Below are 57671 nucleotides of genomic sequence, written 5' to 3'. Positions count from 1 at the left end.
TTACTGTGCTGTACTCATATTTCTTCGTGATGGCTGGCTGACCGTTGCCAGGGAACGTTTTGTGTACGGCAGCATAGGGAATCAAAAAGTCATCGGTTGCATGGTGCCCTTCCGATACATACGACACAGTTTCAACGGAAGCGGCGGGCGTACGGAACGTAGTTATGACGGGAAATGCGTCTTGCAACAGGTCATAATCTATCGCAAATTTTGCGTATTCATCGGGCGTTGAAGGCTCTTTCGTATTGTCGTAAGGAACCGTCACGGCAATCAGATAGTCATTACTGTAGCGCATCGCTATTTTCGCAGTAATGCCATTGTCTTCTGGGTACTCAAAAGACGTACACTGGGTACCATTATAATTCAGCGTGAGGTGAGTCGTGCCCGTTTGACGATGAGTGACCTCTGTCAGATATTGTTCGCCATCAATAAGTTTTCCATAGGAGAATTCAAACGCTTCTCCATTTGGAAATTCTAACGCAATAATTTTTGCTACGTTACTGCTGCTCGGTCTAAATAAGTGTTCGATCGTGCCGTTTTTATTGATGACCGTGAAGTTTTTGTCGTCCACTTTGTGCACGCGGAAATCTTGTAACTTCTGGTCCTTAAAATAGAGATCATTACCACTTGGTGGGAGAGTTTTCGATTTATAGCTTTTACCATCTGCTTTCGTGAGGGTTAGCCCGACGGTATCCAGCGTCGATAAGGCTAAACGCCAGCCAAGACCAAACCCTTTGCTTGAAAAAGACAGAGGTGAGAATGAAAGGCTTAATGCTTGTTCAAAGCCACTGATATTATGCGGTCGAAGCGTCACTAAATTAATCGTAGCGCTGTATTGCCCCGTTCTTGAATCGACGCCTGTAGAGATATATGAGCTAAAATTGAATGCGTTTGAATAGATATTATCGTTACTCATGGATAGTTTCCTTATAAGCAAATAACGAAATTTAAAAGAAAAGCGCGACCAGAAATAAGCTGGTCACGCTAATAAAAGGCAAGCTTTCAATTTCCATTTGGGATGCGTTAAAGCATCCAATATCAAAATGAAATTGGTGGTATTTTTTAATTATTTAAAGCGTTTCAACTTACAAGCTTGCGATAGTCAGTGAGCGACCAGAATCGGAAGGCGAAACTTTAAATTTGTGTTCCGAACCGTAGTTATCGACGATATCAATGGTCGCTGTCCCAGAATAGGTGTCACTTGTCCATGAGCAACCATCAACCTGCAGTGCGGATGCAGAAAGCTCAGTGTCGGCGACCGTTACGGTATAGGCATGGCTTTGAACACACCCACCTTCCATATTGTCACGCGCATTCACATCATGTGTCCCGCCGGAAAAAGTACGACCGCGAGTCAGGAAGCTATTGTCGCCATTTTGCGTGCCCAGTGCGTAAAACGAATCCTGCGAACCTGTGCGCTCAACTATTTTCAAGTTGTTTGGCAGGGTCCAAAAATACACATTAATTTCTTGAGTAATATCAGGCTTGTACTCGTCATAGACTTGATGCTGCTCAGTTTGAATCGTTTCATCAAGGCTAGATGAACTGATCGAGAACGGAGGAATAGCAGTAAGGTTGATTGAACTGTCGTAAACATTCTCACCAACAGACATATTGGTTGTTAATGTTTGATCGGTTTCGTTCTCCAAGATCATTTTAGCCATCAGCTTTTCTGTGCCGGTTAGAGAACCACTCACATAGCGCTCAAATACTTCTGGCACATTGTTGTTGTCATCTTTGACGTCCGCAGATAACGACAATGCCTTGGCATCAGGAAACGCATCAAACATAACACCGGACTCTTCAAGAAAACGACGGCTTACAGAAGCGCTTCTGGTGTCTGACATCGTACCTAGGTTGTATTTGGTATCTCTTACGTCAGTTGTTGTCCACTCAGTGGGCATACCTAAACTGTCGTAGTTTGTATCAGCACTGAATTTCGCCACTTTAATGGAGCTGATTTCAGACTCAGTTAAAGGCTTCTTAACGTAATCGCCATTTTCAAACGCTTGCTTCAGAACAGAAATTTGTACTTTGCATTGATGACGTCCATTGGCATAAAAGCTCTCACCAACCGCTTCAATTTTAAAAGTAGTAACGTAGTATTCCATATATCCTCCAATCCTTAATTTATGCAGTGAGTGACAAAATATCTAAGTCAAAGCCGTAGTACGGACCATTAAGCTCTTTGATAGGAGTGATACGGTAAGCTTCTGAAAGCTCATCGTTATATTCCACCAAGGTGTTCACGATGAACTTGCTGTAATCTCCTTCCGCACGGAAAAGAAATTGCTTAGTAGAAGGGTTATCTGACGCGTATTTACAAATGGCGGTTCTGAGCGTTTTTATGAATAGTGCACTGTCTTCTTTTAAATCAAACAGTTTGGTGTCTGATACCGTCATTTCAAGCGAGTTGTTGTCTGTAAGACGGTACAAGTTGATTTCTCGGTAATCACGGCGAGGCAAAAATCGTTCATTGATTCCCAATTTAAATGCCTTTGGCTCCGCCGCTGGATCCAAAATATGTTTTGGTAACTTAAATTCAAGAAGCATTCTGCGACCATTTATCAATAGAGGTAAATGCTCACGACCAGAAGTAAAATAACAAGGGCGACCCACCCACGATTTTCCTTCAGATCCATTAAATAGCGCGGACACTCTGCCTTTTTCTAATACTTTCATAGTGTTCTCTTATTTACTGAGTGAATAAAATAAATACTTAGTCATCACCAATATAAGTAAGGTGATTAATAATTATTTATGTCTAGGAAACCATTTAAATCTAGGGAGCTATGTATATATAAGTAACCACGTATATCTAGGTGACTATTTATATCTAGATGAATATTTATAGATAATTAACTATTTATATTTACATAAACCCTACTCGTGCTGATCCTATGCTTAAATTAAGCATTTGGTAAAATACGAATAAATTTATTACTTGTTAAATGAGATAACGTATTCGGAAAGTTCTTGTATAGTGCTAATCGATAAATCAGAAAATCTTTCCTCAGGAATATTTACGCCATACTCGCTCATGACGTAAACTTGAGTTTCGATATAGTCTAAGCTATCAAATTCCAAAGATTGAAATGAAGATTCAAATCGTATTTTATCTTCTTCAATATCTTTCATCATTAATATGCGATTTTTAATACCTTTAAATATCTCAATAGAATTAATCATTTCTTTTCTCTACTTAATTTTACTGCATATTGGATACTAATGAGGTTCTGGCCGTGAAGAGGCACGCATCACCATACAAGCATCGATAATTTAAGATTCTTATATATGAATCATTTCCATTTTTTATAACCGTTGAAGGCTGAATCAAAATAGTGACGTCATTTTTATGAGAAAGATTCGCGTATGACTCGATATTGAAATCCACGAGCTGACCAGTGTGAAGCGTTTCAGAACTATCTAGGTAATCTTCAATTTTTTCAAACTGATAGGATTCAAAATTAAGAAAAGATTTTGAATTAACCACAACACTGAATGCTATCGCGTTGAAAAAAGTGGTCAGTGACAATGTGTATGGGAAACGATTATTGAACTCTATGTATTTCTTAAAAATTTCTCGGTGTCTTATGGATATCAACTCCGTATCGTCATTATTCTCCCATTCTGGGTACGTCCCTTTTAGTAAATACTGACCGGAAACCGTATTTTCCCCACTGTCATCCAATAACTTTATGTTATCGCCATTGTTGACCAGTGTATGCGCTACGGAAGTGTATACGTGGCGTCTAAATACAACGGTGATGGCAAGTGATCGAGCGTCGCAGTTTGCACAAGATGACAGAACATCATCACTGAGCATAATGAAGCTCAACATACCTTGTACTGGTCGCTTGGATGGGCTCGGTCCTTCATAATGAATGGCGTTAAAATCCCCGGTGAACGTCGACCAATTTAAAATATCTTCTGTGGTTAATCGCAGCGAATTTTTCATACTGTTTTCGCCAAAACAAGAGACGCGTTGTGACCACCAAAGCCAGCACTGGTGTTTAAGCAAACTTTGGCATTGGCATCGTATTTGTGTTGATTCGGTAAGTAATTGAGGTCACATTTGTCGTCGACTTCGTTCAAATTCAACGTGGCAGGTAAACAGTTTTCTAACATTGCTTTCACGCACACAATGGTTTCAAAACTGCCTGCCGCCCCAATTAAATGCCCGGTATAAGATTTGGTGCTGGAGATTGGAATAAGCTGGGCACTCTTTCCAAATGCCACTTTAATTGCTTGTGTTTCCTGCAAGTCATTTAACGCCGTTGAAGTGCCATGAGCATTGATATAATCGATATCATTGGGTACAAGGTTTGCCTGTTCTACGGCCTTCATCATAGACAAGGCTCTGGGTTCAATGCAGTCTGAGGGCTTGGTTAAGCTAAACGCATCGGAGAAATGCGCATACCCTTTCACCTCCGCAAGAATCATGGCGCCGCGTTTAACGGCAGATTCATACTCTTCCAAACAAACCACGGCAGCGCCTTCAGCAAGAACAAATCCAGAACGGTTAACATCAAAAGGGCAACACGCTTTATCTGGGTCCGTTTGCTCCTTTGATAGAGCATTAAGCACGTCAATGCTCCATACGCTGAATTCCTCTTTTAGGGATTCAGAGCCACCTGCCACCATGCATTTGGCACGGCCCGACCGTATTGCTTCATAGGCTTCACCAATGGCTATTGTCCCTGCAGCGCAAGCAGCCATAAGAGTATTCTGGTGCCCTTTTAATCCATACATTATGGAGCACGCTGCCGTCATTGAACTCGGCATGGTAATCAGGTTACTCATGGGGTGCGAAAGGTTCGATTGGTGATATTGCTGCCCAAACTCTATAGCGTGATCAAGCCCACCCCAGCCACTTCCTAAAATGACACCGCATTCGTAAGGATCGTAATATTCAGTCGGTGAGGTTTGTTGCCCGAAAGATTGCTCAAATGCTTGTCGAATCGCCTCAAGTGCGTTTTTCCCACAGCTCGACATTGCCCTTGTCAGGTTTTTTGGCAAGTGCTGGTAACGCTTTGGGTTATCGGGTAAAAAAGAAAAAAATCGAGATTTAATAAGAGGGTTGTCAAATTCATATTTAACAAAGTTATGATGCTTACTGACTATACTTTCCCAACTTGAGTGAACATTCTCTCCTATTGGAGTAACGGCACCCATACCAGTAATAACAACTCTATTTTTATTATCCATCGCAGCTTTAACAATCCAACTATTATATAAAAACGCAACCACTTTTAACTTTATTAAAATAATTAATAATAAAAGTTAAATACATATATTTTCAGTGAATTCTTCAACTCATCAATTAATTCAAGATATCTAATAAATATAAACCTAATGTTTACACCCCTAATGTGAAATAACATTAATTTTATATTAATAATCAATGAATATGGAAACAATGTATAGGAACAAACCTAGTGATAAAATAAAAATTAAACAGCTTGGAGATGAAATTTAGTGATTGAACCTATTTCTATGCAAAAACCAACATCGTCAGTTACATTTATTTAACGTTAATAGTCATTCTTTAATAACATTATATAAAAATACAAGGAAATAGCGCTTTAATTATAAAAACCTAATTTTATTCAATGGAGAGAATGTCGCGATTTTCTGAAAGTGACGGATTAGAAAATGTAAAGTGGCCTATTTTAAGCATATATACCCAAGCTATCCGAAAAGGCTTGGGTATATATCCAACTCTTTTTTGACTCTACTCATCTTCCATCGCCGCAAGTACCGATTCAATTTCTTGGGCGGCTTTGCGAAGCTTGTCGACAGAGGAAATCAAATGGTCGATCGTTTTACGAGCAATCGGGGCATGGCAAAACAAGCAAGCAATGAGACGACCGTCTGTGCGTTTGATTGGGACAGATATAGCATTCATCCCATCCATAAACTCTTCGTTATCCACACCAATCTGAGTCTGATTTATCCCCAATAAAGATTGCTCTAGCGCTTCCGGTCCCACGATGGAGTTTTTCCCCATCGGCTGAAGATCGAACTGCTTAAACATCGCACGGCGACGCGCTTCAGGAAGGCTGCTTAGGTAGAGCTTGCCACTGGATGAACACCAAGCAGGTACTCGAGTTCCTACCGGAATGTGTACCCGTAATGGGTATTCACATTCAACTCTATCGAAGTAGATCATTTCCGTACCATCAGGAATGGCAATACCACAGGTTTCGTCCATTTCCTTCGCAACACGCTCTAATATGGCACGCCAATGTGTTTTATGGACACTGGTATGCAGAACGTTCAAAGCAATATTATGAAAATGATCGCCAGGTACAAGCTGACCTTTTAAGTCGGTGTATAACCAACCTTCTTTTAGCAATGTATTGACAATTCGGTGAGACGTTGGTTTAGGGATATCCAGCCTTACCCCAACTTCGGTAGGTGACAGTGGTTGCTCGCTGGAAGCCACTTCTTGCAAGATTTCTAACACACGAAGGATGGTAGAACCTTTTTCACGCTTATTGCTGGTCGTCATAATGCCCTGATACGGTTTTTCGTTATGGAAGCAGTATATACTCAATCTACCTCAAGATAAAAAGCAGCCCAAGTAGTTGCTAACAAACAGTAATTTTCTGATGATAGCATCACACTACTTGGGTATGTTCTATTTCATGGTTGGCATCGAAAACTCCGCTCGCAAGCCATCCGATTCAGGCCAGCGAGATGTCACCGTTTTCATTCGGGTAAAGAAGCGAATCCCGTCGGGTCCATGCATATTCAGTGGCCCAAAAATGGAACGCTTCCAACCGCCAAAGCAGTGAAAAGCCATCGGGACAGGGATTGGCACGTTCACGCCAATCATGCCAACCAATACATTTTCTTGGAATAGGCGAGCCGCTCTGCCGCTTTCGGTAAAGATCGCCGTGCCGTTACCGTACTCGTGATCATTAATGAGTTGAATCGCTTGCTCCAATGTGTCCACTCGCACTACCGACAAAACAGGACCAAAGATTTCCTCTTGGTAAATGGTCATGTCTGGTGTGACTCGGTCAAACAACGTTGGCCCGACAAAGAACCCACTTTCTGCGCCTTCAACTTGATAGTTACGTCCATCGACAAGTAATGTTGCGCCTTCTTCTACGCCTTTATCTATATACCCAACGACTTTATCTTTATGCGCTTGGCTGATAACGGGTCCCATATCCGGTTCGTCTTCTCTGTCGCCAGGACCCACTTTGAGTTCGGCTATCGCCAACAGCAGCGATTCAATGGTGTTCTGTGCCGCTTCTTCACCCACACACACCGCGACGGAAATCGCCATGCAACGCTCTCCGGCAGACCCATATGCCGCTCCCATCAGCGCATTGGTGACTTGCTGTGTGTCTGCGTCTGGCATGACTACCATGTGGTTTTTAGCACCGCCCAAAGCTTGGCTGCGTTTTCCATGTGCCGAAGCGGTGGAGTAAATGTATTCCGCAATAGGGGTTGAACCCACGAAACTGACCGCCTGTACTTCTGGGTGAGTAAGCAGCACATCTACAGCGGTTTTATCGCCATTCACCACATTAAACACCCCATCTGGTAATCCGGCTTGTTTAAGCAATTCCGCTAAAAACATTGCGGGGGTTGGGTTTTTCTCAGATGGTTTCAGTACAAACGTGTTGCCGCATGCAATCGCAATCGGAAACATCCACATTGGAACCATCACTGGGAAATTGAAAGGTGTAATGCCTGCGCAAACGCCCAATGGCTGCATCATGGAATGAGAATCCACCTGACGCCCCACATTCAGTGAGTGCTCACCTTTTTGTGCATGAGGAATACCGCAAGCAAATTCCACCACCTCTAGCCCACGGGTAATTTCACCTTGTGCATCACTGAGGACTTTTCCATGTTGCTCTGTGATGATTTGCGCCAATTCATTGCGGTGTTCTTCGACAAGCGCTTTGAATTTGAACATGACTCGCGCTCTCACCACAGACGGTGTTTTCGACCACGCAGGAAAGGCCGCTGCCGCAGCGTCAACCGCTTGCTCGGTCGTCTGAACGGAAGCCATTGCCACATCAAGAATGTGTTCGCCCGTTGCCGGATTGGTGACTTTCGCTAAATCTGAATCTTGGGATTCAACAATATTGTTATTAATAAAATGTCCGATACGTTCCATTGGGATCTCCTTATGCCCACAACTTATAATAAAGTCCGACGATTTCTTGTTGGCTCGGTACTCTAGGGTTATTTCCAGGTGAGCCAGAAGCCAATGCTTGCTCCGCCATCACCTCACAAAGTGAAAAATACTGTGCTTTGTCGATACCAAATTCCGACATAGTGGGCACAGACAATTCTTGGTTAATCGCAATAAGCTCTTGGACTAATGCATTACACGCCACGTCATCACTGGCTTCTTGCAATGCAATGCCCATATGCCGAGCGCAATCTGCGTAGCGTGACTTAGCGCTTGGGATAGAAAAACGGGTAATGGTTGGCAAAAGCATCGCGTTAGATAAACCATGAGGCACATGGAAAAAAGCGCCAATTGGGCGGCTCATCCCATGTACTAGCGCAACGGATGCCGCAGAAAACGCCATTCCTGCCAGCGTCGAACCCAGCATCATCGCTTCTCTTGCTTCATGATTGTCGGGTTCGTGGTAGGCCTTTCTTAAGTTGGGTGCAATCAACCTCATGGCAGCAGTGGCCTGCGCATCGCTAAACAAATTCGCTTTTTGGCTCACGTACGCTTCAATAGCATGAGTCAACGCATCAATTCCGGTATCTGCTGTCACTCTCGGAGGTACACTGGAGGTCAACTCATAATCCACCAAAGCGGCATCAGGCATAAAACCTAGCCCAAGGCACAACATTTTCTCGTCCGCCTCGTCATCGGTAATAATGGTGAATCGCGTCACTTCCGATCCTGTTCCAGCCGTTGTTGGAATCGCAATTAAAGGAACACCCGCCTCAGTTACCACACGAGGAAACTTGTAATCGCGCATCACGCCACCGTGCGTACCTAAAATATTGATGGCCTTCGCAGAATCAATGGGGCTGCCACCGCCTAATGCAATAATGGCGTCGTACCGACCTTCTCGAAAAATGTCTACACCTTGTGAAATAGAAGAAACCGTCGGCTCCGGTACGGTTTCAGAAAATACCGCACACTCTATGCCTGCACTGGTCAAATGTTGAATAATTTGGTTGGGATACCCCAGTGACACCATTACGTTATCGGTGATTAACAACGGCGCTTTACACCCAAAATTCGTCAATATCTCTGCGATTCGCTGGCTGGCACCCGCACCGATCTCCATGATCCTTGGAAGCTGAACCTGATTGCTCATTTTTACATCCTTATCTCTTGCCCTTCATTTTTAGCCTGCTGAGTTAGCCAAACACAAAAACCACTCAGTGACACTTTTTGTATCGTTTTTAATATTAGAGTGAACAAATGGAGAATGTAAAGATAAAAATGAGACTTTAAGTATCATTATAATGATCAAGTTGATTTACCTAAGCTATCAAATTAGAACTGAATCACACTTTCGCACATCCAAAAAAACCCAATCTAGCCAGTAATAACCCTCCTCCGATGTTAGGAAAAAACGCCGAAACACAACTGGTTAACAAGTAAACAAAATGTTAATAAGCCCAAAAAAAATCACAAAACAACAGCCTTAATGAGACTTTAAGTATCGAAATGATTTTGACAGATGAATCAGTAGGTGATTATTATTTAACCTCCTGAAAGAAATTTCACTAAATCAACATTTCAATCAGGCTGTGATTTTTTCACGCAAATGGAACAACGCCTATCGGAAAAGGGCACAACAAAAAAGCCACAAGGAGAGTGCAATGAAAAGGTTCCAACCATCCTCAATCAACTTGAAAAAACTACTGGGAATTGCGTCGCTTTCGATCGCCGCTTTTACAGGAGTAACGTCTCAAGCCACAGCAGCAGAGGCTTTTAAATGTAAGCCAGGTGAAACCTACTACATGAACGTTATGGTGAGTGGCGTCGAATATTGGTTCCCTGTATATGAAATGATGAAGCAAGCAGCGAAGTCGATGGGGTGTAAAACGGTGTACACCGGAACCCCTGAGTACGATGTGAACAAACAGCTTGCTTCATTTGAGCAGGTGTTAGCGAAAAAGCCGGCGGGTATCCTTTTACACCCAATGAACCCAGACCCATTCATTGAGCCCATTAATCGCGCAAAAGAAATGGGTATCCCTGTCGTAACCTTTGCAGCAGATTCGCCTAACAGTGATCGCGTGTCATTTATTACCTCAGATAACTACGCGGAAGGCAGACACGCAGCCGATACCATCGCAGAGTCTATGGGTGGGAAAGGCGAATACGCCGTTTTAGAAAACCCGGGACAAGACAATCACGATCGTCGAATTTCTGCATTCATTGCACGAATGGAAGAAAAATGGCCAGACATGAAACTCGTCTCGCGTGCTGCTAGCAACACAGACGTAACGAAAGCATACAACGCCGTCATGACCATGGCACAGGCCCACCCTAAATTGGGCGCAGTGTTTATGCCTGAAGCCACTTCAGCATTAGGTGCAGCACAAGCCGCCAAAGAACTAGGCGGGAAAATCAAAGTCATGAACGCGGATGTGAACGCAAAGATCCTAGACATGATCAAATCGGGTGAAGTCTTTGGAGCAGTAAACCCCAACCAAGGCATGCAAGGTTATATGGGCATGATGCTCCTTTACTTAGCGGCGCACTCTGACCTAATCGACCCAATGAACGATTACAAACGTTCTGGCTACAACCCAATGGGCGTACCGTTCGTGGACAATGGATTCGCCATTGTGACTAAAGAGAACGCAGACGATTTCTACTGGGACAAATATCTCCAAAAACGCGGCACGAAAGGCATTAACGAATAACACATAACTTGCTTGGGTAACTCGCTGTTATCGGGACAGTGTGATTACCCAAGCCAACAAAAAGCCTTAATAAACTGCACGCAGCCTACACAGGAGATACCTATGTCGTTACCTACGCCGGTATTAGAAATTCGCCACGTCCGAAAAACCTTCGGGCAAACCGTTGCCCTTGAAGACGTCAGCTTTACGTTGATGCCAGGGCAAATCCATGCATTGGCAGGAGAAAACGGAGCGGGAAAATCCACCTTGATGAAAATCATAGATGGAATTTATCAACCCGATTCAGGTGACATCTTTTTGAATGGCAAAAAAACCAAAATTAGAGGGCCACTGGAAGCACAACGCAAAGGCATCGGGTTTGTTCATCAGGAAATTGCATTGTGCCCAGATGTGTCAGTAGCCGAAAACATCTTAATGGCTAAGACCAGTGCTTCAAAACAGCTGTTCATGAATTACAAAGCACTGAAAGAAGAAGCGAAGTTAGCGATAGCGCAACTGGCAGACATTGACCCTAATGTCCTTGTCGGCGTACTCAGTATTTCTAACCAACAACTCGTCGAGATAGCGAAAGCACTCACGTTAGATTGCCATATTTTGATTTTAGATGAGCCAACCGCTGCACTAACTGAAACCGAATCTAAGCTGCTGTTCCAAATCATGCATCAGCTTAAAAGCAAAGGCATCAGCATTATCTACATCAGCCATCGCATGGCGGAAGTCTTTGAACATTGCGACCAAGTTACCGTGTTCCGTGACGGAATCCGAGTTGTTAGCTACCCCACTAAAGACACAACACCAGAGCAAGTGGTCAATGATTTAGTCGGTAGAGAGCTGAGCAACTTGTATCCAGAGAAGTTTCAAGGCGATATCGAAAGCAATGCAGCACTGCTTGAAGTCAAAAACTTGTCAGACAAACTGCGTTTTCAAGATATCGATTTCGATCTACACGAAGGTGAAATATTTGGCATTTCAGGGCTTATTGGGTCCGGTCGTTCCGAATTGGTCAAAGCCATATGCGGGCTTCAAGCAAAGACCAGCGGCGAGATATTTTATCAAGGTAAGCAGCTCAATATTCAGTCCTATCAAGACGGTATTGATGCTGGCATTGTCTACCTTTCCGAAGATCGCAAAGAAAACGGCGTGTTCCTCGACTTATCTATTGCTCAAAACGTCTCCGCTCTTAGTCCAAATCAAGTGTCACAAAACGGCATGATTCAGCACCGAGTGGAAGAGGAACAAGCGGCTCGACTAACCACAGAATTGAACCTTAAATCGAGTGGTATGTCTGCCCCAGTCTCTTCGCTAAGCGGAGGCAACCAACAAAAAGTGGCGATTGCCAAAATCCTGTCTGTCCAACCCAAAGTGATCATTATGGATGAACCCACAAGGGGGATCGACGTCGGTGCCAAATCTGAAATACACAAAATGATCAGGCAACTGGCAAACAGCGGTGTCGGCATTATCGTGATTTCGTCAGAACTCCCAGAAGTCATTGGCTTAAGCGATCGCGTCATGGTGATGTGCGAATCACGGTGCAATGGGATTTTAAAAGCCGATCAAATTACTGAAGAAAATATTATGCGGATGGCATCGGGGGTGGCTTGCGATTTACCCAATTCAGCAATGTCGGAAAATGCAGCAACGTCGAAAAATACTGGCACCCAGCCAAAAACCGCTGCGCCAACCCATGTCGCGACTCAGCTCAATACGGCGACTCATTCACATGCGACATCCCAATTAAACACGCCTCCGGAAGTCAGCCACTAATACGGTGCAACGTCAGGAAGAAACGTGGAGAAAAGATTATGGACAATAACGTAATAACCGATAAAAACATGAATTCACCCTCAAAGAGCGCCTTTAAAAGCTTGTTTAACCGCACCAAGAATATGCGCGAATTTACGCTCATTCTGATCATTATTGGGCTCTTCATTGCGATGAGCTTTGCATCACCCTATTTTTTAACTTGGGCCAATATGAAAGCCATGCTGCTGTCCTTCTCAGTTGAGGGGATCGTCGTTGTGGGTATGACCATGTTGATCATTGTCGGGGGCATTGACTTGTCGGTAGGTGCGGTAATGTGCCTGGCAATGGTGTTTGCAGCCAAGCTTTTTATTCTGGGCGTTAACCCTTGGTTGGCTAGCCTAATTTCCATCGCAGCATCGGGTGGCATTGGATACTTGATGGGGCTGTGCGTTACGAGAATTGGACTGCATCACTTTATCGTCACACTCGCGTTCATGGGGTTAGCCCGCGGCGCCAGTATGATTATTACGCAAGGGACGCCGATTTCACTCTTCTCTCTCCCTCCTGAATTCAAGTTCGTCGGCCAAGGGACTTTCTACGGCGTCCCCTTCTCCATCATTATTTTCTTAGTTGTCGTCGTCATATCCGACTACTTGCTGAGAAACGCGACCGCATTCAGAAAGGTGTTTTATACCGGCAGTAACGAGAAAGCCGCGGAATATTCCGGTATTAGAACCGACAAAGTGAAACTGTGGGTCACCGTTTTATGTTCTGCCTTGTGTGGGCTTGGCGGCATCATTTATATGTCTAAATTTGGCGCAGCCACCCCTAATTTCGGTGTCGGTTTAGAGCTCAATATCATCGCTGCAGCGGTTATCGGCGGGGCAAGTTTCAATGGCGGTCAGGGATCGGTACTCGGTGCCATCCTCGGTATTGCGCTACTGAGTGTGGTGTCTAGCTCCCTGATTCTGCTGGATGTCTCTGTCTACTGGCAAGATTTCATCAAAGGTTTAATTCTGTTGTTTGCAGTCGCCATTGATCATCTTCTCAACAAAAAATCCAACTAAAAGCTAGGAGAACCTGACCATGGCAATCACCCCTTTGAGAAAAACAGCACCAGCGAAGAATGAAACAGACTGGCTGGTGCGCAAGGTGCTCACACTCCATTATTTGGAAAACAAGAGTCAGTCTGACATTTCCAAATTGCTGTCTTTATCCGCAGCCAAAGTGAACCGAATTATTCGGAATGCACGGGAAGACGGGTTGGTGGAAATTAACTTGAATATTCAGCACGCCAATGTCGCGGAGTTTGAGCGCCATTTAGTCTCTTCGACCCAACTGAATGATGCCGTGCTCGCACCCTCGGTAAGCAGCGATCCTGCCGTCAACTTTCAATTTGTGGCTGAAACTGCCGCTGAACTGTTACTCAGCCGGCTGCGCGATGGCGATGTTATTTGCGTCAGTGGCGGTAAAGCGATATCTGCCTTAGTGGAAGTGATCAAGCCGACGCGCACTTACAAGGTTACGGTGGTGCCAGCTACTGGTGGCGTGCAAGGGAAGTATTTCACCGACGTTAACCATTTAGCCTATTCACTAGCCGAAAAGCTGGGCGGTAAATCCATGCAAATTCACGCCCCGTTGTTTGCCGATACCCAACAAGATCGCGACGTCCTTATCTCGATGAGAAGTTGCAAAGAAGTGTTGGATATCGCGCGAAACGCCGACATTGCCTTGGTCGGCGTTGGCGCTCTAGCAACTGGGTCTGAAAGCTATTTCGATCTTCGCAACAACATGTCTCAGGAAGAGTGCGATCAAATTCGTAGTAACCATTGCGAAGGCGAAATGCTTGCGCACTTAATCAACGTTAATGGAACCCCATGTTTTGACCAACTTAATGAAAAGTTGGTGGGGCTGACGCTTGATGAATTAAGAGAAGTGCCAATCCGCATAGGGATTGCCGCCAGCGATAGCAAAGTGACGCCCATTGTTGCCGCATTAAATGGCAACTTCATCAATACCCTTATCTCCGATGAAGGCACCGCCAAATTGGTACTGGAAAAGTTCGAAGAAACGCAAAAGCACAAAGGAACAACCTCATGAAAACCAGAACACTAGGGACGACTCAGATAGACACTTCGGTCATTGGACTTGGCACTTGGGCAATGGGCGGTTGGATGTGGGGAGGCACCGACGAAAAGCAATCCATCGACGCCATTCGTGCTTCAATCGATAATGGGGTGACGCTCATTGATACTGCTCCAGCTTATGGTTTGGGTAAATCTGAATCCTTAGTCGGTCAAGCGATAAAAGGGCGACGAGAAGACGTCGTGCTTGCAACGAAATGTGGCTTGGTTTGGCATACCCAGCAAGGGAATCACTTCTTTGAGGAAGAAGGACAGCAAGTCCACCGTTACTTAGGGCAAGACTCGATCCGATTTGAGCTAGAGCAAAGCCTTCGCAGGCTGCAAACCGATTACATCGACCTCTACATCACGCATTGGCAAGACGACACCACATCGATTGAAGAAACCATGGGCACACTCATGGCGCTAAAAAAAGAAGGGCTGATCAAAGCCATCGGCATCAGTAATGCTTCTCTAGAGCAATTAAAGGAATACCAACAATACGGTCCCGTTGATGCCATTCAAGAGCGCTACAATATGATTGACCGCTCTTTAGAAAGCACGTTGCTGCCGCACACCCAAACCCATAATGTCTCTTGCCTTAGTTACTCATCGTTAGCACTTGGTTTGCTGTCTGGAAAAATCACTGCCGACACCCAATTCTCGGGGGATGACCAACGCAAACAAGACCCATGGTTTAGCGTAGAAAACCGCAAACATGTACAAGCGTTTTGCCAACGAGTTTTACCGGTAGCCAACGATTACCAAATCTCTGTCGCTCAGTTAGTCATTGCATGGACTCTGACACAACCGGGAGTGACTTACGCATTGTGTGGTGCTCGCAACCCTAAACAGGCTATCGAAAATGCCCAAGCAGGATTATTGAACCTAGCAACTTCGGATGTGGAATTCGTGACAAATGCGGTCGATGTTCACCTAAACGCCATCAACAGCGGTGAATAGGAGATCACATGACAGTCCCTCAAAGAGCCATTCATTCCATAAAAACGGGCGAACATTTTGATGCCATTGTAATCGGCGGTGGCATCAACGGTATCGCCACCTATCGCGATTTATCGCTGCAAGGGTTGAACGTTTTATTGATTGAGAAAGACGACTTTTGTAGCAAAGCCAGTGCTGCCCCGTCTCGAATGATCCATGGCGGGCTGCGCTACCTAGAAAATGCCGAGTTCGACCTTGTAAAAGAATCACTGAATGAGAGAAATCGCCTGTTAAAAAACGCACCGCATTTAGTGCACCCGCTTCAAACCCATATTCCCCTTACCTCGTGGCTAAAAGGCATAGTACCAGCCAGCTTGAGGTTCTTGGGAATGGAGCCCAAAACGTCGGAGCGCGGCGCGTTTATTGTGAAACTAGGATTGGGACTTTACGACTTTTTTACTCGACACGATCAAGTCATGCCCAACCACCAAATGTATGGGCAAAAACAAACGAATAAGCGATGGCCACACTTCGACAACAAAGTCTGTTGCAGTGCGGCGTATTATGATGCGTGGATTAGCTCCCCAGAAAGGCTAGCGATTGAATTGCTCAAAGAAGGAGACGCAAACCAACGTCAGCCTCACTCCCTGAATTACACGTTTGCATCGGTTCAAGATAACGGAAGCATTGAACTTACCGACCAACTAACAAGCCACCAAGTTCACGTCACCACAAGCCAACTCATCAATGCAACGGGCGCTTGGATAGATAACGTTAATCTTCAAGCGGGAAACCCCAGCCAGTATTTAAGTAATACCAAAGGTTCGCACATTATTGTCGATCATCCGGAGCTATTGAGCGCGCTACAAAACGACATGGTGTATTACGAAAACAAAGAAAATCGCGTCTGCATTATGTTTCCCTATATGGGGAAGGTGCTCATAGGCTCAACAGACATTCCCGTCACCAAGCCAGACAATATTCGGTGCACCGACGAAGAGATTCATTACATCATTGAATCGGTGCGGGCAATTTTCCCAACGGTGATTATTCACCCAAGCGATATTCTGTATCAATTCAGTGGTATTCGCCCCCTTGGCGCTGCAACCAAAGCCAGCGCTGGGCAAATCCCACGAAGCCACATCACTCAGCGAGATCACCTCTTTAATGGTGAAATAACCTGCTATTCGATGATTGGCGGAAAATGGACGACCTTCCGCGCATTCGCAGAAGAAGTCACCGATCAAGTACTGAAAGATTTAGGGGCGAAGCGCCTCGTGAGCACTCAAGATCGGAGCATAGGCGGTGGGCAAGGATTCCCTGAGTCTGACGAAGCGCGAGACCAATACATTCAGCACCTCACAGCGCTGTATCAACAATCGGATTCTTACACCGCACTGCTCGTCTCGCGTTATGGCACAGAGTGCGAAGCCATTTTAGAACGCCTCCAATCACGCGGCTTTAAGCCTCTTCGTACTCTGCCTCATTACACCGAGGGAGAGTTGGAATACCTGATGACGCATGAATACGTGCACACCCCGCTTGATCTCATTCAACGCCGAACCTCCATTGCCATTGAAGGTTCAGTGCACGACGACGCACTACAAGAAATCATTGAGTTAATGAGCCGCTTTTTCAATTGGGATGAAAGCACTCGCCTACGCCTACATAGCGACTCGGTGAATTCATTAAATTTTTATAACGGACTACATCTCATGTCGGTTGGGGAACCCACCGAAATGATGCCGAAAACTGCAAGGAAAGCACACTATGTATATGAGTAAAAAAGTCAGGATGAAACGGCTAATGAAACACGGTCGTTGTTTGGATGTCGCTATCGACCACGGCGTATGCAACGAGCCTTCTTTTCTAGACGGGCTGGAAGACATGCCGTCTGTAGTGGAGCAATTGGTTAGCGCACAACCTGACGCCATTCAGATGACCTATGGTCAAAGCGACCTATTGCAAAATGTTGAGGGGAAAAACAAGCCAGCACTGGTGATGCGTATTGATTTGGGTAACCCCTACAATGCAGAACGCCATCGAGTGATGTGGGCGATGCTGCAAAATCACCAAGACCCTGTTTTGCAAGCCGTTCAAATGGATGCCGCGTGTGTGGTGGTGAACCTGTTTATGCTCCCCGACGAACCGGAATTATTCCGCCAGTGTATCGATAACATCAGCAAGGTGAAACTGGATTGCGAGAAATACGGCATGCCACTCATGATAGAGCCTTTGGTCATGCAGCCGAACTCTGGAAACGGCGGTTACATGGTAGATGGCGATTGCGAAAAAATTGTCACCTTGGTCCGCGTAGGGCGAGAGCTCGGCGCCGATATCATTAAAGCCGACCCAACCAAAGATGCCAATGACTTTCACAAAGTAATCGAAGCAGCACGCTGCCCAGTATTGGTAAGAGGTGGCGGTAAAGAAGACATTGAAAGCGTCTTCACCAAAGCAAGGGCGCTACTTGATCAAGGCGCTCTGGGTATGGTCTACGGTCGTAATATCTACCAACACCCAAGCCCTGCAAAAGTCGTCAGTGCACTGATGGCAATGATTCACGACGACGCCTCGGTTGCCGACGCGTTAAATATTTACCAACGTGAAAATTAAGGGGGATCCATGTCGGGTGTCGTCCTTGGTTTAGACTGCGGCAATACAGCCATAAAAGCGGCGCTATTTAATGCCGCTGGTCACGAAATTGTCTCTGCGGCACGAGCCATTGAAACTCAATTTCCCGAGCCCAATCATACCGAACTGGATATGGCTCGGTTGTGGCAGCTTGGCTGTGAAGTGATTGGCGAAGTTTTGGCGCACCCAGCCCTTTCTACAACGCAAATATCGGCGATCGGAGTGAGTGGACATGGCAACGGTGCCTATTTACTGGACAAACACCACCAGCCATTGTTGGCAATTCAGTCTTTGGATAGCCGCGCGAGTAAGCGAGTCGCAAACCTACAAGCCGAAAAGCACTACAGCCGTATTCGCACGTTAAACCGACAGGGCGCTTGGTCATCACAAACCGCCACTTTACTCAATTGGCTCAAACAAAACCGAGCATCGCTGTACGACGACATTGGCACCGTCTTTTTCTGCAAAGACTATTTAAACTTCTGCCTGACTGATGAGATAAAAACCGATTACAGCGATTTAAGTGCATCTGGGTTGTTTGATTTTACCCAACGTGAAGTCAGCACGGAATTGCTCTCGTTCTTCGACATACTCGAAATGGCTTCAGCCATTCCAGCCCCCTATCACAGTGAACATATTATTGGTCACGTGACGGCGCAAGCCTCTGAACTCACAGGATTACCAGAAGGTATCCCCGTTGTCGGTGGGATGCTGGACGTTGTTGCCAGCGCAATGGGTTCGGGAGTTTGGGACTCCAACGACGCGTCCATTGTTACCGGTACGTGGAGCATAAACCAAGTGGTGACTGATACCTTACCGAGCGAACAACTTTTTATGACGTGCTTGTTCCCACAACATCGATTTCTTGCCATGGAAAATAGTGCGACGTCGGCGTCTAACCTAGAGTGGTTTGTTCGAGAATTTTTCACCCATGAAAAGCAACAAGCTGCCTCTATCAACCAAAGTGTTTTTGATCAATGCAATCAGTTGATTGAACAGGTTGAATTCAGTTCAGCCTTGCCTTTATTCCACCCTTACTTATACGGGTCTGGAGACAATGGTGCTGCCAGAGGCAGCTTTTTCGACTTGGCAGGATGGCATACAAAACCAGACTTACTCTACGCGGTGTACGAAGGCATCGTGTTTGGGCATTTAGAACACGTACTGAAACTGAACAATACCGGAATCCATTTCTCTCACGCGTTACTCACTGGAGGAGGAGCAAAAAGCGATTTCTGGTGCCAACTGTTTGCGGATGTTTTGAATGTGGAAATACACATTACACAATACCGCGAATCTGGTGCGAAAGGCGTCGCGATGGCAGCGGCTTATGCGGCTGGCTTTTTCACAACATTTGAAGATTCGGTCAAATCTATGCGTAGCGAGGTGCAGGTGTTTGTACCTGATTCTACCCGCCATGCTGCGTTAACTAAAAGGTTTGCCCGTTATCGTCATGTGTCGGATTGGATCAACCACTTTCCACCTAAATAAGGAGAATAAAACGTAACAGAGCCATTACCTTTCATGCCATAGAGCAGCCCTACAAGAAAAGACAACATCAATAACCGTGGCCGTTACACCTTGAAATTACACTGGCGCTAATTTCTTCCATGAGGTTCTCACTACCGCTATCGCGTGTAGCTAACCCACTAAGAAATGGCATAGTTCAATACTGAAACGAGGTATTCGAGTAATGAAACCTTTGATTTTGAGCCGCTGGCGTGCCACATCCAAGCGGCTACTTAGCAATTACACACACCCTCTAGCGTATTTCGCCCTTTCGGTGTCTTTATGTTCAGGGGCATCGAACGCTGCACAAGGCCCGGGGCTGGGTAATGTGACGTTTTCTTCAAGTGAATTGTTCACCCAGATTTCAACGCCATCAGTCGACGACACCACCAACATTCTCCCTCCTGATTACCCAGGTAGAAAGCACTTTGGTGTCAATGTCATGACCATGTTGAATGGGTATATGATTGGCGTTTTTGCCCCCGACAGCGGAGGTGGACCAGGAGGTTGGATAGCACTGGATGTCTCCAACCCAAGGAGCATTCAATTGGTGAAAAGGGTTTATGAACCTGATGCCAGCAATGCACACCGAACCGGAGACGGCTTACGAACCGCCGACTTCCGAGAACCCCACTCTTTCGGCTTAAGTGAAAACAACCTGATCGCCATTCAAACTGGTCGAGGAATCGAAATTTGGGATTGGAGTGACGTTAATAACCCGATTCAACGAAGTAAACTCGCCATCTCGGGAGTGAACTTTGGCGATTACAATAACGTATCTTGGCAACTTTTTTGGCAAGCCCCTTACCTGTATGTTTCAAGGGGGAATGCTGGGCTGACCATCGTGAACACATCGAACGTGGATAACCCCACCGTCGTTAAAACCATTCCGACCAATCAGCTAGGTAACTTCAATGTAGGACCTGTATTCGCGGTGGGGAATGAAATGTTCCTGTCCAGTATGGAAACCACCAATGGATTCTCCATTCTCAACATAGACGATCCTGAAAACCCCACCTTAGTGAAAACACATTCACGCCTTCCAGAAAAATACTATGCGTCTTGCTGGGATGGAAAGCGTGCCTATTTTGGCGCAAGAAGTGCAGGGGGCAATCTTAGGGTTTATGACACCACGACCGACCCAATTTCACTGCTCAGCGAATCGGAAAGTGGTTTTGTAAACCTTTACTGTAATCTTCAAGATGGTCGTTTAATGCTGGGTAACCAAGACGATATCTCTGTATTGAATGTCTCCGATATCAATAATATTTCGACCATTGGGACTGGCTCGTTGGATGCGATAGGCTCGGATACCGATCACGGTCAGGTATTCGCTTTCGGTAATATGATTTGGGTTGGGAATGATCACGGGAGCGGCAGTGGCCTGATTGCCCAACAAACCAATCAAGATACTGTGCCTCCTCAAATAGTCAGATCCATGCCAGCCAGTGAATCGACGCAGGTTCCAGTCACCACTCGAATTGGTTTGGCGCTATCCGACAGCGTATTGATGGAGTCCGTTAACGCAACAACGTTTAAAATCAATAAGCTTGGTGACAATACCCCGATTCAAGGTATTTACAGTGTAAACTTGGGATTCGTTCATTTCACTCCCTCCCAAAACCTCAGCACCAACCAAATCTATGTGGTGACCATCGATGGTATTCAGGACTTCGCTGGAAACGGCATGCCATATAAGCAATACCTCTTTTCAACGGGTAATATTGCCTCTCACAACGCCACCGTTTCCATTCCGTCAACCACGCAAGTGGGGCAAAGTATCAGCGTAAGTGCATCGGCCAGCCCGATTGATGGTGGCACTTTGGAATATTCATGGAATTTCGGAGATGGGACCGCCTCTACTCCGTTTTCTTCAAACTCTGCAGCAAGCCACGTATATTCATCGCCCGGTCATTGGTCCCCAATTGTTACCGTGCGAGAGTCTAACTTCAGTTCCACAAAATCTGGACTCATCACCGCTTACCACCCGACGACATCAACACCTCCTGCAACAGCATCGACCATTGCCAAATCTGGCAATCGGGCTTTTGTAGTGAATGAGGACAACGACACCGTCACAGCGCTATCGACAAACAGCCCTTTCAATAAGCTTTGGGAAACGCCTGTAGGCGATCGCCCCAGAACCCTAGCCATTGCACCCAATGGTGATGTATGGGCAGTCAACCAACACAGTGACTCGATTACCGTCCTATCCCCTCAAGGTTCTAAGATTAGGGACATTGCGTTGCCTAGAGCCTCTCAACCCTATGGCATAGCTTTTACACCCGACAACAACGCTGCACTCGTTACCCTTCAAGCCAGCGGTCAGTTACTCAAACTCAACCCCAGCACAGGGGCGCAAGTTGGATCGGTCACCATTGGTCACTCGGCACGAGGGCTCGCGATAAGCGCAGATTCCGACACGGCGTACGTCACTCGATTTATTTCGCCGCAACAACAAGCGGAAGTGGTTGAAGTTAGTATCAACAATTTATCGGTTAGTCAGGTGATATCGCTGGTAAAAGACACCACGACAATTGATGGCCCCGACAGAAGCCGAGGTATACCCAACTACCTCAATGGAATCACCATTTCGCCTGATGGTCTGAAGGCGTGGGTTCCATCCAACAAAGCCAATGTGGATCGTGGTCCATTCAACGAAAGCGATGAAAGCAAAACGCTCACCTTTGAAACCACCATTCGCGCCATTATTTCTCAAATCGACTTGAACACGAATCAAGAATTGCCCAATGCGCAGCTCGATATCGATAACCGCGCGCAACCCAAAGCCATTGCATTTAGCGCCTTAGGTGATTACGCCTACATCGCAGTAGAAGGGCAAAACAGCGTTGAAATTCGCGATGCGCACAACTTAAACCGTGTCAATGAACTGGCAAACAGCGGTCAAGCCCCAATCGGATTGATTAAATCTGGTGATCATCTATTTGTTCATGGGTTCTTATCGCGCTCTGTGGTGGTGTACAACGTCAGCAACTTTGAAAGCCAGCAAGGCGACATTACCCGTGTAGCGGAAGTGGCAACGGTTAGCAACGAAGCGCTCCACCCAAGAGTGCTGGCGGGTAAGAAAATCTTCCACAACGCTGCCGATGCTCGAATGACCCAAGATGGGTACCTTTCCTGTGCCAGTTGCCATACCGGAGGCGATTCCGATGGTCGGGTTTGGGACTTTACCGATCGTGGTGAAGGACTGCGCAATACCATTCCATTACTTGGACGAACAGGGCTTGGAAATGGTCGAGTACACTGGACGGCGAATTTTGACGAAATCCACGATTTTGAAAATGACATTCGCTTCGCGTTTGGTGGACGTGGGTTTATCGACGACGCGTTATTCGACGACGTGAAAGATCCTCTGGGTTCACCTAAAGCCGGAAAAAGTGATGATCTGGATAACCTGTCTTTTTATGTTTCCAGTCTTGCTCGTTTCCCTCAGAGCCCCCATCGAGACGCTAATGGGAATTTAACGCCTCAAGCACAAGCGGGTAAGCAGCTATTTGTCGATAAAGGCTGTGCAGCCTGTCACTCTGGCGTCTATTTAACGGACATGCTTCGACACGACGTGGGCACCATTCAAGCGTCGTCTGGCCAAGGAATTTCACAACCTTTAGCTGGTGTCGGTTTTGATACACCAACGCTTATCGGGCTGTGGGACTCCGCGCCTTATTTCCACAATGGGCAAGCTGCAACGTTAAATGATGTACTGCAAATCGGTAGCCAACACTCAATATCGAACTCGGCTGAGCGCGCCCAACTTGTGGCGTACCTCAATCAAATTGAATACGAAGGTCCACCTATCGTGGTTCCTGAACCGCCACCAGCTCCGAAATACGATTACTTGAGCGACTTATCTGAAACCAGTTCAGATAACGCGTGGGGGCCATTTGAAAAAGACCGAAGCAATGGTGAGTCCGGCAGTAATGATGGCGGTCCGATACGCCTTGCTGGCACAACGTATTCAAAAGGTTTAGGGGTACACGCGTACTCAGAAATCATCTATGACTTAACACAAAAAGAGTACGACCAGTTTTCGGCATTCATCGGCGTTGATGATGAAGTCGGCAACAATGGCTCCGTTGTATTCGAAGTCTACTTAGATGATGTACTCAGCTTCCAAAGTGGCGTACTGACGGGCAGTAGCGCAACCGATGCCATCATCCTTCCTATTTCAGCCACACACAGCGTACTCAAATTGGTGGTCAAAGATGGAGGTAACGGTGTTGGTCACGATCACGCCGACTGGGCAGACGCCAAGCTTCGTGAAAAAGGCAACGCGCCTTCTGAAATTGGGCTGTACTACGGCGAAGTGATTGGCAACATCAATACGTCTACTGAAAACCCCAAAACGCGGCTTACAACGTCTTTGAGTGAAACGGAAGATTCCATTGATGGCAATACCACAGAGATCTACACAGGCTATATCTACGATGCCGACGGAAACATATCGTTCAAAGAATACATCGACGATAAAACCCGTCTGTGGATCGATGGAACCTTAGTTTTGAGCAGCGACAATTGGAACGATGAAGTCGCCACTGGCAATCTAAATTTATCTGCCGGATGGCATGCTTTTGAACTGCGGATCAGCAACGGTAATGGCGGCAGCGGTCCAACCTCAGGAATTGGGTTTGCGTTTGACCCAGACGGTGGAACGAACTGGAGTCACCCTGAAGATCCGGGTGACGGTAGCTTATTCCGCACTCAGGACCCTACGCCAAGCTTCCAAGCGGGTCTTTACTACGGAACCGTGAGTGGCAACATCAATACCAATGAGGCTAACCCAAAAACCAGTGTGACCACTACCTTGAGTGAAACAGAGGATTCCATCGCAGGAAACACCACCGAGATTTACACAGGCTACATTTTTGATGCCGATGGCAACCTTTCGTTTAAGGAATACATCGATGACAAAACTCGCCTTTGGATAGATGGCACCTTGGTATTGAGTAGCGACAATTGGAACGATGAAGTCGCCACTGGCAATCTCAAGCTGTCTGCTGGGTGGCATGCCTTTGAGCTTCGGATCAGCAACGGCAATGGTGGCAGCGGTCCGACTTCGGGCATCGGGTTTGCGTTCGATCCTGACGGTGGTACCAATTGGCAACACCCCCAAGATCCCGGTGATGGAAGCTTATTCCGTACAGAGCAGTCGATTCCGGTGACTCCAACCTATGTATACGTAAGCGATTTAGCAGAAACGTCTTCGAGTAACGGATGGGGAAACATGGAAAAAGATCGCTCTAATGGTGAACAAGGTGATTCCGATGGCAACACCATCACCATTGCAGGTCAGTCCTATAGCAAAGGGCTTGGCGTTCATGCTAACTCCGTTATCACCTATCAGATCCCGGCTGGTACCTACAATCAATTCAGCGCCAATATTGGCGTAGATGATGAAGTCGGCAATCAAGGATCGGTTGTTTTTCAGGTAGACGTTGATGGCGTGCAGATGTTCCAAAGCGCCACGCTGACGGGAAGTGGTGCAGCCGAACAGGTCAATGTATCGATACCTTCTAACGCCACCTCACTCACCCTGAAAGTGAACGGAGCCGGCGATGGAGTTGGTCACGACCACGCAGATTGGGCAAATGCTCGTCTCCGGTTATCCAATTAACACCATAGCGGCACTCATAGGGGTGCCGCCCTTTTCACTCCCTGTGTTCTAGGAATTATCATGAATTACGACATGTTAGAAGACTCCACTTGCATCATTGGAGAGTCTCCGATCTGCGTTGAAGGTAAGGTATTGGTTTGGGTGGATGCCGAATCCAGTCACATTTACCAATTCGATCTTCATTCTAAGCAAACACAATGTTTCCACATCGGACTCCCAGTGACTGCTATAGCGAAAATACGAGAGTCTGGCTGGCTCTTGGTGACCAAGATAGGCATTTACGCATGCGATCCAAATTTCCAACGTTACGAATACCTCGGAAACCCCGTTAATAACAATCCTAAGTTGAGACCCAATGACGGAGTCGTCAGCCCAGTAGGCGATCTTTGGTTTGGCACAATGAATCAAGACGAGCTCGAGGCTCCGGACGGAGCACTTTTTATTTTGCATAAGGAAACGATGCAAATTCAGCAATTGGATTGCGGCTTCTCAGTCGCCAATGGCATTGCATTTGACGTAAAAAATCACTGTGCCTACGTGAGCAATATGTTTCAAAGGAAAGTGTATCGATACCAGCTGGATTCGCGTTGGAAAACCATTCAATCGAAGCGCGTTTTTGTTGAACTCCCTCAAGGAACAGGGCTTCCTGATGGTTTAAAAGTCGATTCTGAAGGCAAGCTTTATGTTTGTCATTGGGATGCGGGCATTATTACGGTTTATGAAAGCGATGGGCAATATGTCCAGAGCATCCCTCTACCCATTCGACATACCACTCGCTGCACCTTTATTGATAACGGAGTACTCGCACTTACCACGGCCTCCTACAACATGACAGAGCAAGAATTACAGCGCCAACCCTTATCTGGTACAACACTCAGAATCGACTTGGATGCTGATGTGAGCGGTACTGATTTTGAATTTGAAGCGCAGATGTCCCCATAACACATTCACTGACTCGCAAAAGATAACAAAGAGGTTGCACTTTACTCTTCGCGAGAGTAGCGTTTTTAGCATCTATCGTTTGAAAATAATCAGATAAGAATGTTCACGAAACACATTGACGATGAAATCCAGCTAGCACTGGTACAACCCTCATTTGCAAAGGATTTTCTAAGAATTCGCAACGATAATTTAGATTATCTCTCTCAATGGCTAGCGTGGCCGCCACACTGCGATAACGAAGACGCTTTTTTGAGCTTTATTCGCATGTCTCTACAGAATTACGCTGAAGGAAAATCGCTTACTTGCGTCATTATCTATAAAGGCAATTTGGTAGGCGCGGCATCACTCAATTCGATTGACCACAATTTGAGCCGCGCTGAAATTGGTTATTGGCTTGAAGCGTCTGCACAAGGAAACGGGATCGTTACCCGTGCATGCCTTGCTCTATTAGACATCATTTTCGAAGAGTTAAAATTAGAGAAAGCCCAACTGCATGCGGCCGTAGACAATCAAGCAAGTCGCGCGGTTGCAGAAAGACTAGGCATGACATTAGAAGGCGTTATTACGCGCAATGAAAACCTCAATGGACGAGTCGTTGATCACGCGGTATATGGATTACTGAAAAGCCATCGGTGATTACACTCTCAATTCAGATCAACCTATAAAGCAAGTCAACTTAAAGCAACTCAACAAAATAAAAAGCGCCCCCTCAATAACGAGGGGGCGCTTTTGTGTTTCTATTTCCTTGCGTCTCTATCTCATTTTGTCGCCATGAGATACCCTGAATTTGTTCAGCTTTGGTGAAATCACCATTTGGCAATATCGACCTTCAGGGTTAGCGCGGTAATAGTTTTGGTGCTTTTCTTCCGCCTTGTAGAACTGCTCATATGGGGCGACTTCAGTCACTATCGGGTGTTCAAACTCGGGAGACAGCGTCTCTATGACAGATCGGGCGGTTTCATCTTGTTCATCGTCATGGGTCAGAATGATACTGCGGTATTGCGTACCTCTGTCTGCTCCTTGGCGATCCGGCGTTGTTGGGTTATGAGTGGTTAAGTGAATTTCAACCAAATCTGCAAAGCTGACTTCGTCGGAATCAAACTCAATTTGCACGACCTCAGCATGCCCCGTCGTACCATTGCACACCTCACGGTAAGCGGGATTTTTGGTGTGCCCACCACTGTAGCCACTGGCTACCGATTTAACACCGCGGACTTGTTGGAATAGCGCTTCTGTACACCAAAAGCAGCCACCACCGAATGTTGCTACTGACATTGTCATAATTACCTCTCTTATTCCGCTTTCTTTAACGCGACGGCGTTCATGCAATAGCGCAGCCCACTGGGAGGCGGACCATCTGGGAACACATGCCCTAAATGTGCTTCACAGGTATTACAGGTCGTTTCAATGCGGCGCATACCATGAGACTCATCCATATGGTACGCAATGGCATTGGCTTTGACAGGCTGGGTAAATGATGGCCAGCCAGAACCGGATTCGAATTTCACACTGCCATCAAATAACGATGTTCCGCAGCACACACAATGATAAATCCCGGGTTCAAATAGGCTGCACGATTCACTGCTGAATGCCCTCTCTGTGCCTTTTTGCCTAGTGATCCGAAACTCTTCATCCGTCAGCTGTTCTTTCCATTCCGCTTCCGGCTTATGAATCACTCTATCTGGTTTCAGATTGCCGTTGCTTGCATATTCAATCACACTTTGCCAATTCAACATGATGGGTACCTCGGTGTCGGATCTCTGTTTTATAGCCCATATGAATGGAATACGATCAGATCGCACTCGCACTATGAACGAGAACAAATTAGAGAATTAGAATTAGGGTCTGCTGACCAAGATAAGGAATTACCCGCCCCGAGATTTGGAGCAGGTAATGATTAGACCGAGGTGGTTAAGAATAAATTTCAGCGGTTTTTTGAATGCTAGCAACCATGGCCGATAACCCTTGAGAACGGGTTGGTGTGATGTGCTTGTGCAGTTCAAGCTCTTCAAACCACTGGTTGATATCGAAGTCTAAAATTTCCTTCGATGTTTTACCTTCAAACGCAATAACCGTTACGGCTATCAGCCCTTTCACGATGGCTGCATCGCTGTCGCCAAAAAAATGGAACGCGCCCTTTTCGTCTTGAACTTGATCGAGCCAAACTTGGCTTTGGCAACCTTTGATCAAATAGTCGTCCGTGCGTTTGTCGTCTGATATGGCGTTCAGGCGGTCTCCCAGTTCAATAATGTACAGGTAGCGCTCTTCCCAATCCTGACAACGGTTAAAGTTCTTAACGAGCTTTTCTGGCGTCATGTTTTATCCTAACAAGAGATTTATTCGTTTGAGTCCTGCCACGAGGGCATCAATATCTTCGCGCGTAGTATACATGGCAATGGATGCGCGACATACCGCAGATTGACTCAATGACTCCAGAAGAGGCATGGCACAGTGATGACCAGTACGAATTGCGATGCCATATCTATCTAAAAACGTACCTACATCATAGGCGTGGTGATTGCCTAAATTGAACGGAATCACACCTGCACGATGGCTTGGGTTACCGTAAATTTGAATATTTTCAATGCTTGCCAGTTGAGTTAAGGCGTAATCCATTAACTCGTTTTCGTACTGGGCAATGGCATCCAGCCCCGCCTCTTGGACATAATCAATGGCTTCGCCTAACCCCAGAATACCTGCGATGTTAGGAGTGCCTGCTTCAAATTTCCAAGGTGCTTGGTTGAAAGTCGTACCCGATGGAATGCAGACTTTGTCTATCATTGCACCGCCGCCTTCCCACGGCTCCATAGCGTCTAGCAAGGTTTTCTTGCCGAACAGAACACCAATGCCTGTTGGTCCATAGAGCTTATGGGCTGAGAATACGTAAAAATCACAATTCAACGCTTCAACATTTACGGTTTCGTGCATTACTGCTTGTGCACCGTCTAACAACACTGGAATGCCGTTTTTGTGTGCCAATTCCGTAACGTCTTCAATAGGCGTTCTAGAACCCAGTACATTCGAGATGTGCGTTACCGCCACCAAAGCCGTGTTTTCGGTCAGTAATAGTTCCAATGCGTGAATGTCTAGCTCGCCGCGTTCATTCGCTTCCCAGACTTTCACGGTTAAATTGAATTGCTCTGCCAGCATTTGCCAAGGGACGATGTTAGCGTGATGTTCTAAGCTAGAAATCACGATCTCACTAGGCTGGTTACCTTTCAGGCGCAGTAGCGGTTTCAAAAAACCATTGGCGACTAAGTTAATAGCTTCCGTTGTGCCTTTAGTGAACACGATTTCGTCACGAGACTGAGCACCTAAAAAAGCACGAGCCTTGTCGCGAGCCTGTTCCATGTTATCTGTGGCGTTGGCGCTGAGTTGGTGCACGCCGCGATGAACCGACGCATATTCGTCCCGATAAAATCGGGACATGCGGTCAATGACTCGGTTTGGAGTTTGTGCGCTAGCCGCAGAATCTAAATACACAAGAGGCTTGCCGTCGACTTCCTGGTTCAAAGTAGGAAAATCCTGACGCCAACCTATTCCTTGTGATGTTTCTGCTTGGTTATCTTTCACACTTTTACTCATTACAAGTCCAATTTCTGTTCGATCCGACGAATGATATGTTGCTGCACTTCTGGGTGTTCGATCTCATCAGTCAGTTCACCTGCAAATGCAAACGTAATCATCTTTTCAGCCTTGGCTTTAGGGATTCCGCGAGCTTGAAGGTAGAACACTTGGCTCTGATCAATTTGCCCAGTGGTTGCACCGTGGCTGCATTTCACATCATCGGCATAAATTTCTAATTGCGGCTTACTGTTGATCTGGGACTTTTCGCTTAGAAGCAAATTGTGGTTGTCCATTTGACCATCGGTTTTGATTGCACCTTTATCGACATAAATCATGCCGTTAAAGACACCAACACCGTTGTCTTTACCAATCACTTTATGCGTTTGGTGGCTATTACAATGTGCCGCTTTGTGGCGAAGATAGGTTCTGGTGTCAAACACCTGATCCGCTTTCGGTAAAGTTAAGCTGTTCATTTCAACTTCACCGCCCTGACCTTTCAAAATGCCACTGGTGTTATGCCTTACCAACTTACCTTCCAGTAAGAAAGTATGGCTTGTCGCGCGGCTATCGCGGTACAGAGTAATATCATTGTGACCAAAATGATGTTGCTCAGCACTTTCTTCAATCAACTTAATGTGCTTAAAGTTAGCGCCATCACTGACATTCGCAGTCAGCCGTGAGCAAGTCACACCGCCGCCTTGCTTCAGAGACACGTGATGCTCGTAAACATGGCATTCCGCTAGTCGACTAAGCTCAACATGATGTCGGTAGCTACAAAGTTCACCGTCACCACCAGAATTCAGATGAAACAGATAAATCGGTTTCTCAAGCTGAGTATCGTTACCCACTTGAACATAAATACCAGCAGTAGCCGTTGCGTCCGTAAGCGCAGAGAACGCTTCTTGATTGATGTTGCTAGACAATTGGTGCTGAGCTGCATCATCCAATTCGTTGATGTCTTTGATGATGGTATTCGGGATATCGTCAGACAATTCCGATATCAATTTTCCATCAAAGAAAACCAAACGATAGCAATCAAAACTCATGCTGATACTTTCAAATGAAATGCTATCAATGCTGTTTTGTGCAGGTGCGCGGTGTGATAACGCTAGGAAATCATCCAGAGGCGTGTACTTCCAGTCTTCGTGTTTAGCATTCGGGATCCCCCAAAGCGCTAATGACTGCCAGCTATTTTCTTGCCAGCTAGACTGACCCGCAAGAGAGCGAAGACGCGTTAACGCCACATCTCTACTCTTCTCCGATAATCCAACCATAACCTTTGTCCTCTAACTCTTTCGCCAAGGTGTGATCGCCAGATTTCACAATTTTGCCTTTGTACAGAACGTGAACAAAGTCAGGTTTGATGTAATCAAGAATACGCTGGTAGTGAGTCACCACGATGAAAGAACGGTTGCCGTCGCGCAATGCGTTCACACCATCCGATACCGCTTTAAGTGCATCAATATCTAGACCCGAGTCCGTCTCATCAAGAATACAAAGCTGTGGCTCTAGTACTGCCATTTGTAGGATGTCGTTGCGTTTTTTCTCACCACCAGAAAACCCTTCGTTTACAGAACGGTTAAGCAAATCGACAGGCATTTTCAGCAAGTCTGCTTTTTCTTCAAGCAGGTCTTCAAAATCGAAGCGATCCAGTTCAGGTTCACCACGGTAATCACGGATGCCATTCAGTGCAGTTTTCAGGAACAACTTATTGCTCACACCCGGAATTTCTACTGGGTATTGGAATGCAAGGAATACACCTTCACCAGCGCGCTCATCGGGATCAAGATCCGCTAGGTCTTTGCCTTTGAACAGGATTTCACCATCCGTGATTTCGTAATCGTCTTTACCAGCCAGCGTAGAAGACAACGTACTTTTGCCTGAACCGTTTGGTCCCATAATGGCGTGTACTTCGCCTGGCTTGATGGATAGGTTAATACCGTTAAGGATTTGGTTATCCTCAACACTGGCTTTTAAATCTTTAATTTCTAACATACTGGGTTAGCCCACGCTGTGTTCTAAACTGATGGAAAGGAGTTTTTGTGCTTCAATAGCGAATTCGAGCGGCAACTCAGAGAATACATCTTTGCAGAAGCCGTTAACGATCATCGAAATAGCATCGTCTTCACTGATACCACGTTGAACGCAGTAGAAGAGCTGATCTTCACCGATTCGAGACGTCGTCGCTTCGTGCTCAACCTGTGCGGTAGAATTTTTCACTTCTACGTAAGGGAACGTATGCGCGCCACAATCAGCACCGATAAGCATTGAATCACACTGGGTAAAGTTTCGAGCGCCTTCCGCACTTGGCAATACTTTCACCAACCCGCGGTAGCTGTTTTCACTCTTACCCGCAGAGATACCTTTAGAGATAATGGTCGACTTGGTGTTCTTACCAATGTGGATCATCTTGGTACCGGTGTCGGCTTTTTGGTCGCCATTAGTCAATGCAACCGAGAAAAACTCACCGACAGAGTTATCACCCTTAAGGATAACGCTTGGGTATTTCCAAGTAATCGCAGAACCCGTCTCTGACTGTGTCCAAGACATTTTACTGTTTGCGCCTTCACACACAGCACGCTTGGTCACGAAGTTCAATATTCCACCCTTGGAACCTTCAACGCCTGAGAACCAGTTCTGAACCGTTGAATATTTTACTTCCGCATCTTTGTGGATAATGACTTCTACTACCGCAGCATGCAGCTGGTAGGTATCGCGAACTGGCGCAGAACACCCTTCGATGTAGCTCACGTACGCGCCTTCATCCGCCACTAGAATTGTACGCTCGAACTGACCAGTCTTTGCTTGGTTAATTCGAAAATAGGTCGATAATTCACGAGGGCAACGCACACCAGGCGGAATGTAGACAAACGATCCGTCAGATGCAACGGCAGCATTCAACGCCGCAAAAAAGTTGTCTTTTGGAGGAACAACCGTACCTAAATACTTGCGTACCAATTCTGGATAGTCGTGAATCGCTTCACTGAACGAACAGAATATAATGCCCTGCTCTTTCAGCTCGTCACGGTAAGTTGTGGTCACTGAAACGGAATCGAAAATGGCATCAACGGCCACTTCAGAACCTTCACGAACAGGCACACCTAGTTGGTCAAACGCGTCTTCCACTTCTTTGGTCAGAAATTCATTCGAACCGTCGGATTCAAGATCGCTTCCTTCACATTTGCCACAGCTTGGTGCGGAGTAATAGCTGTAGTTTTGGTAATCCAGGGATGGGTATTCCGCTTTCAGCCAATGAGGCTCTTCCATGTCTTTCCAAAGTCGGTATGCTTCCAGACGGAACTCTAACATCCAATCTGGTTCATTCCTTTTGGCTGAAATGGCACGTACCACTTCCTCATTAATGCCTTTTTCTAAGGTGTCGTTATCAAGCTGAGTATAAAACCCTTCTTTGTATCCTTCCTTATTCATCGCCTCTTGGACTTCAGGCTGAATTTCAATTGCAGTCATTTGCTAAATACCAAAGCTCTCACCACAGCCACACTCGGCTTTGACGTTAGGATTTTTGTAGGTAAAGGTCTGATTCAGCCCTTCGCGGACGTAGTCCACTTCAGTGCCATCAAGGAATGGCATCGCAGTAAGCGCAACAAATAGAGTTGCACCATTAGATTCAAAAGAAAGGTCACCATGCTGAGGTTCATCAATTTGATCGAGAACGTACGCGTAGCCAGTGCAACCAGAAGACTTCACCGACAAATGAATTGCTTTTCCATCAGTTGAAAGCTGCTGTACACGTTTAGCTGCTGCGGGTGTTAATGTAATACCTTGCCATTGGGCGTCCTCGATTGAGAACGACTCTGCTCCGTCAGTATTAACGGATTCTCCGGTATGAGATGCCATAACCACACCTTATCGTAGTAAAGATGTGCACATGATAATGATTATCATTAGTAGGTCAACCTTACGCAAAAAAGGGTTAAGGGGATAAATATAAGAAACAAAGGGTTGGGGATAAAAGACGAAGAGAAACATTGACGATCATCAAGCGAAAAACGCGATACTGCGCTTCGACCCTTTTCATTACTCTTACTAAGGTAAATTGACCGATACTCAAGCTACCTCAAGATGCTAGGTTCAGCGAGAATTGCTTGAGTATATATAGACAATATTTATAGCAAGAGCTAAGGGTGAACTTTGGCTCCGCCGAAGGTGCTTGCAAGGTAATTGATGATTTCAATCGGGTCGGTTAGGGTCACGTTGTCTTCTAAGATAAGCACTGGCAACCACTGCTTATCTTCACCGATTAGCTCGACTACTTCCCTTCTCGGTTTAGGAAAATCTATTCTTCGTATATCGATGTGATCTTCCCAACTTTGGTTGACTTGAATCGCTCCTTCAATCAAAGCGCAATGAGAGCAAATCCAGCTCTCTCCCTCATCTTGGAACGGCATTTTCAACACAAATAAAATAGGCTTCATGTACATTCAACTCAGTCTGTAAGAAGTGCCATGTTATACCCAAGTAACCTCAAGATGCTAGGTTCAGCGAGCGTTAACTGGCATTCAGACAAGGCATCGATTTGAAGATCTAGTGGTTCTAAATCAAGAATCGGTAACGCAGTATGAAAGCCAGTTAAACTCGCCCTTGGGAGCCCATATTCTGTCCCATTTCATCGTCAAAGAACTTGGAAAGGACTCGTCATTCCACTGCGTCCTTCTCCTTGAACTGGAACAGACTATGAGGCTCTGAATCCTGCATTTTGAGGTCACTTGGGTATAATGGTTTTAGCGGGAGTGGGTCTACCCATAAAGTACCCTTGAAAGAAATCTATTCCTAATTTCATCATCTGTGCTTTTTGTTCATGTGTTTCAATCCCTTCAGCCACGATCTTGATATTTTTCGAGCGGCAATATTCTATCACCTCTAAAAGCTGTGCTTTGTTTTCTTCGGCATTTTGAATGAGTGTTTTGTCGATTTTCACAATGTCTACTTGGTGTCGCTTCACCCTTGTCATGTCACAGTGCATTGAACCAAAATCGTCTAACGCAACACGGATATTAACTTGTTTTAAGTTTTCGATACCTTGTGCCATTAAAGACATTTCTGAGTTGCTGTCTTCCATTATTTCATACACCACACTCTCTCGTGGAATACCCAACATTTTTAGGCGTATTAGTAATTGCTCGATTGCACCAGATATATTCCCTAATGTATTAAACACACAGGGAGGCGCGTTAACGAAAAGAGAGACGCTACCCGAAGAAAACTTTGAGAAATTGATAAAGTGGACTTTGCCTGTAATCAGAAAAAACAGCATCAAGCCTTTGTGATTTTGTCGAATGGGTTTTAGGTATTCTTCAGGGCTAATTACTGCCCCGTCCATATCTGTTATTCGAGCGAGACCTTCATAGGCGACGATGCGCCCGGCTCTGTCAAAGATAGGCTGATACACCCCTTTAAAAATAAAGCCATCGTATTTAATGAACGCCCATCCATCAGGATCAATCTCAACCAGTTCTTGAACTGGATCATCTACTGTGTTGTAAGTTACCTTCATCTAAAGCCTAGAGAGTTAAATTTGTTATGACGCCGACATTGCTACCCACTGCGATGTGTCCCCGCTTTTTCCACTCAAGTGACTTCTACGCTCAAATAGAGTATTTGGTCTAAAGCCCAGTAACTTGAGTTTACCTGGGTATATATTACGCAAACGTTTCTTTTCTATTTAGCTATAACTCGAGTAGATATATTGAACAACCAAAGAGGTTAAACAAAGACCTTGAGCCATTTAGCCACAGTGGGTTTAGTACGAAACTGAACAATTATATGTAACAGCAAATAATTAATTTTTCGGCTCACATCAAGAAAATATCAGCAAGCGCATAAAAAAACCGTATCAAATAATCAAAAATGGAATACCAGAATCTGGTACCCAACCAATAATGCGAATCATATCAATATAAATTCGAGTTCCGTTTCATATCTAAGGGGATTTCCTGTCAAAATTAGTGAAAACCTCTAACTCGTTCCTATTTTTAGATATTTATATTTGCGTATCCAAAACTCTCTTGAATTACTGTCACAAAAATGCAACTTAAGAATTAAACTGGGATTCTGCAGGTTTCACAAAAATTAATAGCACGCATTCAACTTCTGACAGGGGTATTCACTTCAAACCCGCTTTTATAAAGTGTTCACCATAACAGTCTCACTTTTGATAACTCTATTGTTACAGCATTTTTATTCCGTTTAATAGAAAGCACTAAACAGCCACAAGAGCGAAGGAAAACCTTTGCCTGGTACTGCTTAGATATAAAAACAAACCGCAAAACAAAAATAGCGGGATAACACCTCCTCCATCCAGTTGGTAACAAATTTAACTTGCTGTAATTGGCGTATAAACGCCGTAAGAGGATGAGATGAAACTGATTGATAAAGCTCGTTTTGCTCGCACCCCAGGATATATAGTTGGAATCAAAGAAGGCACATTTGTCTGGTTTTATAATGAGTCACTTTATGCTTGGCAGCAGTGGGTACGTCAGTATCCAGCACTTCCGGCATTGAGAGTATCCGCTTGTAAAGTAAAGCTGTTAAAAGATAAATGGATGTTTACCGGAGTTATCCCATATATAGCCCTCGAAGATTCTGGCTTGGAATTTGATGAAAAAGGTCGTGTTTTCATCAAGTTTGAAGCAGATTGGCGAAATTGGGAAAAATGGAAACAAAGCGCCATAGAAAGGAATGTGAGAACCATAAAGATCAGTGATTAACCCCCATGCCAGCAACCAATGCTGGCATTTTTTACTTCAATCACCGAAGAATCTAGACATGCCTTGTAAATCTCGCTCTTTTTTAAACCGTAATGTTTATTGAAATACAAGCTCCCGCCAAGATAGCTGTTTCGTTATCAAATTCCTGCAGAAAAGGAGCATTCAATATGGTAAAAACTTTAAAAACAGTAGTATTCGGTTCTGCACTTTTTCTTTCGTTTTGCTCGTGGGCTATCGATAATCCAAATGGGGTAAACAAAGCGGCAGAATTGGACTCTAATTCGGTTGTTTATATAGAGAAAATAAACAACGCAATAGGATACCGCTCTACGCTTTTAGCATACACGGAGTACCACCAATTTCTTTCAAGAGAAATTAAAAGCACTTACGAAGATATTGCTCTGAAGCTTACAGAAACAGAAAGAGATACTTTTCAGGCGTCACATGGTGCATGGGAAGCCTTTCTAAATTCACAATTCACCTTCATTGAGGAGGTATGGTCAAAAGACAATTTTGGCACGTCCTCTGCGATTGACCGCGGTCAATTTAAATCTAAACTGCTTAGAGATAGATTACTCGAGTTGCAATACTATCAAATGACTTTCTAATCAAAAATGAGAACTCGACTTACGTTATCTGTGACAAATAATTACTGAAAGATACACTTTGTTGCATAACAAAAATAGAACCAATTTAGTAAGTAACGGAATTTTCACGGAGTTTAAATAGTAATTCGTTCTCTAGCTTCTACCATCAAACCTTACTCATTTGATTGGCTTTTGCACTGAACTGAACATGACCCCCAAGCGTTTCAACTTTATTCTTCTCCATTTACTTGTCTCTATTTCTGCTCTCATTAATTTACTCACGGGTTTGAGGATTCATTTGGTCTCGGATCGAACCTTATATTGGCTTTCCCCCATATTGCCTCAGGGCAACCTGCATGATCTTCATTACATAAGTGGTATCGTCCTTTTTTCTAGCGCATTGGGTTACGTTTTTTATGTATTACGCCGCAAGAAACGGGCGACCAAAACACCCTCTTCATACCACCTCTGGGTTCAATACTTTGGCTATGTCATTACGCTTTCGGCTCTGGTTTCAGGCGCACTCTATTGGTGGCAGTTCGAATTCCTGAACTTTCAGGCTTGGCACTTTTGGTCTGCCATTGGCATGTTAGTTTTTTTGATACTGCATAGCTTGGTCTACATCATTCAATATGGGGCAAACGTGCTCAAAATGGTGGTGCCTTTTCGAACGCTAAAACAAGCTCGACTCTCATTTACACTTCTTCTTTCATTGGGTACCGCAGGGGCTGGATGGGCATTTATGTATTCCGGCAGCCAGCTTCCTCTAACAGTTAAAAAAATAAGTATTGATGAACTGGTTAATGTAGATGGAGAACCGAGTGAAGCTTTTTGGCAAGAGGCAAATGAAATCTCCGTTCTCACGACGGGAGGAGCCAATTTCATTGATGGGCAAACAACGGTTTCGATAAAAGCCGCAGCAAACCAATTTGAAACTTACTTTTTATTCCGCTGGAAAGACGCCACCAAAAGCCTTGCTCATCTGCCTTTATTTAAGCAAAACGGCAAGTGGGTGGTTAGGCAAAATGGGTTCCACCATTTCGATGAAACAACCTACTACGAAGACAAATTCGCTGTCATGATTTCCAGTACCTGCGGCTACGGTGCAGATGGCACGGCATATCTTGGTCGTAAGCCGATTAAAGACAAACCCGAAAACTGGCACGGTAAGGGCTACCACGCCAGCATGGATAACCGGATCCGCGATTTGTGGCATTGGAAAGCCGTTCGCACCAACGATATGTTTCAAGCAGACGATAATTTCTTTGGTCCTGCCAGTACACCTCGATTTGGCGAACGCCGGTACACCGCAGGCTACCTTGCAGACGGCAAGGACAGTGGCGGATACAAAATGAATTGGAAGTGGTACTCCCCCCATTCTGTCACTCCCAAACGACTTCCAACAGAAGCTTCATTGGTCACGCGACCTCTCGCTTGGTTTGGGAGTCAGCCCTATCAAAAAACGTACGACACCTTACCTGAAGGCAGCGAGTTGCCCTCGGTTTTATACCACTCTAACCAGTTTGAAGGGGATAGAGCCAATGTCCGCGCAAGAGGAAAGTGGGAAAACGGATATTGGACACTAGAAGTCTCCCGTAAACACGACACTGGCTCAGAGCACGACGTTGCCTTAGAAGATGGCACCTGTATATGGGTTTCCGCCTTCGATCACTCCCAAATCGCCCATACGCGACACCATCGCCCGATACAGCTGGAGTACGTGCAATGAAGTTAAGAATATTGGCTACGCTACTCATGATTGCCGCAACGTCGATTTATAGCTACGTCAGCTTCAACATACTGCCCGTTCAATTGGAGCACCCTCGCTACGTGAAAGTCACCAACACTGGCGAACACTTGATGCCTTGGCAAGGTCCTTGGGCGTGTGTCGCCGACGAAAAAACAGGATTGCTATGGGGGGTCAAAACCGATGACGAATCCATTCACGATGCCGACTGGACCTACTCTTGGTTCAATGGACAATTAGGCGCACCCGATAAAGGGGATTGCTTCTATCAAGACGGGCGATGCGACACCCAAGCGCTGATCAAACGAACCAATGCGCAAGGGCTATGCGGCAATCATAATTGGCGACTACCCACACCAAAGGAATTGGTTTCGCTGCTGCAAAATAACGACAGACCTAATCAGGCTCGGATCGCCACAGACTTCTTCCCACGTATTAAAAACAGCGATTATTGGACGATAAGTGCCAATAAATCGCTTGATCAACAGTACCGCCATTTAAAGCATGGAGCACTGGCTTTCAACCTTTTTGAAGGTAAAGAGAACCCTTTGCCTTATCGCAATGCTGCCTTTGTGGTGTTGGTTTCCAAGCCACACCGCGAGGGGCATACCTCGCAGATGACATTAACGTCAATTAATCAAAGAAGTAATGAATAATAAAGGACTAAAAAATGAATTACCTCAGAACAAGCATTCTGATCGGATTATCCGCTATGGCTTGTCAAAGCTTCGCTGGAAGTGAATACCACCGTTTGGTTTGGGATGGGTCGCCATCATCAAAAGCCACGATTGGGTTTTCCCCGACAACAAGCGCGAATCACCACGTAAAATATGGATTCACCACCAGCGAGCAGCAGTGGAAAAAAGCCAATGTGTCTTTTAGCCATACGTTCGCTAACTCACTGAAAAGCAGCTTTGTGCAGTTAAGTGGTTTACCAGCCAACTCTCCGGTTTACTATCGAGTGTGTGACGACGCAGGGTGTGGCGATCGCCTTTGGTTCAAAACCGCCCCAACAGACAACTCTCCGTTTGTCGCGATTGCAGGAGGCGATACACGCACAGGTTGGACAAATCGCCGCGCCGGCAACAAATTGGTTGCGAAGGTACGCCCATTGTTCATCATGCATGGCGGTGACTACACCAACCAAAACTCCGCCTCTGAAATGCGTGAATACCTAAAAGATTGGCAACTGACGTTTTCAAGCGATTTGATAGACGGGGTGAACTACAAACGTATATACCCATTCGTACCCACACACGGTAACCATGAAGACGACAACTACAGTACTGTTTGCCAAGTCTTTGGTGCCGATTTCGATGGCAATAAAACGTGTAACCCTAAAGATACCTATGGTGCGTTCAACGTATCACCACTGCTGCGTGTTTATACCCTTAATAGCCAGTTTAAAGACAGCGGTTGGTCTAGCTACGCAACAGCCATGAACAATTGGCTAAGCCAAGATTTAGCCGCCAGTGCCAGCTCTGCAAAATGGCGTATGGCGCAGTATCACAAACCGATGTACCCGCATTATTCTGGTAAGCGCGACAACACCATATTGGTTTCTTGGTGGGCAAATTTATTCTATCAACACAAAATGAATTTGGTGGTTGAATCGGATACGCACATTAATAAAGTTACCGAAGCATTGAAGCCTTCTGGTTCCAACTTCACCGCAACCACTTCTGGCGGTACGGTTTATGTAGGTGAAGGCAGTTGGGGTGCCCCTGCTCGTAGCGCAAACGATCCGAAAAGCTGGACCATTGATTTGGCCAGTATTCAGCAATTCAAGGTCTTAAGTGTTAGCCCTAACACATTAGAGGTTCGTACCGCACAATTTGGTTCGGGTGCCGAAACACTAAGCCGAGAGCAGCGCAATGAAAACCCTCTCGTACTGCCAAGTGGCGTGAACTGGTGGTCGGCATCTCAAATTGGGGATGTCCTTAAACTCACCCGTGCCTCCAACAACTTATCAGTGATTGATAAAGGAATAACGCCACCACCACCGCCTCCACCAACAGGTAAAGAACTGGAAAACGGCAAACCAGTAACTGGGATCGCAGCGTCTAAAGGTCAAACCATCACCTATACATTGGCTGTCCCTGCCGGTGCAACCAACCTAACCATCGCCACCAGCGGCGGTTCGGGTGATGTGGATCTGTACGTTAAACATGGCTCCAAGCCAACATCGAGCAGCCATGATTGTCGTCCTTACAAAAACGGTAACAACGAATCGTGCCCATTTGCCACACCAAAAACTGGCACCTACTACATCAACTTAACTGGTTACAGCGCGTTCTCTGGCGTGACGCTAAAAGCTAGCTTCACTAAAGGAACTGGCGGCGGCGGTGGCGGCACAACCTGTAATACAGCTGGGATCAATGTTTACCCTAACTGGCCACAAACTGATTGGGCAGGCAACCCGAGCCATGCTGGAACAGGTGATAAAATCGTCTACCAAGGGAAAATCTACCAAGCCAAGTACTGGACAGATTCCGTCCCTGGCAGCGATGGCAGTTGGGACCTGGTTTGCGGACAGTAATCGCTAGCGCCAACATCAACATCAAGTACACGTAAGCTAAGCCCGCGAGAATAGTCGCGGGCTTTTTAATTGTCTTCAAAAGCAGCTCTCCCGACTCAATATCAGCCGACTTACCTGCAGGCTTTGGATACCTGAATTCAATTGTGGATAGAGATTACACCTCACTAGAAGGAGGATGGTAATGCCAACAGGTATACCAATCTAGATACCGAAACCAAGGAGAGGGCCGATGAAAGGATTAAAAGGAAAAGTCGCCATCGTGACTGGTGGCGTCACAAAAATTGGGCAAGGGGTCGTCAATACTCTGCTCGAATATGGTGTGAAAGTGGTGGTATTTGATATTGCGCCAGCCCCTTACACGGATAACAAAAATGTAAGCTACGTCGAAGTCGATATCACAAACGATGAAAAGCTAAACAGCAGTATTGAAGCTACCATGCGAACCCATGGAGGCATCCATTTCCTTGTCAACCTAGCCGCAACCTATTTGGACGAAGGAAAAGAATCCAACCGAGAAGATTGGCTTAGCGCTCTCAATACAAACCTTGTCAGCGCCATAATGATATCCAATGCCGTTCGCCCCCATATGATGGAACTAGGTGGTGGTTCGATTGTGAACTTCACCAGTATTTCCTCTTCCATCGCGCAAACCGGTCGCTGGCTCTACCCCGCTTCCAAAGCCGCACTGCTTCAAGCCACTCGCAGTATGGCAATGGACTTTTCTCCTGACGGTATCCGTGTCAATTCCGTTTCTCCAGGCTGGATTTGGTCAAGAATCATGGATGAATTAACGGATGGAAATCGGGAAAAAACCGATTCAGTCGCCGCGGATTTTCATCTCGCGGGTCGAGTCGGTACACCAGAAGAAGTATCCCAAGTTGTGGCGTTTTTGCTGTCCGACTTATCCAGCTTTGTCACAGGCTCGGATTACTCGGTGGATGGCGGCTATTCCGCAATGGGTCCAGAACAAGCAAAGCCCGCCATTCCTCGCTTGGCAGAGTAAGAAATCAATTGAGACTTAACAGAACGATGAGACATCTAATTATCAAAGGAGTGAAATCATGAGAAGCATCGCCATTGTAGGGGGAGGACAAGCCGGTCTTCCTTTGGCTATTCGCCTTTTAGACAATGATTACCGCGTGACGGTAATCACCAACCGGACACCAGAAAGCGTGCGCGATGGAAGAGTGTTGTCCAGTCAGTGTATGTTCGACGACGCGCTTCAAATCGAACGGGATTCCGGTTTAAACCTATGGGAGAACAATTGCCCAAACGTTGAGGGCATCGGGTTTTCCGTTCCCCACCCTGAAATCGCAGGGGAAAAAGCCATAAGCTGGAGCGCTCAGTTAGACAAACCAGCCCAAGCCGTCGACCAGCGCGTTAAAATGCCGATTTGGATGGAGCTATTTGAATCCAAAGGAGGCAAGTTGGTCATTGATGACGTCGGTGTTCCAGAACTAGAAAATCTCACCGCCACTCATGATCTCGTGCTCCTTGCCGCTGGGAAAGGGGACGTCGTCAGGTTATTTGAACGCGATGAAGCTCGCTCTACATTCAGTAAGCCACAACGCGCACTTGCTCTTACTTACGTCAATGGCATGAAAAAGCGGGACGATTTCAGCCAAGTCGCGTTCAATTTGATTCCGGGTGTGGGTGAGTATTTTACCTTCCCATCTTTCACTACGTCGGGTCCTTGCGACATTATGGTGTTTGAAGGTGTACCCGGCGGCCCTATGGATTGCTGGAACGATGTGAGTACCCCACAAGAACACCTCGCCACCAGTAAGAAGATCTTAGAGACCTTTCTCCCTTGGGAAGCCGAGCGTTGCCAACACACAGAATTAACCGACGAAAATGGCATTCTAGCTGGTCGTTTTCCACCAACCATTCGCAAGCCCGTGATGACGTTACCTTCGGGCCGCTTGGTGTTTGGTATGGGCGATGCAGTGGCAACGAACGATCCGATTACAGGTCAAGGCTCCAACAATGCCACCAAAGCCGCAAAAGTGTACGGCGACGCTATTTTGGCACGAGGAGAGCAGCCATTTACTGCCGACTGGATGAACCAAACCTTCGAAACTTTCTGGGAATACGCAAGCAGTGTGGTGAGTTGGACCAACAGTTTATTGCTTCCGCCTCCGCCCCATATTCTGGAACTACTCGCGTCGGCACAGCAATACCCATCACTCGCTTCAACCATCGCAAACGGGTTCAATCATCCACCGAGTTTTTACCCTTGGTGGGATGACGCCAATTTGTGTCGAAATTTCGTTGATTCCCACTCGGTTAAAAGTGCGTAGGAGGCAAGATTTATGAGCCATAACTCAACTCAAATTAGCCAAAAACCGACGAGCCAAGAACAGATGAAACAAGGAGGCGAATCTTTGCTTCCTCAAGTACTGCGAAAAGCGCTAGGTAAATACCCAACAGGCGTTGCCATTGTAGCGACTCGAACAACAGAAGGCGTGCCAATTGGGCTCACGATCAACTCCTTTGCGTCGCTCTCCCTCACGCCTCCTTTAGTGCTTTGGAGTTTAGGAACCCAATCCCCTAACTTGGCGAACTTTAACGACTGTGATCACTTCTCCATCAATGTGCTTTCTGGCGAGCAAGCGGATCTTGCTATGCTATTTGCCAGCTCAAAAGTTGAGAACAAATTCGATGGCGTTGGTTATCACATCAACTCTCAAGGTGTGCCTGTAATTGAGGGGGCTATTGCCACATTGGTCTGTAAAAACGTCGAGCAGAACGCCGCCGGCGATCACTTACTCTTGATTGGTCACGTTCTTTCAACCAGTTCTACCGAGCACTCTCCGTTGGTGTTCCATCAAGGGAAGTTTACTTCTTTGGCGAGTGCTTAAGAGATCTCCTCGAGATAGGAATATAAAGCCCCCTTTCGAATAGGTTGTTCCTATCGAAAGGGTTTTTATAAAAGAGAAGAATGTAGAAAGTTGAAAGAGGTTAAAAAGGTAAAAAATTGAAAACAAATAGATTAAAGTCGTCTTAAGCTCTCGCTTGGGCTTTCACCATAACGATTTTTATACGCAACGCTGAACCGACCCATATGAGAAAATCCCCACTTCATTGCTACCCCTGTAACGCTCTGTGCTTGTCCACCTTGCAGTTCTGAGTGCACCTTTTCCATTCTCAGATTGCGCAAATATTGCATCGGACTGATACCAAGAAAGTCTTTAAATCCACCATATAAGCTACGTACACTGACACCAGCCACCCCTGCAAGCCTTTCTGCGGTGATGTCTTCATTCAAGTGTGCATCAATATACGATTGGGCAATACGAACATGCCGAGGGCGAATAGACGGTTTACTTTTAGCGGCGTTAGCGGAGTAATTGTGAGAATGGCAACTTAGCAAACACGTGGCGACCAACTGTTCTAGCTGCCCAAGGATCAAGCTATTCTGGTTTTCGAACGGTGAAATCTGAGCGGCGTAAGTCAACAAATACCATAGTAAGCTTGTCCACTCTCGGCTTCTTTGCCATTCAAACCCCAAATCAAACCGAACCGTTTCATGCAGGGCGTGACCCGTTATGCCTACCACCGTGCGCTCAATTAATGGCTTTGGAATTTTGATCATTAGTTGATCAACATTTGGCTTCCATTGCATGCTCACACTGTCGTCAGGGCTTAGCACAGAGGCAAGATTTGTTGTGGAATCCACCACGCTGTGTGGGCTCTCAATGACTGCCCTGCCAGACAGGGGCATTTGGACAAGAAAAAACTCTTTCATTGCACCGGGTTCAATGTCCACACTAGCACCGTAATGAAGGCGGCTCACCGAAATTTCACCCAGCTGCAAAAAATGCATTCTCGCATCCAGCTTGGTACGATCCTCTTTCACCGAAAGTGAATGAGACTTCATGACTTGCCCAACGGCATCGCACACTTCCGTCACATTCCCAGAGGAAAAAAGAAGCCTTTCCGATTGGCTAAATTCCTGATCAACCAAACGAAACAATGAGTTATTTATTCTGGAGTCATACATCCGTCACTCCTCACTATATTGCGTCAAACTGCTTTTCGTTATGATGTCTTTGCTCGGAATACGGGTGCATTGAGTTACTCAAAGCTACTCAAACCCACCCGAGCTATTAACATTCTATTTACATAGTAAATACAAGATAGTCTACGCGTACCCAGCGCTATATCCGAATTGTGCAGAAATTATCCAGAAGTGGTACTGATTGATATATCGATAATGATTCAATGTCGTTGTTGCAATAGCTTATTTCTTTTCATCTTATGAGATATTAACCATTTGATGATGTGATTGATGCGTAATCAAATAGTAAAGATGTTATAAAACAATATCTTAATGATAGATTTATCGGATAATTTGTGTACATTGCGATTCGGAATTTTGTCTGCTCTGCGGCTTTTTTTACTCAAAACCCCCTAATGTTTCATCTACTACTAATGACCAATGACATAACCACGCTAAAGATTGTTAAATTGAAACAGTCATCTATATTGTTATTATTATCCATAATGGGAACATTCCCAAAATCAAGCCTAATAAACTTTAATGTCTTATTTATCATTACATTAAGTAGCGAATAACTTACAATAAATTGAGATAAGATGCATTGCCCGCACATGCATATACTGGTTTAATATTTTGCGAAACATCATAAAGACAATAAAAAATAGCGCCCTTGCCATCTTGATAGCTTCTTCCTAACAGACTGTCTTGTGCGCAGGAGGTAATAAACATAACAATAAAGTTTGGCTGTCTATGAACTCAATGATCCCTCGGCATAACCCAACGACTTAACTCCAAGTCTCTCTGCTCTCAAGGTTTATCTAAGAGAGCATCCTAATTAAAAGCGTTTATTTCCGGTTGCGAATGAGTAACCGGAGGCTTGCTGCTTCCTGTAAGAAGCGAATAACTTCTCCAACCAAGGATAATTATATGAAGTTACGAAAACTGGTGTTGGCGTGTGCCATTGCCTCCCCCTGTGTTAGTGCCTTTGAAGTCTGCAACATTGGCGATGAATATAACGTACTGGATCGCGAGAGCTTCCACGACATACGTAAATCAAATTACCGAAATTTCAGTGAAGATCTAACGCCAGAAGATTTATTTTTGTCTGCGCCAGAACACCATGCTGACGCTAGACCTTCGCTTGCCGAAGCTGACGAAGTTTTCCCAGAAACCGCATCACTGCTTGAAGTCGGCCCTGTAAATGTTGCTGTTCTTGAATCTGAAGAAGCGGCGAGTTTGCTCACGACAATAGGGCGCTCGACAGCCGGTTTTGCAAAGGGCGCTCTTGAAGCTTTAGGGCCTGTGGGTGACACCATCGCTGTGGGGTTGTGGGCCAATGAAGTGGCTCAAGCTTTTGAGGATGAAACGAAAACGTCTTACGACCGCTTTGCGACTGTAATGAGCCTAATTGACTGGTTTGGTGTACTCAAGCTACCTGAGCGAGAAATTGATCGTAAGATCTTAACCGCACGCTGGAATCGGGTTGCAGCGGGGGATCACTATAGCTTTACCGTTCATGACGATATTATCACTCAACAAGATAAAAAAGATAAGCAGCATTGGGCTGATCTCGCCTCAAGCCAACAGCGCATGCTTGAGGCACTCGCGAAGGGTTATGCCTCTGATGTAGCACTCAAGTACCAGCAGCATTATCAAGAAGCACTAAAAGCGCAAGCCGTGTTAGCCGAGACCTTGATTAACTCGGTAGAGAGCGAAGTTCAGAAAGCCATTTTTAATAAGCTCGCGCTACAAGGTGCGAATGCCAAACTGTTTGCCTCTGATCTTGCTTCAACTTGCCGAACTGAGATCGATGCACTGTTGGCCTTATACCCGGATCAGGAAGAAAACAACAACCGCCCGATGTATGTGCCATCGAAACAAGAAGCCAATCAAGCTTTAGCACGCTTGCAGCATTGCCAACAAGACCATTTAGACCTAGCTGTAACGGTGCTGGGCGATCTTAAAAATGGGGAAGTGGAAGGTTTGGATCGCAAATCCCTGCACCAACTATATCGACGAACTCTTAATGCGAAGATCAAAATCGTCGAGACCGCCAACACACAACTTGATGATCTTAGAACCAAGTTAAAAGCGGAGATGTATGCAGAAGGCAGGAATACCATCGATCGTTTGTTTGATTCAGAGGCGGTTGCGAAAGCCCATCGCTACTTTAAAGAGCAAGCGGATTATTTAGCGATAGATGAGATGTCTCGCAGTATTTTGGGGCGTCCAGCCACGGCAACCGAACGTCGTCAAAAGTACTTTGTTATTCAAGAAGGGTATAGGAAGTGTACTCGAATTGGGATACTTGGGGGTGACCCGAACTTCAGAGGGTGTACGGAATACACGTGGATCCCTGCAAAAAAAGAGCATTATGAGTCGTCAAAAGATGAAGTAATTTCGCAGATGGTGATGCCAAATCGCGATGCTATCAAACGTGTCTTTTCTCAATCTATGGATGAATTGATCAACGAAGGTTGGAACTCTCAACATGAAGAGACTTGGCTTGAGCAACAGATCCTAAGCTTCTCCGATAAACAGCGTATTATCAGAAACGCGGAAACCGACAAAGCGCGAGTTATGCGTTGGTTGTTTGATTCAAGCGCAGCGTTAGAGGCTGAATGTGGCGGTGGAAATGCCTGTGCGGCATGGTCTTCAAGCTACTTAGAAAAAGAAAGCTTGTCTCGAGAGTCCTCACTGCACCACATTGCTGACTGGCATGAAAGAAACAAAGACTCTGGGTACTACGTCCATTCAAAACGCTTGGCAAATCTAGAAGGGTTTATTCGCTCGGCATTAGAGAGTGAATGGCAAGCGGCTCACGTTAGTGGTTTTTATAGCTACCTCTATCCAGGAAGTTTCGACCTTGATAAACATGCACCTCTGATTGCGTCAGCACTTAAGGCTTCGAACTTAAATATTAGAAACCTTTCTGCCTCGTTGCCGTTGGCGAAAGGTATTGTAAAAAACCGCATTTTAGAGGCGATGAGTGTCGCTGACAGCAATGGTGAGGAATGGCTTGCTTCACAGATTGGTGATTTCCAGAGATACATTGCCATTGTCCATGCGCAGAATATTTCTACGGGTCACTACGCTTCTGGAGAAATGGGGACAACCGCATTACTTTCTGAGCCTTTACCTGCGCATCTTCTTCGGTACTTAACATTAGATGTCTATCACAACATCGACGATATCGATTCAGCGTATTACTACCCAGTAAATGGTGGTGAAGAGGTGAGTTATGACGCGCGTTTACATGCCTCTATCAATGACTTGTTTAACACCAATTCTAAACTGGGTAAAAAGCTCGACCTGCTTGTTCAAGTCAACGAGAGCTTCACCAACCTACCGGGTCGATCTTGTGAAATTAATTACCCACAGCTTCGAGATGCCTTATTTAAGGTCTCAGGTGACGAATCATTGTATTGGTTGACACCATTTTCTGATTGGTTTGACAGCGTGACTCGTCAACAGTTAGAGCTATTTAGTGCGATTCGATTCGGAGTTAACAAGCAGAATACGTTAGATATCTCCTGTGATTTAAGCCCAAACAACCCAAGGTATTGGTAATAGGAGAAGCAAACTATGTTGAGAGTTATTTCACTCTATATTCTCTGTATTAGCTTTGCTGTTCAGGCTACGCCATTCGATGCATTGAAAGCTCCTTTGCGCAGCAAAGTGCAAGTCGATGAACTGGCGTCACAATTTTCTGATTGGGCAAAAGCTTCCAGTGGTTGGCGATATAAATTGATGACAGCAAATGAAACAGAAGCGTTGGAGGATTTTTCTGTCTCTGGTTATCAACTTGCGAATGACTATTTAAGAGCCACGGATACCTCTACATGGGGCAGTTCAGGAAAAAGTGCGAGAACGTTTATTAAGCAAGTACGCAGCGCTATGAAAAAACTGCCTCACTACAAGGGGGTAACTTACCGTGGCGCGTGGGCAAGGCAGTCTCTTTTAAACAAACTCCAAGTTGGAGATGTCGTGGTTGAGCCTGCTTTTACATCAAGCAGCACTATTCCTGACATTGCGAAGCGGTTTGCTGTCGTAAGGCCGAATTCCTCAAAGCCTTTACAGCGTGTGCTGTATGAAGTTCAAGTGAAAAGTCATGGTCGCGCACTTGGGGGGCTGTCTGAATTTGGGGGAGAAGCCGAAGTGTTGTTACCCCCCAACACTTACTACAGAGTTACGAATATCGAGTTGAATCGAGGGGCTTCAATGGTGGCGCTAGAGACCGTTTCGTCACATGAGGCAACGACGGGGACAACATACAATCTCTATTCAGGTGAAGAGATAAGCCAATCTAACTGGCGTTCTCTAATCTGCAGTGGATCGAGGGTTTAATATGAAAAAGAGACTATTCACTACGTTGTTAACAATTGCCGCTCAGACACTTACCGCTCAGAACTACGCATTTGCAGAAGATTTCGCTGAGTTTAAAGGGCAAGACCTATCACCGATGCAACAAGAGCAGATGGCGGATGATTTGATGGATTGGACGATCGTTCATCATGCCAAAGCAGAGAAAAAAATGCTCCCAGAAGAGTACTCGGCAATTAAACGTTATGGTCGCGTTGACCATGATATCGTGAATGAGTACATGAGAGCAGGAGAACCTAAAGAGTTTCTGATAGCCGGTTATGGGGAAGCTCTCAAAACGCGAGTTTCCCAGATGCGGAGCGCAATGAATAAGTTGCCTAATTTTAAAGGGACAGTTTATCGAGGCTCATCCATTAAAAACAGCCTTCTGGAAAGACTTAATATTGGTGACATTTTGCATCAAAAGGCATTTTTATCGACATCGACCATTCCAAGTATGGCAAGAAATCACTCTGCTGCGGGGGCTTATCAGGACCTGTCTGCTGCTCAGTTCAAAATTGAATTGAAGTCATCAGGGCGAGCAATTAATGCGTATACCTTCAAAGCATACGAAGCAGAAATTTTAGCGAAGCCAAACACTTATTTCCGTGTTGAAGCGATTGAAAGAATTTCAGCAAGAAAGAATTACATCAAACTGAGAGAGATAAAAAATCCGGCTAAATACCTAAAGGCTGAGCCAGATATACATATTTACGATAGCTTTAGTGGCGAAGAAGAGTCACTTCGAACTCGCTCAGCATTGTATTGTATGTGATAGCCATTACCTCTCACGATTATTTCGTGAGAGGTATCGTCTAAAAAAAATAAATAATTTACTCTGCCTCTACCAAGACTATGCATCAAAAACGGGAAGAGTATTTAATCGCAGACTTTTTCACCATGCGTCGCAGCGAGAAGTTTATGAGTATACTCGCTCGTCGCCTGATGACGCGCCAGCCGATGCACATCCGTCTGCTCTTCGAGCAGCCCCTGACACATGACGTATACGTCATCACATAGCCAGTTCACCACGTCGAGATCGTGGCTCACCATCAGGTAAGTCAGTTGATGTTGCTCTTGAAGTTGACGCAATAAATTGAGTACTTCCGCTTGCACCGACGCGTCCAATGCGGATGTCGGTTCATCTAACAACACCAATTTGGGCCTACTGATAAGTGCACGTGCCACGGCGACACGTTGTCTTTGCCCACCGGATAACTGGCTAGGATAACGAAAGCGAAACCGGGCATCCAACCCAACATCCGACAACACACCTGATACTCTTTTAGACACATCATTCATACCGTGAATATGCGCGACTTCCGACAGAGTTTGGTCGATGGTTCGCTTAGGATGCAACGACGCATACGGGTCTTGAAACACCATTTGCACATCTTGACGAAGCGATTTTGGGTAAGGTTTGCCAGTCGCAAGCTTTTGCCCAGCGATGTCTACTTCACCTTGCCACTCTTGATTGATACCCGTAAGTAGCTGCAAAACGGTGGACTTTCCTGAACCAGACTCGCCGACTAAGCCAACACACTGGTTAGCAGCGACGTTGAGATTGAGTTTCTTGACCGCTAGGAAATCTCCCCAATAAATATCGGTATTGCGCATATTTATCATGCCTGTTGCTCCCATGCTGGATCGCGTTTTAACGTAGAGAGCGGTTGACCGCGTTTTTGGTAGCTGGGCAAACACGCCAGTAAACCTTGAGTATAAGGGTGCTGCGCTTGGTGCAGATCAGACGCCAATAGGGTTTCCACAATGCCGCCGCGATACATAACAATGATTCGGTCGCAAAATTCAGCGACTAAGTGCAAATCGTGACTGATCAAAATGAGCCCACTGTCATGCGCTTGCACGGATTTATTCAGCAATTCCAACACTTGTTTTTGCACGGTGACGTCTAATGCTGATGTGGCTTCATCGGCAATCAGAATACTCGGTTGAGGAAGCAACATCATGGCGATCATCACTCGTTGCCCCATGCCACCAGAAAGTTGATGGGGATAACACGATAAGACTCGCTCCGGATCTCGAATCGCCACTTCAGAAAGTGCCTCGTAAATGGCTTGCTGCGCGTCCTGTTTGTTGCCTTTGTGGTGCAACTTCCAAGTTTCAAGCAGTTGCCGCTCTATGGTGATTACCGGATTTAACGAAAATTTGGGATCTTGCATCACCATGGTGATCGCTTTACCTCGAACTTGTCGCCACTGGCGCGATGATAAATCCAGCAAGCTTGTTCCTTGTAAAGAGAGGCTCTTTGCTTTCATCGACGCTGCTTGCGGCAACAAACCTAAGATGGCTCGTGCCGTCATGGATTTGCCCGACCCCGATTCGCCAACGATGCCAATTTTTTCTTTCCCCATTTCAAGGTTAAAGTTTTTCACCACGTCGACCGGCCCCTTAGCAGTAGGAAAGGTGACGGTGAGATTGTCGACTTTTAACAAAGGCTCTTCGGTTTTTAATAATGACATGCGCACTCCCTATTGCTTGCCTTCAAGAGCGTCACGAAGACCGTCGCCGAGCAAGTTAAACGCTAGGCTGACCAACAAAATAGCCACACCTGGAATGGTGGCGACCCACCATTGATCCAATAAGAATGATCGACCCTCTGCGATCATCATGCCCCACTCTGGCGTGGGTGGTTTCGCCCCCAGCCCCAAAAAGCCCAGCCCAGCGGCAACCAGAATGATCCCCGCCATATCCAAGGTGACGCGGATGATCACAGAGGTCATACACATCGGTACTATATGGTTGTACAAAATTCGTATTGGCGAAGCGCCAGAAAGCTTTGCTGCTTGAATGTAATCAGCGTTTCGGCAAGTGAGCGCCTCGGCACGTGCTACCCGTGCGTAAGGGGGCCACGCGGTTATGGCAATGGCCAAGACTACGTTACCTAAACCCGGCTCTAAGATGGCGACAAAGGCGAGTGCCATCACTAACTTAGGAAACGCGAGGAAAATGTCGGTAATGCGCATTAACACCAACTCTACCCACCCACCAAAATACCCAGCAACCACGCCAATCATAAGCCCCAGTGGTGCCGTTGTAACAACCACTAAAAGCACAATGGTCACAGTGACTTGCGCGCCGTATAACAAGCGAGAAAAGATGTCACGCCCAAGGTGGTCTGTGCCAAGCCAAAAATCAGAAGAAGGCGCTAACAAGCGCAATTCTAAATTCGTCTCAATGGGAGAATGTGGGGCTAGCCACGGTGCCAATATCGCTGCTGCCACTAATAACATCAGCAGCGCAATCCCCATCAAGGTGAGTGGATTGGCACACAACGCTAACCAAACTCGATACCAGTTTGCGCATCTCGCCTGCCACTGACTGGTTGGGCTATCATCCAACAGCCACTGTTTCAGGGATGGTTTCATGGAAGAATTCATCGTTTCACCCTTGGGTCGAGTAATGGGTAAGCCAGCTCCGCTAATAAATTCAAACTCACAAAGCAGATCCCCACGACCAACGTGCCCCCCAGTACCGCAGGCATGTCGGCAGAAAACAACGCATTAGTAATGTATGCACCCAAACCAGGCCAAGCAAACACACTCTCAGTCAATACCGCACCTTCAAGTAAACTGGCGTAAGTAAGCGCTAAGATCGTAATCAGCGGAACTCGAATATTCACTAAGCAATGCCGAGTGATTAGAGTAAATTCACTGACCCCCTTCACTCGTGCCGTCACCACGTATTCTTTTTCTAACTCATCCAACATCAATGAACGGGTCATGCGGCCAATGTACGCCATGGAGAAGTAACCTAAGATAAGAACGGGCAGAACTAAATGACTGATGGCGTTCCAAAATACATCCCATTGCTGCTCTAGAGCGGAATCCACCAAAATCATCCCTGTCACTGGCGTGACCAAATACTCATAGCCAATATCCAATCGCCCCGGTCCGGCTACCCAATCGAGCTTGGCATAAAACACCAACAGCCCAATCAAACCCAGCCAAAATACGGGGGTGGAGTAACCTACCAGAGAAAAGACTCGAATGAGGTTATCTTGCCATGTGCCCCGATGCAGTGCCGCCCAAATACCAAGAGGCACACCGAGTAAAACACCCACAATAATCCCCAATGTCGCCAGCTCAAGCGTGGCGGGAAAGAAGTTGCTGATGTCCTCCAGTACCGTATTTCCAGTACTCTGAGACATGCCTAAATTACCACTGGTGACATCTTGTAAGTAACGCCAAAACTGGACGGGCAACGGTTTGTCGAGACCCAACTCGGTCTCGACTTGAGCGTACACTTCAGGGCTCGCGCGATCACCCACCACAGCGACCACGGGGTCGATAGGCATGACTCGACCGATAAAAAAGGTCACAGCCAACAGTGCTACCAAGGTTACGACAACCATGGACGTTTGCTTTATTAGCATCAAACTGAATGAAAGGAGTTTACTGCTCGACTCCATCATGACTGCGATCCCTCTATTATCGACCTATTTAGTGACTTTTGAGTAATACACCTGATGAGCAGATGAGCCTTGCTCGTAACCCTTAACGTTCGCGCGAAGTGCGGTTTGCGCTTGGTTTTGGAACATCACGACAATGGGCGATTTTTCCATCACGTCATGTTGCAAATCACGGTATTGCTGCAAGCGTTTTTCGCGATCGGTTTCTTTCAGTGCGGCTTCTACTTTCTTGTTCAAAGCGAGATCTTGCCAGCCATTACGCCACGTTGTAGTGGAAACATAGTAGTCGTCATCGTTGTTGGCATTGTAGGCAAATGCCCCCGCGTTTGAATGAGGGTCGGCGTAATCTGGCCCCCAGTACAACAACATACCTTCGTGTTCACGCGCACGGTATTTGGTGATGACCTGATTCCCAGTACCCGGTACCAAATCGATTGCAATACCAGCGTCGGCAAATGTCGCTTGGATCGATTGAGCCATGCTAGAGAAAGGCTCGCTGTTGATGTAATCCATTTTTAAACTGAGATTCTCTATCTTAGCGTCCGCTAAAATCTGCTTGGCTTTTGCCACATCTAATGAATACGGGGTATCGCTCACAGCGCCAGGCATGCCTTGTGGCCAAAATGCTTGGTGTACTTTAAATTGACCTTTTAAGAACGAATTTGCCATACCTTTGTAGTCGATCAGGTATTTTGCCGCTCGCCAAAATTCTGGGTTGTTCAACTTGTCGTTTTTCACATTAAACGAGAAAAAATACACCGCCGATTGAGGGTAATCTTCGACTTTCAGATCAGAATTGTCGGCAATGGCTTGAATTTGATCCGGTCCCAAACCGCGCGCGATATCGATGTCGCCTTTTTCTAACATGATACGCTGCGTGGTTGGCTCAACAATGTGACGATAAATCACTTGTTTGATCGCTAAATCGCCTTCCCACCAATCTTTATTGGCGCTGAGTACAACCGTGTCGTTCGCCTTCCAGATCCGAAGAGAAAAAGGGCCAGAACCCGCACTGTTTTTGTTTAGCCATGCGTTGCCCATGTCGCCATCTTTCTGATGTTTTTTCACCGTTTTACTGTCTACGATAGACGCGACAGTCGCCGTTAACGTGTTTAAGGCAAAATCAGGGGAAATGCCTTCTTTGTAACGGATTTTGACAGTGTCATCGTCTACTTTCACCACTTGAGATTCGATGTTGTCTGCGTTCCAACCGAGTTGTTTCACAACAGCAGACGGGGTTTTGTTGAGCTTCATGACTCTCACAAACGAGTACACGACATCGTCGGCTGTCACGTCATTACCCGAGGCAAACTTAGCCTTTTTATCCAGTTCAAAAGTGATGGTGCGATTGCTGCTGTCCGCTTGCCACGAACTGGCTAACCCGCCGACCAACGTGTCCGTTGCTCCTGCATGGTATTCCACCAGTTGGTCGTACAAACTGTTACTCAATTCTCCGCCAGTAAACTCGTAAATTTGTGCCGGATCGAGTGTAGCGAGATCATCAATGTTTTTTGCCACAACCAGAGTGGACGGTGGCGTGGCTGCAAACGTTGATGTGCATAACAGCATGCTGGTGGTAACGGCTAGCTTGCGCCAGATAAGGTGTTGATTTAAGTACTTCACGTAATGTCTCCTGTTACTTTTCAAGTGCACGCCGAAAAGCCATTAAGTCAGGTGCTACTTGCTGCGCAACTTCCATTGCATTGGGTAAATCAATACTAAAGTAGGCCCCCTCTTCATCGAGGAGGTTGATGGTGCCAATCACTTCATCCTGAAACATCACAGGAAGATTGATGGCAGAACCTAATTCAAGCCGTTCAAACAAATCGCTGTCTTTTAAATGCTTATCCAATAACGCTCGCTCGTTACACACAAAAGGAGTTGCCTCTACCACAACGTGTTGATGCCAATCGTCAAACTCTAGCGGTTTCACTCCACTCACAGGGTAATGTTCAGTATCACTGGTGTAGCATCGACAGGCTTGGCTATTGGTTAAGCACATAATGGTCATCAACTTAAAACCCACCGCGCGTTTGAGTTGCTGCTGGGTGCTTTCAAAGCTCAAATAAGCCTCGGTCATGTTATTCCTCCTTATGGTGGGCAAAGATGTCGAGGTCGCCAAACCACATCACGCGGCATGGCGTGGTATGCGTATTGCGCCATTGATGAGGAATGGCCGCGCTGTAATGAGCACTATCACCACTGGTGAGCACTTGAGTTTTATTGTTTAGGGTTAATGTCAACTGCCCATCCAACACCACGCACAACTCTTCACCCTCATGAACCATTGCTTCAGTTTGAAACCCCGGCTCCAAAAGGACTTCAGCCCCATTGATTCGCTTACCTGGAAAATCACTCGAAAGCTGCTGATAGTGTGCTTTGCCATCCGGTAGAGAAAAACCTGCACGATCCGCCGCTAAAATCACCGAACCCGCATTGCTAGGCACCGAAACAAAGCTTTCCATATCAGACTGCAATACGTTCGCAATGATCGCGAGCGACGAGAGGGAGGGTGAAACATCGTTACGCTCAACACGCGACAAAAAACCAATAGAAAACCGAGATTCATCGGCGACTTGCTGCAACGTTTTTCCTAATTCTTTTCGCTTTCTACGAATCCTTGCACCAAGAGAATAAGCATCCATACCTGTTACACCCCAGCATGTTTCCATTATGTTAAATGTGTAAAAATTTTACTATACGTAAAAATATGTTTAGTTCAAGATGTGACCAACCGATCAAATAACAACCAGATCACATTATTGATAAAAACACCAAAACAGAAAAATTATGAATAATGATGCACTAAAATAGCGTAAGTTTTCGAAAAGAAGGTGGTTTTACGTTTTTTTATAGAAAAAGGTAATACGCTCGCTCACGAACTATAAAAACGTTATACCGAAGTGAAAGATAAGATAGGACAACTTATTGAAAGGTGAAGAGGTGATGAGGTGAATTTACATTGTAAACTTGCCAGATAACTAAAATTTTATCTGGCAGTTCATCCGTTGAAATTACAATAAGCGATACTGTTTGGCTTTGTTTCTTAAGAAACTCAGCCCATCCGTCATCACTTCTTCTGGGCTCTCTGCGACTGGTCGCCAAACCGACAAAGCAGACGCGATTTGCGGTGGAAGGTTAATGAAACTTTCCATAGTCATTCCTCCCTTAAAACCCACCGCCGCTAACGCTGCAAACACTTCATCCCAATCACACGTACCGGACCCCGGCACGCCGCGATCACTTTCGGAAAGGTGGATGTATTTTAAGTGTTCTCGACAATCCAGAATGCCGTTTGCAGCC

50 protein-coding genes (2 of these 50 running past the window's edge) are annotated in these 57671 nt (G+C 45.9%); 22 read left to right on the top strand and 28 right to left on the bottom strand.

Annotated features, from left to right (window positions below; all coding sequences use genetic code 11):
* The 9 genes from CW749_RS10510 to CW749_RS10470 all read right to left on the bottom strand — a co-directional run.
* Nucleotides 1-916, bottom strand: partial view of an RHS repeat-associated core domain-containing protein gene (locus CW749_RS10510; protein WP_101111969.1) — the beginning only. Its footprint begins 4004 nt before the window's first position; the window shows 916 of its 4920 coding nt (coding positions 1-916); it begins with the start codon at nucleotides 914-916; its stop codon lies off the left edge, out of view.
* A gap of 169 nt (nucleotides 917-1085) precedes the next feature.
* Nucleotides 1086-2111: a hypothetical protein gene (locus CW749_RS10505; protein WP_101111968.1), complete on the bottom strand. Its 1026-nt coding sequence runs from the start codon at nucleotides 2109-2111 to the stop codon at nucleotides 1086-1088.
* Nucleotides 2112-2130: 19 nt separating this feature from the next.
* A complete protein-coding gene (locus CW749_RS10500) occupies nucleotides 2131-2682 on the bottom strand; it encodes a hypothetical protein (protein WP_101111967.1) in 552 nt (183 codons plus the stop codon).
* 258 nt (nucleotides 2683-2940) lie between these two features.
* Nucleotides 2941-3189: a phosphopantetheine-binding protein gene (locus CW749_RS10495; RefSeq protein ID WP_101111966.1), complete on the bottom strand. Its 249-nt coding sequence runs from the start codon at nucleotides 3187-3189 to the stop codon at nucleotides 2941-2943.
* A gap of 19 nt (nucleotides 3190-3208) precedes the next feature.
* On the bottom strand, nucleotides 3209-3958 hold the full coding sequence (locus CW749_RS10490; RefSeq protein ID WP_101111965.1) for a hypothetical protein: 750 nt from the start codon (nucleotides 3956-3958) through the stop codon (nucleotides 3209-3211).
* Complete coding sequence (locus CW749_RS10485) at nucleotides 3955-5208, bottom strand: beta-ketoacyl-[acyl-carrier-protein] synthase family protein (RefSeq protein WP_101112012.1); 1254 nt, start codon at nucleotides 5206-5208, stop codon at nucleotides 3955-3957. Before CW749_RS10485 ends, CW749_RS10490 begins: the two co-directional genes overlap by 4 nt.
* Before the next feature lie 526 nt (nucleotides 5209-5734).
* Nucleotides 5735-6514 (bottom strand): IclR family transcriptional regulator, encoded by a 780-nt coding sequence (locus CW749_RS10480; RefSeq protein WP_101111964.1) that lies wholly within the window; start codon nucleotides 6512-6514, stop codon nucleotides 5735-5737.
* Between the two features lie 129 nt (nucleotides 6515-6643).
* Nucleotides 6644-8143, bottom strand: coding sequence for a CoA-acylating methylmalonate-semialdehyde dehydrogenase (locus CW749_RS10475; RefSeq protein WP_101111963.1), 1500 nt, complete (start codon nucleotides 8141-8143; stop codon nucleotides 6644-6646).
* Between the two features lie 10 nt (nucleotides 8144-8153).
* On the bottom strand, nucleotides 8154-9314 hold the full coding sequence (locus CW749_RS10470) for an iron-containing alcohol dehydrogenase (protein WP_101111962.1): 1161 nt from the start codon (nucleotides 9312-9314) through the stop codon (nucleotides 8154-8156).
* 511 nt (nucleotides 9315-9825) lie between these two features.
* On the opposite strand from CW749_RS10470, the gene CW749_RS10465 reads away from it, so the two are divergent.
* The 11 genes from CW749_RS10465 to CW749_RS10415 all read left to right on the top strand — a co-directional run bounded on the left by CW749_RS10465 (nucleotide 9826) and on the right by CW749_RS10415 (nucleotide 27042).
* Nucleotides 9826-10878 (top strand): substrate-binding domain-containing protein, encoded by a 1053-nt coding sequence (locus CW749_RS10465; protein WP_224055750.1) that lies wholly within the window; start codon nucleotides 9826-9828, stop codon nucleotides 10876-10878.
* Between the two features lie 102 nt (nucleotides 10879-10980).
* On the top strand, nucleotides 10981-12645 hold the full coding sequence (locus tag CW749_RS10460) for a sugar ABC transporter ATP-binding protein (RefSeq protein ID WP_101111961.1): 1665 nt from the start codon (nucleotides 10981-10983) through the stop codon (nucleotides 12643-12645).
* A 38-nt stretch (nucleotides 12646-12683) separates the two neighbouring features.
* The gene (locus CW749_RS10455) at nucleotides 12684-13691 is read left to right on the top strand and encodes an ABC transporter permease (protein ID WP_101111960.1); all 1008 of its coding nucleotides are present in this window, start codon (nucleotides 12684-12686) and stop codon (nucleotides 13689-13691) included.
* A 19-nt stretch (nucleotides 13692-13710) separates the two neighbouring features.
* Nucleotides 13711-14724, top strand: a complete 1014-nt coding sequence (locus tag CW749_RS10450; RefSeq protein ID WP_101111959.1) for a sugar-binding transcriptional regulator — start codon at nucleotides 13711-13713, stop codon at nucleotides 14722-14724.
* Nucleotides 14721-15710: an aldo/keto reductase gene (locus CW749_RS10445; RefSeq protein ID WP_101111958.1), complete on the top strand. Its 990-nt coding sequence runs from the start codon at nucleotides 14721-14723 to the stop codon at nucleotides 15708-15710. The genes CW749_RS10450 and CW749_RS10445 overlap by 4 nt, the downstream gene beginning before the upstream one ends.
* 8 nt (nucleotides 15711-15718) lie before the next feature.
* On the top strand, nucleotides 15719-17473 hold the full coding sequence (locus CW749_RS10440; protein ID WP_101111957.1) for a glycerol-3-phosphate dehydrogenase/oxidase: 1755 nt from the start codon (nucleotides 15719-15721) through the stop codon (nucleotides 17471-17473).
* The gene (locus tag CW749_RS10435; RefSeq protein WP_101111956.1) at nucleotides 17460-18305 is read left to right on the top strand and encodes an aldolase; all 846 of its coding nucleotides are present in this window, start codon (nucleotides 17460-17462) and stop codon (nucleotides 18303-18305) included. Before CW749_RS10440 ends, CW749_RS10435 begins: the two co-directional genes overlap by 14 nt.
* A gap of 9 nt (nucleotides 18306-18314) precedes the next feature.
* Entirely contained in the window at nucleotides 18315-19814 is a 1500-nt protein-coding gene (locus tag CW749_RS10430) for an FGGY-family carbohydrate kinase (protein WP_101111955.1), read from the top strand.
* A gap of 202 nt (nucleotides 19815-20016) precedes the next feature.
* Nucleotides 20017-25464 carry an NPCBM/NEW2 domain-containing protein gene (locus tag CW749_RS10425; protein ID WP_237322397.1) on the top strand — a complete coding sequence of 1816 codons (5448 nt, stop codon included), beginning with the start codon at nucleotides 20017-20019 and terminating at the stop codon, nucleotides 25462-25464.
* Between the two features lie 60 nt (nucleotides 25465-25524).
* Nucleotides 25525-26406 (top strand): SMP-30/gluconolactonase/LRE family protein, encoded by an 882-nt coding sequence (locus CW749_RS10420; protein WP_101111954.1) that lies wholly within the window; start codon nucleotides 25525-25527, stop codon nucleotides 26404-26406.
* Between the two features lie 99 nt (nucleotides 26407-26505).
* Nucleotides 26506-27042, top strand: coding sequence for a GNAT family protein (locus tag CW749_RS10415; protein ID WP_101111953.1), 537 nt, complete (start codon nucleotides 26506-26508; stop codon nucleotides 27040-27042).
* Nucleotides 27043-27159: 117 nt separating this feature from the next.
* Here the strand turns inward: CW749_RS10415 and msrA are convergent, their stop codons facing one another.
* From msrA to CW749_RS10365, 10 genes are all read right to left on the bottom strand, one after another.
* Entirely contained in the window at nucleotides 27160-27687 is a 528-nt protein-coding gene (gene msrA, locus CW749_RS10410) for a peptide-methionine (S)-S-oxide reductase MsrA (protein WP_101111952.1), read from the bottom strand.
* Nucleotides 27688-27698: 11 nt separating this feature from the next.
* Nucleotides 27699-28142 carry a peptide-methionine (R)-S-oxide reductase MsrB gene (msrB, locus tag CW749_RS10405; RefSeq protein ID WP_101111951.1) on the bottom strand — a complete coding sequence of 148 codons (444 nt, stop codon included), beginning with the start codon at nucleotides 28140-28142 and terminating at the stop codon, nucleotides 27699-27701.
* 175 nt (nucleotides 28143-28317) lie between these two features.
* Nucleotides 28318-28722 (bottom strand): cysteine desulfuration protein SufE, encoded by a 405-nt coding sequence (gene sufE, locus CW749_RS10400; RefSeq protein WP_101111950.1) that lies wholly within the window; start codon nucleotides 28720-28722, stop codon nucleotides 28318-28320.
* A gap of 3 nt (nucleotides 28723-28725) precedes the next feature.
* Nucleotides 28726-29991: a SufS family cysteine desulfurase gene (locus CW749_RS10395; RefSeq protein ID WP_101111949.1), complete on the bottom strand. Its 1266-nt coding sequence runs from the start codon at nucleotides 29989-29991 to the stop codon at nucleotides 28726-28728.
* Nucleotides 29991-31247 (bottom strand): Fe-S cluster assembly protein SufD, encoded by a 1257-nt coding sequence (sufD, locus tag CW749_RS10390; RefSeq protein WP_101111948.1) that lies wholly within the window; start codon nucleotides 31245-31247, stop codon nucleotides 29991-29993. The genes CW749_RS10395 and sufD overlap by 1 nt, the downstream gene beginning before the upstream one ends.
* Nucleotides 31222-31968, bottom strand: coding sequence for a Fe-S cluster assembly ATPase SufC (gene sufC / locus CW749_RS10385; RefSeq protein ID WP_101111947.1), 747 nt, complete (start codon nucleotides 31966-31968; stop codon nucleotides 31222-31224). Before sufC ends, sufD begins: the two co-directional genes overlap by 26 nt.
* 6 nt (nucleotides 31969-31974) lie before the next feature.
* Nucleotides 31975-33441, bottom strand: a complete 1467-nt coding sequence (sufB, locus tag CW749_RS10380) for a Fe-S cluster assembly protein SufB (protein ID WP_101111946.1) — start codon at nucleotides 33439-33441, stop codon at nucleotides 31975-31977.
* 3 nt (nucleotides 33442-33444) lie between these two features.
* Nucleotides 33445-33831, bottom strand: coding sequence for a Fe-S cluster assembly scaffold SufA (gene sufA / locus CW749_RS10375; protein ID WP_101111945.1), 387 nt, complete (start codon nucleotides 33829-33831; stop codon nucleotides 33445-33447).
* Nucleotides 33832-34112: 281 nt separating this feature from the next.
* On the bottom strand, nucleotides 34113-34409 hold the full coding sequence (locus CW749_RS10370) for a DUF3088 family protein (RefSeq protein WP_101112010.1): 297 nt from the start codon (nucleotides 34407-34409) through the stop codon (nucleotides 34113-34115).
* Between the two features lie 287 nt (nucleotides 34410-34696).
* Nucleotides 34697-35488 carry an EAL domain-containing protein gene (locus CW749_RS10365; protein WP_101111944.1) on the bottom strand — a complete coding sequence of 264 codons (792 nt, stop codon included), beginning with the start codon at nucleotides 35486-35488 and terminating at the stop codon, nucleotides 34697-34699.
* Nucleotides 35489-36350: 862 nt separating this feature from the next.
* Here CW749_RS10365 and CW749_RS10360 point away from each other — a divergent pair.
* From CW749_RS10360 to CW749_RS10325, 8 genes are all read left to right on the top strand, one after another.
* Nucleotides 36351-36701: a hypothetical protein gene (locus CW749_RS10360; RefSeq protein WP_101111943.1), complete on the top strand. Its 351-nt coding sequence runs from the start codon at nucleotides 36351-36353 to the stop codon at nucleotides 36699-36701.
* A 167-nt stretch (nucleotides 36702-36868) separates the two neighbouring features.
* Nucleotides 36869-37309 carry a hypothetical protein gene (locus CW749_RS10355; protein WP_101111942.1) on the top strand — a complete coding sequence of 147 codons (441 nt, stop codon included), beginning with the start codon at nucleotides 36869-36871 and terminating at the stop codon, nucleotides 37307-37309.
* Between the two features lie 187 nt (nucleotides 37310-37496).
* Nucleotides 37497-39017 carry an ethylbenzene dehydrogenase-related protein gene (locus tag CW749_RS10350; RefSeq protein ID WP_101111941.1) on the top strand — a complete coding sequence of 507 codons (1521 nt, stop codon included), beginning with the start codon at nucleotides 37497-37499 and terminating at the stop codon, nucleotides 39015-39017.
* Nucleotides 39014-39691: a DUF1566 domain-containing protein gene (locus CW749_RS10345; protein ID WP_101111940.1), complete on the top strand. Its 678-nt coding sequence runs from the start codon at nucleotides 39014-39016 to the stop codon at nucleotides 39689-39691. Before CW749_RS10350 ends, CW749_RS10345 begins: the two co-directional genes overlap by 4 nt.
* A gap of 14 nt (nucleotides 39692-39705) precedes the next feature.
* On the top strand, nucleotides 39706-41574 hold the full coding sequence (locus CW749_RS10340; protein WP_101111939.1) for a cellulose-binding domain-containing protein: 1869 nt from the start codon (nucleotides 39706-39708) through the stop codon (nucleotides 41572-41574).
* A 229-nt stretch (nucleotides 41575-41803) separates the two neighbouring features.
* The gene (locus CW749_RS10335; RefSeq protein WP_101111938.1) at nucleotides 41804-42577 is read left to right on the top strand and encodes an SDR family oxidoreductase; all 774 of its coding nucleotides are present in this window, start codon (nucleotides 41804-41806) and stop codon (nucleotides 42575-42577) included.
* Nucleotides 42578-42635: 58 nt separating this feature from the next.
* A complete protein-coding gene (locus CW749_RS10330) occupies nucleotides 42636-43874 on the top strand; it encodes a styrene monooxygenase/indole monooxygenase family protein (RefSeq protein WP_101111937.1) in 1239 nt (412 codons plus the stop codon).
* A 12-nt stretch (nucleotides 43875-43886) separates the two neighbouring features.
* The gene (locus CW749_RS10325; RefSeq protein ID WP_101111936.1) at nucleotides 43887-44435 is read left to right on the top strand and encodes a flavin reductase family protein; all 549 of its coding nucleotides are present in this window, start codon (nucleotides 43887-43889) and stop codon (nucleotides 44433-44435) included.
* Between the two features lie 131 nt (nucleotides 44436-44566).
* On the opposite strand, the gene CW749_RS10320 is transcribed toward CW749_RS10325, so the two are convergent.
* Nucleotides 44567-45577 carry an AraC family transcriptional regulator gene (locus CW749_RS10320; protein WP_101111935.1) on the bottom strand — a complete coding sequence of 337 codons (1011 nt, stop codon included), beginning with the start codon at nucleotides 45575-45577 and terminating at the stop codon, nucleotides 44567-44569.
* A 927-nt stretch (nucleotides 45578-46504) separates the two neighbouring features.
* On the opposite strand from CW749_RS10320, the gene CW749_RS10315 reads away from it, so the two are divergent.
* Genes CW749_RS10315 through CW749_RS10305 form a run of 3 tightly spaced genes read left to right on the top strand, consistent with a single transcriptional unit; the run spans nucleotide 46505 to nucleotide 50714 of the window.
* Entirely contained in the window at nucleotides 46505-49147 is a 2643-nt protein-coding gene (locus tag CW749_RS10315; RefSeq protein ID WP_101111934.1) for a hypothetical protein, read from the top strand.
* A 15-nt stretch (nucleotides 49148-49162) separates the two neighbouring features.
* Nucleotides 49163-49924: an ADP-ribosyltransferase gene (locus CW749_RS10310; RefSeq protein ID WP_101111933.1), complete on the top strand. Its 762-nt coding sequence runs from the start codon at nucleotides 49163-49165 to the stop codon at nucleotides 49922-49924.
* Nucleotide 49925: 1 nt separating this feature from the next.
* Nucleotides 49926-50714: an ADP-ribosyltransferase gene (locus CW749_RS10305; RefSeq protein WP_101111932.1), complete on the top strand. Its 789-nt coding sequence runs from the start codon at nucleotides 49926-49928 to the stop codon at nucleotides 50712-50714.
* A gap of 104 nt (nucleotides 50715-50818) precedes the next feature.
* Here the strand turns inward: CW749_RS10305 and CW749_RS10300 are convergent, their stop codons facing one another.
* The 8 genes from CW749_RS10300 to CW749_RS10265 all read right to left on the bottom strand — a co-directional run.
* On the bottom strand, nucleotides 50819-51565 hold the full coding sequence (locus tag CW749_RS10300) for an ABC transporter ATP-binding protein (RefSeq protein WP_201797006.1): 747 nt from the start codon (nucleotides 51563-51565) through the stop codon (nucleotides 50819-50821).
* Entirely contained in the window at nucleotides 51562-52419 is an 858-nt protein-coding gene (locus tag CW749_RS10295; RefSeq protein ID WP_101111930.1) for an ABC transporter ATP-binding protein, read from the bottom strand. Before CW749_RS10295 ends, CW749_RS10300 begins: the two co-directional genes overlap by 4 nt.
* Before the next feature lie 9 nt (nucleotides 52420-52428).
* Complete coding sequence (gene nikC / locus CW749_RS10290; protein ID WP_101111929.1) at nucleotides 52429-53337, bottom strand: nickel transporter permease; 909 nt, start codon at nucleotides 53335-53337, stop codon at nucleotides 52429-52431.
* The gene (locus CW749_RS10285) at nucleotides 53334-54371 is read right to left on the bottom strand and encodes an ABC transporter permease (RefSeq protein WP_101111928.1); all 1038 of its coding nucleotides are present in this window, start codon (nucleotides 54369-54371) and stop codon (nucleotides 53334-53336) included. The genes nikC and CW749_RS10285 overlap by 4 nt, the downstream gene beginning before the upstream one ends.
* A 24-nt stretch (nucleotides 54372-54395) precedes the next feature.
* Nucleotides 54396-55991: an ABC transporter substrate-binding protein gene (locus CW749_RS10280; protein WP_201797005.1), complete on the bottom strand. Its 1596-nt coding sequence runs from the start codon at nucleotides 55989-55991 to the stop codon at nucleotides 54396-54398.
* A 13-nt stretch (nucleotides 55992-56004) separates the two neighbouring features.
* Nucleotides 56005-56448, bottom strand: coding sequence for a GAF domain-containing protein (locus tag CW749_RS10275; RefSeq protein ID WP_101111927.1), 444 nt, complete (start codon nucleotides 56446-56448; stop codon nucleotides 56005-56007).
* Nucleotide 56449: 1 nt separating this feature from the next.
* Nucleotides 56450-57013, bottom strand: coding sequence for a cupin domain-containing protein (locus tag CW749_RS10270; RefSeq protein WP_180958375.1), 564 nt, complete (start codon nucleotides 57011-57013; stop codon nucleotides 56450-56452).
* A 369-nt stretch (nucleotides 57014-57382) separates the two neighbouring features.
* Nucleotides 57383-57671: the 3' end of a sugar phosphate isomerase/epimerase gene (locus CW749_RS10265; protein WP_101111925.1), read on the bottom strand. The gene runs 563 nt beyond the window's last position; only the last 289 of its 852 coding nucleotides appear in the window; its start codon lies off the right edge, out of view; the stop codon is at nucleotides 57383-57385.

Source organism: Vibrio sp. vnigr-6D03 (genome assembly GCF_002835515.1).
GTDB lineage: Bacteria > Pseudomonadota > Gammaproteobacteria > Enterobacterales > Vibrionaceae > Vibrio > Vibrio penaeicida.
This window is presented reverse-complemented; position numbering and strand designations above follow the sequence as displayed.

Coding starts and splice junctions, on each gene's coding strand:
- CW749_RS10505 (WP_101111968.1), bottom strand. CDS start 2,111: ATGGAATACTACGTTACTACTTTTAAAATTGAAGCGGTTGGTGAGAGC.
- CW749_RS10500 (WP_101111967.1), bottom strand. CDS start 2,682: ATGAAAGTATTAGAAAAAGGCAGAGTGTCCGCGCTATTTAATGGATCT.
- CW749_RS10495 (WP_101111966.1), bottom strand. CDS start 3,189: ATGATTAATTCTATTGAGATATTTAAAGGTATTAAAAATCGCATATTA.
- CW749_RS10490 (WP_101111965.1), bottom strand. CDS start 3,958: ATGAAAAATTCGCTGCGATTAACCACAGAAGATATTTTAAATTGGTCG.
- CW749_RS10485 (WP_101112012.1), bottom strand. CDS start 5,208: ATGGATAATAAAAATAGAGTTGTTATTACTGGTATGGGTGCCGTTACT.
- CW749_RS10480 (WP_101111964.1), bottom strand. CDS start 6,514: ATGACGACCAGCAATAAGCGTGAAAAAGGTTCTACCATCCTTCGTGTG.
- CW749_RS10475 (WP_101111963.1), bottom strand. CDS start 8,143: ATGGAACGTATCGGACATTTTATTAATAACAATATTGTTGAATCCCAA.
- CW749_RS10470 (WP_101111962.1), bottom strand. CDS start 9,314: ATGAGCAATCAGGTTCAGCTTCCAAGGATCATGGAGATCGGTGCGGGT.
- CW749_RS10465 (WP_224055750.1), top strand. CDS start 9,826: ATGAAAAGGTTCCAACCATCCTCAATCAACTTGAAAAAACTACTGGGA.
- CW749_RS10460 (WP_101111961.1), top strand. CDS start 10,981: ATGTCGTTACCTACGCCGGTATTAGAAATTCGCCACGTCCGAAAAACC.
- CW749_RS10455 (WP_101111960.1), top strand. CDS start 12,684: ATGGACAATAACGTAATAACCGATAAAAACATGAATTCACCCTCAAAG.
- CW749_RS10450 (WP_101111959.1), top strand. CDS start 13,711: ATGGCAATCACCCCTTTGAGAAAAACAGCACCAGCGAAGAATGAAACA.
- CW749_RS10445 (WP_101111958.1), top strand. CDS start 14,721: ATGAAAACCAGAACACTAGGGACGACTCAGATAGACACTTCGGTCATT.
- CW749_RS10440 (WP_101111957.1), top strand. CDS start 15,719: ATGACAGTCCCTCAAAGAGCCATTCATTCCATAAAAACGGGCGAACAT.
- CW749_RS10435 (WP_101111956.1), top strand. CDS start 17,460: ATGTATATGAGTAAAAAAGTCAGGATGAAACGGCTAATGAAACACGGT.
- CW749_RS10430 (WP_101111955.1), top strand. CDS start 18,315: ATGTCGGGTGTCGTCCTTGGTTTAGACTGCGGCAATACAGCCATAAAA.
- CW749_RS10425 (WP_237322397.1), top strand. CDS start 20,017: ATGAAACCTTTGATTTTGAGCCGCTGGCGTGCCACATCCAAGCGGCTA.
- CW749_RS10420 (WP_101111954.1), top strand. CDS start 25,525: ATGAATTACGACATGTTAGAAGACTCCACTTGCATCATTGGAGAGTCT.
- CW749_RS10415 (WP_101111953.1), top strand. CDS start 26,506: ATGTTCACGAAACACATTGACGATGAAATCCAGCTAGCACTGGTACAA.
- msrA (WP_101111952.1), bottom strand. CDS start 27,687: ATGACAATGTCAGTAGCAACATTCGGTGGTGGCTGCTTTTGGTGTACA.
- msrB (WP_101111951.1), bottom strand. CDS start 28,142: ATGTTGAATTGGCAAAGTGTGATTGAATATGCAAGCAACGGCAATCTG.
- sufE (WP_101111950.1), bottom strand. CDS start 28,722: ATGACGCCAGAAAAGCTCGTTAAGAACTTTAACCGTTGTCAGGATTGG.
- CW749_RS10395 (WP_101111949.1), bottom strand. CDS start 29,991: ATGAGTAAAAGTGTGAAAGATAACCAAGCAGAAACATCACAAGGAATA.
- sufD (WP_101111948.1), bottom strand. CDS start 31,247: ATGGTTGGATTATCGGAGAAGAGTAGAGATGTGGCGTTAACGCGTCTT.
- sufC (WP_101111947.1), bottom strand. CDS start 31,968: ATGTTAGAAATTAAAGATTTAAAAGCCAGTGTTGAGGATAACCAAATC.
- sufB (WP_101111946.1), bottom strand. CDS start 33,441: ATGACTGCAATTGAAATTCAGCCTGAAGTCCAAGAGGCGATGAATAAG.
- sufA (WP_101111945.1), bottom strand. CDS start 33,831: ATGGCATCTCATACCGGAGAATCCGTTAATACTGACGGAGCAGAGTCG.
- CW749_RS10370 (WP_101112010.1), bottom strand. CDS start 34,409: ATGAAGCCTATTTTATTTGTGTTGAAAATGCCGTTCCAAGATGAGGGA.
- CW749_RS10365 (WP_101111944.1), bottom strand. CDS start 35,488: ATGAAGGTAACTTACAACACAGTAGATGATCCAGTTCAAGAACTGGTT.
- CW749_RS10360 (WP_101111943.1), top strand. CDS start 36,351: ATGAAACTGATTGATAAAGCTCGTTTTGCTCGCACCCCAGGATATATA.
- CW749_RS10355 (WP_101111942.1), top strand. CDS start 36,869: ATGGTAAAAACTTTAAAAACAGTAGTATTCGGTTCTGCACTTTTTCTT.
- CW749_RS10350 (WP_101111941.1), top strand. CDS start 37,497: ATGACCCCCAAGCGTTTCAACTTTATTCTTCTCCATTTACTTGTCTCT.
- CW749_RS10345 (WP_101111940.1), top strand. CDS start 39,014: ATGAAGTTAAGAATATTGGCTACGCTACTCATGATTGCCGCAACGTCG.
- CW749_RS10340 (WP_101111939.1), top strand. CDS start 39,706: ATGAATTACCTCAGAACAAGCATTCTGATCGGATTATCCGCTATGGCT.
- CW749_RS10335 (WP_101111938.1), top strand. CDS start 41,804: ATGAAAGGATTAAAAGGAAAAGTCGCCATCGTGACTGGTGGCGTCACA.
- CW749_RS10330 (WP_101111937.1), top strand. CDS start 42,636: ATGAGAAGCATCGCCATTGTAGGGGGAGGACAAGCCGGTCTTCCTTTG.
- CW749_RS10325 (WP_101111936.1), top strand. CDS start 43,887: ATGAGCCATAACTCAACTCAAATTAGCCAAAAACCGACGAGCCAAGAA.
- CW749_RS10320 (WP_101111935.1), bottom strand. CDS start 45,577: ATGTATGACTCCAGAATAAATAACTCATTGTTTCGTTTGGTTGATCAG.
- CW749_RS10315 (WP_101111934.1), top strand. CDS start 46,505: ATGAAGTTACGAAAACTGGTGTTGGCGTGTGCCATTGCCTCCCCCTGT.
- CW749_RS10310 (WP_101111933.1), top strand. CDS start 49,163: ATGTTGAGAGTTATTTCACTCTATATTCTCTGTATTAGCTTTGCTGTT.
- CW749_RS10305 (WP_101111932.1), top strand. CDS start 49,926: ATGAAAAAGAGACTATTCACTACGTTGTTAACAATTGCCGCTCAGACA.
- CW749_RS10300 (WP_201797006.1), bottom strand. CDS start 51,565: ATGATAAATATGCGCAATACCGATATTTATTGGGGAGATTTCCTAGCG.
- CW749_RS10295 (WP_101111930.1), bottom strand. CDS start 52,419: ATGTCATTATTAAAAACCGAAGAGCCTTTGTTAAAAGTCGACAATCTC.
- nikC (WP_101111929.1), bottom strand. CDS start 53,337: ATGAATTCTTCCATGAAACCATCCCTGAAACAGTGGCTGTTGGATGAT.
- CW749_RS10285 (WP_101111928.1), bottom strand. CDS start 54,371: ATGATGGAGTCGAGCAGTAAACTCCTTTCATTCAGTTTGATGCTAATA.
- CW749_RS10275 (WP_101111927.1), bottom strand. CDS start 56,448: ATGACCGAGGCTTATTTGAGCTTTGAAAGCACCCAGCAGCAACTCAAA.
- CW749_RS10270 (WP_180958375.1), bottom strand. CDS start 57,013: ATGGATGCTTATTCTCTTGGTGCAAGGATTCGTAGAAAGCGAAAAGAA.